The organism is Roseibium sp., from assembly GCF_965216085.1.
Classification (GTDB): Bacteria; Pseudomonadota; Alphaproteobacteria; order Rhizobiales; family Stappiaceae; genus Roseibium.
Window position 1 is genome coordinate 2231787 of record NZ_OZ244138.1, and the last position, 57671, is coordinate 2289457.

Genomic DNA, 57671 nt, shown 5'->3' on the forward strand with positions numbered 1-57671 from the left:
ACTGCTGCATTCTGCATTTCACTTGTGATGATTAGACTTCCTTAAGGTTAATAATTCGTCTTCAATCACCTAAATTTAGCCCGTCAAACGGGCAAGAGGCTTGTAAAAACCAGGGGTTAGTCCGGCTTCCGACCGCGCGCGGTCGTTGAACGGCGGTTTCAGAGCACCCCGAAAATGGGTGCGGACATAGGTGTGAAACGCAGGTTCAGGGCGAATCCCTTGCCGGTCACACAAGAATCGGAACCATTTTGCTCCGAATGCGACGTGATGTTTTTCATCCCGGTAAATCACATCCAGACATTTGGCGGTTTCTTCGTCACCAAGGTTGCGGGCCTTTTCGATCATCGGCGGAGTGATGTCGAGACCGCGCGCTTCAAGCACCAATGGGATGATGGCAAGACGCGCGGCCAGGTCGTGTCCAGTATCCTGAGCAGCCTGCCATAGACCGTCGTGAGCTGGCATGTCGCCATAAGCGGTATCCAGGCGCGCAAGACGATCTTCCAGCATTGAAAAGTGCTTCGCTTCTTCCAAACCCACACGAACCCAATCGTCATAATAGGATCGCGGCAAGCGGACGTGGGCAAAACGGCCAATCAGGTCCCACGTCAGGTCGACGGCATTGAGTTCAATATGTGCTAGAGAATGAATGAGCGCCAACCGGCCAGCTTTGCCGGAGAGGCTGCGTTTGGGCATATCTCTCGGAGCCAGAAGAACCGGTTTTTCCGGCCGTCCTGGACGGTCCGGCATTGGACCATCCTTTGACGGAGAGCCCAGCGCCAAGTCCCGTTTGAACCAGGCTTTGGAGACCGCATACGCCAGCCGGACCTTTTCTGAGGTGTCCGGCGTGGCGACAATGGCGCGTGCGCCGGCAACAAGGCTTGCCGGCAGGAGTGTTTCTTTGACTTCGCTCATCTGGCCGTCTGATCTTTATGTGGAGAGACGGTCAAACGTGGCTAGAGTGCCTGGACCGCCTCCAGGACCGCTTCAGCGTGTCCTGCAACTTTCACTTTGCGCCAGATCTGGGCGATTTTTCCGTCCGCGTCCACCAGAAAAGTCGCTCTTTCAACGCCCATGTACTTTTTGCCGTACATCGATTTCTCCACCCAAACGCCGTAGGCTTCAGCAGTGGTCTTTTCCGTATCGGCCCCAAGGCGGACCGCGAGATTGTGTTTGGCGATGAAATTGTCGTGTTTGCGGGCTGTGTCGGGCGAGATTCCAACAATGGCCGTGCCCAGCTTTTTGAAATCTTCGATCTGATCAGTGAAGGCAATAGCTTCCTTGGTGCAGCCGGGCGTGTTGTCTTTCGGGTAAAAATACACCACCACCGGCTGCCCTTTCAGGGCACTTAGGGAGATTCGGGAACCGCCATCGGCTTCCAAATCAAAATCCGGAGCAGCATCACCTAGGGCCAGGTCGCTCATATCGCCTTCCTTCTGTCATGTTTTGTGCGTTAAAGCCGTTTTGGGCAGCTGGGTGGGGAGCGGCTATCGCTTTTGCTGCCCGTTTGACACTATCATAGGCATTGATACGACTCGTTCAATGCAACGGATGTGCGGCCATCTCAGAATATTGCATGGCTAACAACAGACCCTGCGTATTCGCCAGGAGATAGCGGACGGAATGTAAGTGGCACGACCGGACGGAATGAAAGACCAATTGCCGGAAAAATCTAAGGTAAGCCGCCGCAGCCTTTTGCGCTGGGGTGCGGGCTTGTTTGTGGTCGGTCTGGCTGTATTCGTTGCTGTGGTGTTTACCTCCGGCCCAGTAATGGTACCGTTTCTCGGCAGCTTCTTGGCAGCGCAAGGTACACGGGGCCCGGTGACGTTATCCATTGAAAGTGCAAGCTTGGATTTTACCGACGCCACCGGGGTCAAGATCGTCGCAAATGACGTGGATGTCGAGATTTCCGGAGGGGCGCCGGTTTCGCTGCGCTTTCCGCAATTGGAAGTGCCGCTGGACAGATCAGCCCTATTGTCTGGAAAGCTGAAGTTTGCATCCCTGCAGCTTATCCGCCCTGAAGTAACGATTGCCTTGAAAGGCGGGCCGGCGGTTGTGCCCGAAGTTGGGCAGCTGATGGAAGCAGTGAACCGGATCGGCAATCTGGTGGATGATCAGTTTGCCCGCCGCGGTTTGACATCTGTTCGTATTCTGGATGGACGGTTTGACGTGTCCGGACCGGCGCCCAGGTCGTTCTCCGGCATCCAAGCGGATGTCTTGAGAACTGCAGACGGCAAGATTTCAGGGCGGGCCCGTGTCGGTGGGCAGGTAACATCCTGGAACCTGGATTTTTTGCGCAGTCAATCGGTCACAGGAACCGGTACCCGGATAGCAGCCGTGGTCAATGGCATCACCTTGGCGGAACTATTAGGGCCGCATGGTCCGACGGCCTATGGAAAGGGGCTGCGCCTTCCAGCGTCAGCAAAGATTGATTCGGTACTTGACGAAAATGGGAAACTGGAGACCGCTAATGCGGTCGCCCGCGTCCGGAACGGATGGTTCCAAATGGGACGCACTCTGGTCGCTTTTGATGATGCCGCTCTGTCGCTGGTCTATCGTGGGCCGGACCAACCGATTGAAATTCAGAAATCTCATTTTATCCGCGGCAATACGCAAGTTTTCTTTACTGGCAAGATCGACCGGCCAAAGGCAGATGCTCCTATTTGGGATTTCCAGCTTGAATCCGAGTATCCGCTACTTGGTCCGAATGATATTCCTGAACCGCCCCAGATTTTGGATGGCGTTCTTGTAAAGGGATCCTTTGATTTGAACGAGCGGCTGATTGATGTCAGCCGGTTTTCAATTCGCTCCGGCAATGCTTCTGCGGAAGGGGTTGCCAGTGTTCAATTGCGCCCTGACGGTCCGTACCTTGCAATCGCCGTTGATGGGGAGAAGATTCCTTTATCGTTGGCCAAAAAAGCCTGGCCAATCACTTTGGTCCCGCCAGCACGGCGTTGGATCATCGAGCGATTGAAGGCTGGTTTCATTGAAAATGCATCGTTTACCGGTGCATTCCGTCCACCGGCGTTCAATCACAAAGACCCAGATGCCGGTTGGTCCGGTGATGATTTGGAATTGACCATGTCCTTCACCAATGGAGCGGTGGCTCCCGTTGGAGACGTTGCGGTGGTTGATGGTCTGTCAGGTACTGTCAAAATCGAAAATGAAGTTCTGACGGTGACGGCAAGCGATGGGACGGCAGGTCTTCCTGAGAGCGCTCGTGTTTTGGTTCCCGAGACGGTTTTTGAGATCCATCATCTTCCGTTGCGCACTGGTAAAGTCGCTCAGGTTCACACACGGCTGGAAGGTGGAAATGCGGAAATCGGGACCCTTTTAAACGCCAAGCCATTTAAGGTGTTGGAGCGGGCGAAGCTGACAGCAGACGGGGTAACAGGCATTGGGGAGGTGGATATCAGCGCCAGTTTCCCAATGAAACGAAACCTCGACATGAAGTCGGTTTCCTGGAAAGCGGTCGGCCGGTCCCGCGATTTTTCAGACACCAATCCGATTATGGGGCATTTGATCAGCAACGCCGATCTGGTGATTGAGGCCGACCGGGACGCAATTGCCATAACCGGTAATGGCAAGTTTGATGGCCTTAATGCGGACATAAATCTTGTTGTGCCGCTGGACGGTGAAAAAGGGTCGTCACGCCAGGACGTTGTTGCTGCAGTTACTGCAAAACAGCTCAAGGCGCGAGGTATCGACCTGACGGCGTTCCTTGACGGGCCAATGACGGTGAGCGCTGGGAAGATTGAAGGTGGTCAAAACATTACCGTCAACCTGCGCGATACAGACGTGCAGTTGAAGGCTCTTGGCTGGCAAAAAGCCAAAGGCGTGCCGGCAACGGCCACTTTCAAGTTGATTGAGACCGACGAGAAAACCTTGGTTCAGGACTTCGAATTGGTGTCAGAAGGGGTCGACATCTTTGGCCAAATCGAACTGTCGAAGAGTGGCGAATTGCAGGTCGCGTCTTTTCCCCGGTTCCAGCTCCGGCCTGGTGATGATGTTGATGTCGACATTACACGGGCAAGGAATGGCCGCTATGACATTATCTTTGCCGGTCTCACATTTGATGGGCGGGGGCTCATCAGAAGCCTGCGCAGTCCTGGTGGCAGCCAAGGCGAGGGGGATTTCGCAGATGGCGCCCGGATAGCTGTCGATATCGCCCGGATGACCGGCTTTAACAAACGCTGGATGAACGACGTTAAGGGCCGGGTAGATACCGGTCCGAAAGGGCTTGAGGCTGCAGAAATCCGCGGAAAACTCGACGGCAAGTCAGATTTCCGGTTCACGCTCACCCAGCAAGGGAACGCGCAGCAGGCCGATGGCCGGTTCGACGATACTGGAGCGATGCTGGCCTTTCTAGATTTCTATGAGCGGATGCAAGGCGGCAAGGGCGTGCTCAATGTGGCCATGGCGGATGCCGACAGTTGGGTCGGAGATTTCCGTGTCCGCTCTCTCTATATCACGGAAGATCCAGCGATTCAGCGGATCCGGGAAAGTGACCGCCGCATAAACGAAGAGGACGGTTGGATTAATCCATACGCGGGCCGATCTGCGAGTTCGAACCAGCCAAAAGGCAGCGCATCGTTTGAAACGCTCGATATCAATTTCACCCGCGATGGTGATATCATGACTATAAGCCGGGGCGCTTTGCGCGGCGCAGCACTTGGCGGCACGGTCTCAGGTACCGTCGATCTGGGCCAACAGACCCTTAGCCTGACCGGAACCTTTGTTCCGATCTATGCGCTCAACAATGTCTTTTCCAAGATCCCGCTTTTGGGATTTGCACTTGGCGGCAGCACTGGAGAAGGGCTGATTGGCGTGACCTACCGCTTGTCCGGTGCACTGTCAGATCCGGTTTTGTCGGTCAATCCGATCTCGGCCATCGCACCGGGGATCTTCCGCAAGATGTTTGAGTTTCAGCCGAACTGAACGGCATTCTAACCGCTGATCATAAGAAAAGCCGGGTGCGTGCCCGGCTTTCTGCTTATCAAAATGTGAGCGTCTGATCGATCACACCGGCTTTAGGAGAACATGTTTCTTCTTGCCGAGAGACAATTTGATGATGCCGTCTTCGGTGACATCGTTCAACGACAGCTGGCGGTTGGCATCCTGCTCACCCTTGTCGTTGATCTTGACCGCACCACCCTTGATGTTGCGGCGGACATCGCCGTTTGATGCGCAAAGACCGGCAGTTACAAAGGCATTCAAAACACCGAGACCGGCTTCCAGATCGCCTTTGGCAACCTCTACGGTCGGCAAGCCTGCCGCGGATTGGCCTTCTTCAAACGCCTTGCGCGCAGTTTCAGCTGCTGCTTCCGCTTTATCGCGGCCATGGATCAGCGCGGTTGCTTCTGTCGCCAGAACCTTTTTGGCGTCGTTGATCTCAGAACCTTCCAGAGCGGCGAGGCTTTTGATCTCGTCCATCGGCAAGACTGTGAAGAGCTTTAAGAACTTCTCGACATCAGCATCTTCCGTGTTGCGCCAGTACTGCCAGTAGTCATAGGCCGACAGCTGTTCTTCGTTCAGCCAGACGGCGCCAGCAGCTGTCTTGCCCATCTTGGCGCCGGACGCGGTCGTCAGAAGCGGTGAGGTGAGGGCAAAGGCGGAGGTTTCTTCCAGGCGGCGGACAAGGTCGGTGCCGGACAGAATGTTGCCCCATTGATCGGATCCGCCCATCTGCAGGCGGCAACCGGTGCGCCGGTAGATTTCAAGGTAGTCGTAACCTTGAAGCAGCATGTAGTTGAACTCCAGGAACGACAGGTTCTGCTCGCGCTCAAGACGCAGGCGGACGCTGTCGCGCTGGATCATCTGGTTGACGGAAAAATGCCGACCGATTTCGCGCAGGAAGTCGACATAGTTAAGCGACAGCAGCCAGTCAGCATTGTCCATCATCAGGGCATCGTTTGGACCATCACCAAAGGACAGCAGTTTTTCGAAAACCTTGCGAATACCCGCCTTGTTTTCTTCAATCAGGTCCGGTGTCAGGATCTTCCGGCTTTCGTCCTTGCCGGATGGATCTCCAACCCGGGTGGTGCCGCCGCCCATCAGGGCAATCGGCCGGTGGCCGGTTTTCTGGAACCAGTGCAGCATCATGATCGGCACAAGTGATCCAGCGTGCAAGCTCGGCGCTGTGCAGTCAAAGCCGATATAGGCAGTCACCGTTTCCTTGGCGCACAGCTCATCTAAGCCTTGAGGATCCGAGATCTGATGGATGAACCCGCGTTCGGACAAAACCTGCAAAAACTCTGACTTGAACTCGCTCATATATCTGCCTGTTGATTAAAACTGTCGCGTGGCCCATGGCCTGTTGCACAAGGCTCTATACCGGCGGCGGGCGGTTGTAAATTGCAAGCTCGATCTAGAGCGTTCAGCTAGGCAAAAATTCAGTTTTTAGGAAAACTGACTTTCGTGATGCGGGTCACGCCGCCGGATAACAAGCGCTGGTAGTTTCTTCTTATCGGCCGGTTGAGATCCGGCGTTCAGTTGAGGAGGAGAAGTCATGTTCAAGAAATTCGCAATTGCCGCCGTGACCACTGCGACATTGGCCACCGCAGCCGTTTCCCTTACGCCGAACCAAGCCCACGCCGGCAACCGCGCCGGAGCCGTTGCAGCCGGCGCGATTATTGGTCTTGCAGCTGGCGCGATCATCGCAAGCCAGGCTCAGCCGCGCTATTATGCGCCGGTCCGTTGCCGCAATCAGGCCGTCCGCCGCTGGAATCCATATCAACGCCGCTATGTCGTCGTCGGTTACCGTCAGGTTTGCTACTGATCACTTAGCAAAGTCATTTTGAAACGAAGGCCTCCTCTTGGGGGCCTTTCGTTTATTGGCGAGGAAGCACACTCGTTTCCCTTTTCCGCTGTTTAACGATCATAGTTCCCGAACTGCAGATTTCATCAGAATGACACCAATCCTTCATTCAGCTACCCGTCCGGTTTGCTACGACGCTCGCAACCGAGGAGGCCTTGATGACTGCAATCTCAGTACAGCGACTGTCCAAAACGTTTCGCGGCGGTGTTCAGGCACTTGACGGTGTTAGTCTGACGGTGTCGGAAGGTGAATTCGTCGCGCTGATTGGCGCCTCAGGATCTGGAAAGTCCACCCTAATCCGGCACATTTCCGGCCTTGTTGCCGGAGACAAGGACCGGGATTGCTGTACGGTCACCGTCAACGGGAAAACGGTTCAAAAAAGCGGCGCGGTCTCAAAGAACATTGCAGCCACCAGAACCGGCATCGGCGTTGTGTTTCAGCAGTTCAACCTGGTGCCGCGTCTCAGCGTTCTGACCAATGTTTTGGCCGGACTGCTTGGCAGGGTGCCGGTTTGGCGCGGGGTTTTTGGTTTCTTTTCTAAAGAAGAAAAGCAGCTGGCCATGCGCGCACTTCAACGCGTCGGGATTGAAGCGAAAGCCCGCCAAAGAGCCTCAACTCTGTCAGGCGGGCAGCAGCAACGCGCGGCAATCGCCCGCACAATTGTCCAAGGTGCCAAGGTGATCCTGGCCGATGAGCCGATCGCCTCCCTAGATCCAGCCTCTGCGAAGCGTGTGATGGGTATATTGTCCCGCCTCAATGAGGAAGACGGCACTACGGTCGTCGTGTCTTTGCATCAGGTTGAATATGCGCGCCGCTATTGCCAGCGGACCATTGCGATGCGGGCCGGCCAGATTGTCTACGATGGGCCGAGCCATGCTCTGACGACCCAGTTTTTGCGTGAAATCTACGGCGAGGCCAGCGAAGAACTTGTGCTGCCGGACGCCGAAGACTTCGGGACCGCGCCAATCCCGGCGACGGCCTGAAACCCTTCAGGGGAGACATCGTGATGAAATTGTTTGCTCGCATTGCTGCGTCTGCAGCGATCATGGTTGGTTTGAGCGGCCCGGCCCTGGCCGAGCGTGAAAAACCGGAAGAACTATTCTTTGGCATCTTGTCCACCGAGTCCAGTTCCGCCCAGCGCGAAAAGTGGGGCCCGTTCCTGGAAGCCATGGAAGCGTCCCTCGGCATGCCGGTGAAGCCGTTTTTCGCAGCCGATTATGCCGGTGTGATTGAAGGCATGCGTTTCGATAAGGTGGATGTTGTCTGGTACGGCAACAAATCCGCAATGGTTGCGGTTGACCGTGCGGGTGCTGAAATCTTTGCTCAGACCACGGAAGCAACCGGCGATCGTGGCTACTGGTCTGTCATGGTGACGCACAAGGATTCTGGCCTCACATACGAAGATGTCATGAAGTGCGGCAAAGACCTCAACTTCGGCATAGGTGACCCGAACTCCACATCAGGGTTCTTGGTTCCGTCGACGTTCATCTTTGCCAAGGAAGGCGTGAATCCGAAGGACTGTTTCAAGACCCTTCGCAACGCCAATCACGAAACCAATTTGATTTCGGTTGCAACCCAACAGGTTGATGCAGCTGTTGCATCTTCCACCGGCATGTATTCCCGCCTGAAAAACGCAAAGCCGGAGCTCTTTGCGGAGCTTAAGGAAATCTGGCGCTCCCCGCTGATTGCATCTGATCCGATGGCTTGGCGCCCGGAACTGGACGACAGCATCAAGTCGAAGATCATGTATTTCTTCATGACTTACGGCCGTCAGGGCACAGATGAGGAAGTGGCTCAGGCACGGGAAAATCTCGCGCTGATCGACATGGGGCCGTTTATCCCGTCGTCAAACGCTCAACTCTGGCCTTTTTATGAGATGGACCAGATCCGTCAGCGCATGTCGATCGAAGGAGATGACACTTACTCCGACGATGAGCGGACCACCAAGATCCTGGAAATCAACACCAAGATCGAAGAAATCCGCGCTGCTGCTGCTGCTCGTCCGCGCAAGTAACCCGGATTTAAAAGTAAGGCATGAGGGACACGGTCCCTCATGCTGTTTGAAGGTTTCTCCTCAGGATCACACCAATGACCAGCAACGTGAATGTGCTCAACGCGGCAACCCCCGAATTGCCGGTTCCCGGCCGCACGGCCCTAGAAAAGGTCTTTGATGTCCTCATATGGGGCGGTCTGATCGTTCTGCTGGTCTGGAGTTTCAAGCCGGCCGATATGCACCGCATGGGACAGGTTTTCACCGGTGGCGGCAACATGGCCATGTTGCTCGAAGATTTTTTGAAACCGAACTTCCGTTACTGGCACAGCTATTTTGACTTGATGCTGGAAACAGTACAGATGGCGGTTTGGGGGTCGTTTTTGTCCGTGATCCTGGCTGTGCCCTTCGGTCTGCTATCGTCCTCCAACATTGCACTTTACTGGATCGTCTTTCCGGTCAGGCGCCTGATGGATGCCTTCCGGGCGATCAACGAACTGGTTTTTGCGCTGATTTTTGTAGCGGCGGTCGGACTTGGTCCTCTTGCCGGTGTTTTGGCGCTGATGATCCACACCACGGGGACGCTCGCAAAACTCTTTTCAGAAGCCGTTGAGGCAATCGACCCCCGACCGGTCGAGGGCATCAAAGCGACGGGCGCCCCGGCCATTCAGGAGATCGTCTACGGCGTCGTGCCTCAAGTACTGCCTCTTTGGATTTCCTATTCGCTTTACCGATTTGAATCGAATGTGCGGTCTGCCACCGTTCTTGGAATTGTTGGTGCCGGTGGGATTGGAATGTCGCTGTCTGAAGCCTTGCGGGGCTTCGATTATTCGGCAGGGGCCGCAATCCTTCTGATCATCCTAGTGACGGTTTCGTTGCTCGATATCTTTGGATCGCTGCTGCGCAAGGTCGTTATTGACGGCACGGACCACGGCCGTTTCGCCAGCTATTTTCTCTTCCTGGCCGGTCTTGTGGCCGGTCTGGAGGTCCTGCTGGCGCATTCCTAACAACGATTGTCTGGATATTGCTGTTCGTTGCAAATCTGACGGGTTGATGTCACGTTGTCGGTCCCCTCAGTTCCATTTCTCTTCTGAACAGTGCGAACAGGTTTCTTGATGACCACCGGACATCTCCACATTCTCTGCGGCAAAATTGCTTCTGGCAAATCGACATTGGCCGCAAAACTCTCCGACAATCCGGCCACGGTGCTAATCAGCGAAGATATCTGGCTTGCCGATCTGTTTGGCCCAGAAATGGCGGCGATCAAGGACTATGTCCGCTGCTCAGCGCGTCTTCGAGCGGTCATGGAACCGCATGTCGTTTCGCTCTTGAGCGCGGGCGTTTCTGTCGTGCTCGACTTTCCGGCAAACACGCCAAACATGCGCGGCTGGATGAAGCAAATCATCGTTACGGCAGAGTGCGGTCATACTCTGCACTTTCTCAATGTGTCTGATGATATCTGCAGGATCCGGCTCCAAGAACGGAATGCCAGCGGACTGCATCCGTTTGAGGTTAGCGACGAGCAGTTTGAGCAAATCACCCGGCATTTTATCGCACCGGAAGTTGAGGAAGGATTTGAAATCAAGGAATACTGAGGTTTTGTTTTTGCCGGTTCCAGCATTCAATGAGATCAAACGAATCGCCGGAGTTCTTTCATGTCCTTAAGCAGCACGTCACCCGCCCGGGACGCAGGTCTTATCTGCGGTACATTGGAGCCAGGGCCGCGCAACACAATTACCGATGTTGCCGGCGTGACGGTCGGCCATAAAACTGTGATTGATGGCAATTTGAGAACTGGCTTCACCGCTATTTTGCCGCATCCGGGTAACATCTTTCTGGAAAAACTGGCAGCCGGATCGGATGTCATCAATGGCTTCGGCAAAAGCGCGGGTCTGATCCAGGTTGATGAGCTGGGAACGCTGGAAACCCCGATCCTCCTGACTAACACCTTTGGTGTTGCAGAAGGCATCCAAGCGCTGATCCGGCGGGAGCTCGCAGAGAATCCGCAGATCGACCGTGCCAAGGGTACCGTCAATCCGGTCGTGATGGAATGCAATGACGGATATTTGAGCGATATCAACGCAATTGCGCTCACCGAAGCAGACGCCAATGCGGCGCTCGCAGCTGCCTCAGAAGACTTTGAGCAGGGCAGTGTTGGCGCGGGCACCGGCATCAGCTGTTTTGGCTTCAAAGGCGGGATTGGTTCTTCATCCCGTCAGTTTCAGCTGGACGGCAAAACGTTCACGCTTGGTGTGTTGGTTCAGGCGAATTTCGGCAAGGCCGGAGACTTGGTCCTGCCGGATGGGCGGCGGGCAGCTCCTAACGAAGACGGGGCTCAGCCGGAGCGCGGGTCTGTGATCATTGTGCTTGCGACGGACGTTCCCTTGGACAGCCGTCAGCTGAAACGTGTGGCCCGGCGCGCGGGCGCAGGATTGGCGCGCCTCGGCGCCTATTATGGCAACGGCAGCGGCGACATCGGCCTTGCGTTTTCAACGGCGCAACGTATCCCGCACCTGTCGAAAGGTGCAATTGTCGCGCGCGATTGTCTGCATGAAGATAAAATCGACCCCTTATTTCAGGCGGCTGCCGAAACCACTCAGGAAGCAGTCTTGAATGCCATGATTGCGTCCCCCGCGATGCATGGCAAAAACGGCAGCTTCCGGCCGTCGCTGGCTGGGTGGCTGGGCAATGTGCAAGACTGAACATCTATTTAATCGCTGTTTTGCCAATTGGCTCAAACATTTTGTAAGACTTGGATGAATAATGGTTTGGATTGGACCTGATCTCGGGATCCGCAGGATGATGAGACCGTTTTTAAAAGCGAAATGGGTGTGTGCTGGGACATTCGCAGTGCTTGCCGCAGCGTTGCCTGCTTCAGACAACGCCCGTGCGGCCGACATCCATTTGGTGACCGAAAACTACCCGCCGTTTAATTTCATGGAAGATGGTAAGATTGTGGGCGTTGGCGCAGACCAGGTTCGCGAAATCATGCAACGGGAAGGCATTGAGTTTTCGCTTGAGATGATGCCCTGGCCTAGGGCCTATTGGCTGGCGGAGAATCGGAAAAACCATTGTGTCTTCACCACGGCGATGACTCCCGCTAGGGCAGGCAGCTTTTCCTGGATTTCACCGCTGGGCGGCGCGGAGCTTTTATTGGTCAAGAAGGCCGGGACGCAAGTACCTTCGTCCATTACAGATATCGCACAGAACTCTTCGGTCGGAACTCAGAGAAGCGACTATTCGGAATATGTTCTTCAAAACAACGGCTTCAGCAACATCGACTATTTCGATGATATCGGGGCGATTATCCGACAACTGACTCAAGAGCGCCTGGATCTGGCCGCGATATCCAGCATGATGTTCCACACCCTCATTGAGCAGGGCGTTGACGTCGAACTTGTTCATGGATTTGGAGATATTATCGGTAATGGAATTGCCTGCCATCCCGATACGGATCAAGCGCTGCTCGGCAAGATGCAGAACGGACTCAACAAGATCATAGCCGACGGTTTTCAGTTAAAAACTTTGAAGAAATACGCGGCAAGTTCCGCGGAGAGCGCACAACTCAGCGACAATTGATCCTTAGCCTCTGGTCTTTCTCTTTTTATCTCGTCCTTTTTCCGAACTTGTGAAGCGCATAGCTCCAAATGAAAAACCCCGGCCAAATGACCGGGGTTTTCCGTGTTTGACGCCTAAACTGTCTTAGACAGAGTAGTAGAGATCGAACTCGACCGGATGCGGGGTCATTTCGTAACGCTCGACTTCTTCCATCTTCAGTTCGATGTATGCATCGATCTGATCGTCGTCGAAGACGCCGCCGGCTTTCAGGAACTCACGGTCCGCATCGAGAGCTTCCATGGCTTCGCGCAGGTCGCGGCAAACCGTCGGGATCTCAGCCAGTTCTTCAGCCGGCAGATCGTAAAGGTTCTTGTCCATGGCATCGCCCGGATGGATCTTGTTCTTGATGCCGTCAAGGCCAGCCATCAGCAGGGCAGAGAAGCACAGGTACGGGTTCGCTGTCGGATCCGGGAAGCGGACTTCAACGCGTTTCGCCTTCGGAGAAGACGTGAACGGGATACGGCAGGATGCCGACCGGTTACGCGAGGAGTAGGCCAACAGAACCGGTGCTTCGTAACCCGGGACCAGACGCTTGTAGGAGTTGGTGGACGGGTTGGTGAAGGCGTTCAGGGCTTTCGCGTGCTTCAGAATGCCGCCGATGAAGTACAGGCAGGATTCGGAGAGGTCTGCGTACTGGTTGCCAGCGAAGGTCGGCTCACCGTTGTTCCAGATGGACAGGTGGCAGTGCATGCCGGTGCCGTTGTCGCCGAAAACCGGCTTCGGCATGAAGGTTGCGGACTTGCCATAAGCATGTGCGACCTGGTGAACAACGTACTTGTAGACCTGCATGTTGTCGGCACAAGTGGTCAGGTTGTCGAACTTCATGCCGAGTTCGTGCTGAGCAGCGGCCACTTCGTGGTGGTGCTTTTCGGTCGGAACGCCCATTTCGCCCATGACGGACAGCATTTCGGAGCGGATGTCCTGTGCGCTGTCGACCGGCGGGACCGGGAAGTAGCCGCCTTTGGTGCGCGGACGGTGGCCGAGGTTGCCGGTCTCATATTCAGAGCCCATGTTGGACGGCAGCTCGGAGCTGTCCAGGATGAAGCCGGTGTTGTACGGGTCAGCGTTGAAGCGGACGTCGTCGAACATGAAGAATTCAGCTTCCGGGCCGACATAGATGGTGTCGCCGAAACCGCCGGACTTGACGTAGGCTTCCGCTTTTTTTGCGGTCATGCGCGGGTCACGGTTGTAAGCTTCGCCGGTGATCGGATCGATGATGTCGCAGAAGATCGCCATGGTGGACTGGGCGAAGAACGGATCGATGTGCGCAGATTCCGGATCCAGGATCAGCATCATGTCGGATTCGTTGATGGCCTTCCAGCCAGCGATGGACGAGCCGTCGAAGGCAACGCCTTCAGCGAACATGTCTTCGTCAACAAGTGCAACATCCATGGTGACGTGCTGCATCTTGCCGCGCGGATCGGTGAAGCGCAGGTCGACGAACTTGATGTCTTTTTCCTGAATTTCCTTCAGGACGTCAGCGGCGGTGGTCATTATGTCCATCCCTTTGATTTTTCGTGTGAACGTTTGGGTTTTGGTCCCGGTCCGGCAGAGGGTTTATAGCGTTTGTCTCAGCGCGGAAAGTCCGGAATTGGGTGTGCGGCAATAAGCCGGAAGTCAAGGCGGGTTAAATGGCGTCGATGCCGGACTCACCGGTCCGGATGCGAACAGCTTCTTCAATATTGGAAACGAAGATCTTGCCGTCGCCGATGCGGCCGGTCTGGGCGGCGTTACGGATGGCGTCAACGGCCTTTTCGACCATGTCTGCACCAAGAACGATTTCGACCTTCACCTTTGGCAGGAAGTCAACAACATATTCCGCACCGCGGTAGAGCTCGGTGTGTCCTTTTTGGCGGCCAAAGCCCTTGGCTTCGGTCACTGTGATGCCCTGCAGGCCGACTTCTTGAAGAGCTTCTTTCACCTCGTCGAGTTTGAAAGGTTTGATGATCGCTTCGATCTTTTTCATCACCGTATGTCTCTCTCCGCATTAAACTGGCAGGGTCTGCCCGGTCGCTCTTCTTTAGAAGCCGGTTTAGGCGAGATGTGCCTTGACCGGGATCATCCGAGAGCTGTTGCCCAGGTGTTAGCAGGAAGCGTGCCAATTGAAAGTGGACCCAGATTTTTTTGCATTGCGGCGGGAAACCGCCACCATTTTTAGCAGCTCTGGGACGAGTTTCCGAAGGTTGGACACCTGGGCAATGCTTTTGTGCTCAAAAACTAATCAATTTGCATAATAAATATGCAGCTCCATGCCTTCGCCGGCGTCACGCCAGCCTTTTGCTCGACATTTTTCATCGGCCGCTACAGGTTTGATCGGCGGCAAGGCTGCCAAAAAATAGATCGACTAGAATTTGCGGATCACCCTGTGGCGTCTGCTCCAGCAGACAGAAACTGAAAGATAATCATGACCGCTTCATTGTTGACGCCTGAGGAAATGGGCCGCGCCGATCGCTTGACGATCGAGGGCGGCATTCCGGGAATTGACCTGATGGAGCGGGCGGGGGCCGCTGTTGCCAGGGCGGCTGCAGATCTTACGCCGGCAGGCGGGCGCGTTTTGGTGTTATGTGGGCCGGGAAACAATGGCGGCGACGGGTTTGTCGCAGCGCGGCTTCTGGCAGAAAACGGCTATTTGGTTGATGTGTATCTTCTGAAAGACCCGGCGGGCCTCAAGGGTGATGCGGCGCTTGCGTTTGCCTCTATGAATTTGCCCCACAAAGTTTTGCCGGATACCGTTCAAGTCGCGGGCGAACTTTTCGAAGAAGCCGTTGCGCCCGACGCTGTTATTGATGCGCTCTTTGGCGCAGGGCTGGACCGGCCGCTTCATGGATTGGCAGCCATGCTCGTCGATGTGATCAACAGCGCCCCAGCGCCGGTAGTTGCGGTGGATCTGCCGTCCGGTGTCAATGGAACGACCGGGCAGATACTAGGATGCGCGATTGAGGCGCACACGACTGTGACGTTTTTCCTAAAAAAGCCGGGTCACCTTCTTTTTCCCGGACGCGGCCTTTGTGGGGAGGTCACAGTTGCCGATATCGGGATTAAGCAGAATGTGCTCGACGTTATTGCGCCGCAAACATTTGAAAACGGTCCAGCGCTTTGGCTCGATCATTGGCCGGTGCCAGATCCGGTCGGGCATAAATATGCAAGGGGGCATGCGGTGGTTTTTGGCGGTCCGGTGGCCGCAACAGGGGCCGCGCGATTGTCCGCAACCGCTGCGCTGAGAGCCGGGGCAGGGCTCGTCACTTTGGCATCGCCGCCGGATGCTTTGATGGTCAATGCCTGTCATTTGACGGCTGTAATGCTGAAAAAGATTTCGGGCGCTGAGGCCATTCCTGAGCTGCTGGCCGACACACGTCTCAGCGCTGTCCTGATCGGTCCGGCATATGGTGTCGGCCCAAAAACTTGTGCCGCAGTTGAAGCGATTCTGGAGCAAGATCGGGCCACTGTTCTGGATGCGGATTCCTTAACCAGTTTCTCAGAAAAACCTCAGAAGCTATTTGAACTAATAAGGAAAACTCAAAATTCTGTGGTTCTCACGCCGCACGATGGTGAGTTTGCGCGTCTGTTTCCGGACCTCGTGGATGTGGACAGGTTGAGCCGTGTTCGCACAGCGGCGGTGCGGTCTGGCGCCATTGTCATCTTAAAAGGGCCGGACACCGTGGTCGCAGCGCCCGATGGACGGGCCGCGATCAACGCCAACGCACCGCCCTGGCTGGCGACCGCCGGGTCCGGGGATGTTCTGGCCGGAATTGTTGGCGGCTTGCTGTCTCAAGGAGTGACGGGGTTCGAGGCCGCATGCCAGGCAGTTTGGCTGCACGGTGCCGCAGGGCAGGAGGCAGGGCCCGGCCTGATCGCGGAGGATTTGGCATCAGCGCTTAAGGCGCCGATCCGCGAGCTTGTGGACAAGTCTTGCGTCTGGAGCACCTAAGGCGTTATTTTTCCTTTGACCTCAAAAGACAGAGTGATATAGAGGCTCCGCTTCAAACGCGGAGCTTTCAAGTTCTCGCGATGCGGATGTGGTGAAATTGGCAGACACGCCAGATTTAGGTTCTGGTGCCGCAAGGCGTGGGGGTTCAAGTCCCTCCATCCGCACCAAATCACTTGCTGGCAAGTGATTGTGTTTGAAAGAAAACCGGCCTTTGGTCGGTTTTTTTGTTACTGTTTTCGCGGTGTTTGCCCCACAATTTACCCCAGGTTTTACCCTACAAGCGTTAAAAGATATGGGGGGCGACCGAAGACCGATTTCTAAAACGCCATGGCGTCAACCCTTTAGACTATCTGCGTCGGTAGACTTGCTTAACCGGCACGTTGCCTTCCAAAATCGACCGGATCCAAAGTCACAGATCGGCTGTATTGGTTTTGTCGGAGATGCGGAACCGGCGCTGGTCGATTACTTTTCCGTTCCCGTTTTTCGAAACTCAAGAATCCAAGCGGAGCTGGCGCAGGGATTTGGACAGGATCCGGCAGAGGGCGTTTTCAATTGGCTTCTGGTTGCTGCGCGAGGGGATGAGCAGGCCGATCTTCAAGTCCTTCAGAAAACTCGACTTGAGCGGGAGATAGCTGAGCTCTCCAGCTTCAATCTCCTTCAAAAAACCAATCTTAGAATAAAGACCAATACCGCGGCCATTGAGGATCATGGAACGGGCGAGGGGCAAAGAGTTGGTAAAACAGGCCGTTTTAAGCGGGATCGTATGGTCGGCAAGCGCCAGATTGACCAGTGACCGTTCCGCAAGGGCATCGTAGGAGCGGATCAGCGGAAACGGTGTGAGGTCTTCAAGGTCGAGGGCATCACGTTCGGCCAATGGATGGTTCTTGGTGAGAATGGCGCCGATTGGTGCGGATTTTTCGGTCTGCAGCCGCACGCCGGGGTGGAGGTCATTGCTGAAGGATATGCCGATGCCAGCTTCGCCTTCGGCCACGGCTCGAACGATCTCGTCCGGCTGCGCCGTTCTGATGGTATAGGTTATATCCGGATAATCCCGTGCGAACTGGTCGATGGCAGAAGGCAAAAGACTGAGTGCGACGGAGTCCAAAGAGGCAATATCAATATGTCCGGCCCGCATCTCACGGATATCAGCCACAACATGCAGGATCTTTTCATAGTCGAAGATTGTTTTCCGGCAATGTTCCAGAACAACAGCCCCGGCTGTTGTCAGTTCGACACCTTCTGCATGCCGGTCGAACAACCGGACCCCTAGGCGCTCTTCAATGTCGAGGATCTTCCGGTTTACCGAAGATGACGACACATGCAGCACGGCCGCGGCTCTCCGGATAGATCCTTGACGGGCGACTTCGTCAAAATAGCTCAAAAACTTGCTGTGCATCGGTGTTTCTCTCTAGGGTGATGCAAAAAATGCATCGCTATGTGCAAAACTTAATTCTATCTGCAGCGCCGAACCCGCGTCTAGTCTGAAAAGAAAACGGGAGATAACAAAAAAATATCACCTACCAGGAGACGGGTATCATGACGCATTGGGGACTTAACCGCCGGCATATGTTGCAGGGACTTGGGGCAACCGCCGGACTGGCAACAGCAGGTACATTCTTTTCAATCACACCATCGAAAGCGGCCGATTTCAAAATCCGGATGCAGCTTGGCTGGCTGGCATCCAACGGAGTTCTGGGCGAGGTCATGGCTGACAAGCTTGGCTATTTCGCCGAAGAAGGCCTTGAACTCGAGATCATACCGGGCGGACCGAACATCGATGGCGTTGCCTCTGTTGCCTCCGGGGCGAACAATTTCGGCTCTATCTCGTCCTCGCCGTCGCTCATGCTGGCGCGCTCTGCTGGTCTGCCGATCAAATGCGTCGCCGCCGGATATCAGCAGCACCCGTTCACCTACTTTTCTATGGACAGAAACCCGGTGCACAAGCCGGAGGATCTGATCGGCAAGAAAGTCGCAACACAAGGCACCGCAAGGATCTTGCTGCGGGCGCTTCTGGCCAAGAACGGCATCGATGAAGATCAAGTTGAAGTGTCGGTGATGGGTGGTGATATGGCACCGCTTAAAGTCGGTCAGGTCGACGTGGCAACTGGCTGGCAGACCAATGTCGGCGCGCTGTCCGTTCTGGGTGACGAGCGGGTCGACATGAAGCTCTGGGACGCAGGCATCCAGCTCTACGCCAATCCCTATTATACAACGGATGATGTCCTGCAAGAAAATGGCGACAAGGTTGCTGCCGCCATCCGGGCCATTTCGCGCGGCTGGGGAGCCGTTTACGAAAACCCTGCTGCGGGTGTCGAAGCGTTGGTCGAGCGGTATCCAAACCTCGACAAGGACAGTGAGATGAAAGCCGTAGATCTGGTGCTCGGCTTTTCCTTCAATGACAAGACCAAGGCGGGGGGCTGGGGCGTTATGAACCCAGACAATTGGCAGGAGCAGATCTACACCTACGAAGCTCTGGGCCAATTCACCAACGTTGCGCCGGACCTGTCGGACATCATGACTTTGGACATTCTGGAAGCGACCAAAGATGTCCGTCCAACATTTGGCTGACGTTGCGGACTTGCATCCGCAACAGGATTTGGCAAGCCGCAGTGTTGCGGCCTGCCTGTCCAAAGCCTCGGTGAAATTCGGTCATTTCACTGCCCTTGAAGACATCAGTTTGGACATTGGCGAAGGCGAGTTCTGGACAATCCTTGGGCCATCTGGGTGCGGCAAATCTACGATGCTACGGCTCGTTTCCGATTTGGTGCCGGCGGCGACAGGACAGGTCGAAATTCTCGGTAAGACCACCGAGGCCGCCCGGCTGGCCCGCGAGTTTGCCTTTGTCTTTCAAGACGCAACGCTTCTGCCTTGGCGCAGTGCCTTGCAGAATGTCGAATTGCCTCTGGAAATTGGCCGCAAGCGCGGCGTCAAGATCCCGAAGTCCGACAAAAGCCCGCGCGAGCTTCTGGAACTAGTCGGTCTGAAGGGACGTGAAGATGCGCTTCCGCACGAGCTCTCTGGCGGCATGCGCCAGCGGGTGGCGATTGCAAGGGCGCTTGTCTGCAAACCGAAGCTCCTCTTAATGGATGAGCCTTTTGGTGCGCTCGATGAGATGACGCGGGACCGGTTGAACCTGCAGCTCCGGGACATCTGGCGGGAAACCGGCGTCACGATCCTGTTCGTCACCCACTCGATACCGGAAGCGGTGTTCCTCGGGCAGAAGGTCTTGATGCTTCGGGCAAATCCGGGCCGGGTGAAAGACGTCGTGGACATTGATCTTCCAGCAGACCGGCACGTCGCCTTGCGGGAAACTCCGGAATTCAACCGGTATTGCGGCCAGCTCCGCCAACTTCTGGAGGACTGCTGATGTCTTTGGCGCAAGTTTCCGCAGAACTGGATGACAAGAAGTCCGGCCGGAACGACCTGATCTATAAACGGGCCGTCAATGCCGCGATCCCGATTGGGACAGCCGTCTCCTTGCTGCTGCTTTGGCAACTCGGGGTGCGGTTGTTTGAGGTGCCGACTTACATCGCACCAGCGCCGACAGATGTCCTGGCGGTATTCGTGAATGAGTTCGCGTTGTTGTCGCGGAATTTCTGGCCGACGCTGATCGAAAGCCTGTCCGGATTTGTCGTCGGCAATCTGGCAGCGATTATGATCGCCATCGCCTTCGTGCACAGCAGGACGATCGAAAAGGCGTTCTTTCCGATCGCCGTCTTTATCAACACGATCCCCATTTTGGCGATCGCACCGATCCTGGTGCTGATATTCGGTGCCGGCATGACGGCAAAGGTCGTTATTGCGGCCTTGATCTGTTTCTTCCCGACGCTGGTCAATATGGTTCGGGGGCTTCAGTCCGTCTCGCCGCAAACCTTGGAACTTGCCCGGATCCTGTCCGCGTCCAAGGCGGAAGTCTTCTGGAAAATCCGGTTGCCATCCTCGCTGCCGTTCCTGTTTTCGGCTTTGAAGATTGCCGCGACCACCTGTGTCATCGGAGCAATCGTCGGGGAATGGATTGGAGCGGATGTCGGCCTGGGCGCCCTGATCATCGACAGCACCTTCAACTTCCGCTCACCACTGCTCTACGCAACCGTTTTTGTGTCTTCCGGCCTGTCGGTGCTGTTGTTCACCGCAGTTTCGGTCGCCGAGAAACTCGTCATTCGCTGGTAGTCGGCCCACCCGCCGACAGCCGTTCAAAATCGAAACAAGGAACAAGAAATATGGCAGAGCGTCATACAGAAACTGTTCAAACAGAGGGCGCACAGATCCCGGTCGTTGCCACTTGTGACGTCGTCGTCATTGGCGCCGGACCGGCGGGTCATGCAGCTGCCATTTCTGCGGCCCGCAACGGAGCTTCCGTAACCTTACTTGAACGCTATCATCATCTTGGCGGCATGGCGTCCGGAGGTATGGTGCTTGTGCTCGACGACATGGTCAATGACGGCAATGAAATCGTCACAACGGGCATCGTCAGCGAATTTGTGGACCGGATGGAACGCCAGGATGGTGCGGTTTATCCGCCGCCTGAAGAGTGCCAGACCAATTGGGAGATGTGGCAGAAATGGTCTCGCTGGGGCTGCATCGACTTCCACAAAGCGATGATGCCGCAACCGATCATCCATGCCGTTGCCTTTGATCCGGATGCCTGGAAACGGGTGAGCCTGGACATGGTTGTGGAAGCGAAGGTCAATCTGCGCACCCACAGCTGGTTTTCCGATGTTCTGATGGAAGGCGGCCGGATCACCGGCGTGATCGCCCAGACCAAACTTGGCCGACAGGCGATCCGCGCCAAATATGTTGTCGATGCCACCGGGGATCTGGATGTCGGTGTTGCGGCAGGTGCTGAATACACGGACGGGCAATACATCGTTACGACGGTGTTCCGCATGGCCAATGTCGATACGGACAAGGCAATCGCTTTCGAGTTTTCAGATCCGGAGGAATACAAGCGGCTGGACCGTGAAGCCCGGCGGCGGATTGGTGGTGCCTGGGGCATGTGGTGGCTGAAGACACCGATCCCTGGCATTGTGTGGTGCAACTGTCCGCATATGCCGGGATATGACGGTCTATCGGTGGAGGATATGGTCGCCTCCGAAATCGAGGGCCGGGAGCGGATGAAGAAGCTTCATCAGTTCGCCAAGGAAAACATCCCGGGCTTTGAGAATGCCACCATGCTGGGGGCAGCTGAGCAGATGGGTATCCGCCAAACGCGGCTCCTCCAAGGTGAATACGTTGTCAACAAGGACGATGTGAAATCGCGCCGCTACTTCGAAGACACCGTTTGCCGCGGCCGGGATTATTACACACCGTACCGGGCCCTGCTTCCCAAAGGAATCGACAATTTGATCGTCGCGGGACGGCACTACTCAGTTGAGAGCGATGCCCAGAAACTATCGCGCGAAATTCCGCCCTGCATGGCGCAAGGGGAGGCGGCCGGTGTTGCTGCGGCGCTGGCCCTGAACGGGGATGTCCCGCTCCGGATGGTTGATCACAGAGCAATCCAGAAACAGATGCGCGCCCAGGGGGCTGACCCGGGAGACAAACCGTCGGCAAACGCTTTGATCGAAGATCACGTCGCGGCGGAATAACAGAGGCCTACATGTCAGAGAAAATCATGCCGCTCGATGGCGTTCGTGTCATCGACTTCACCCAAGTTATGCTTGGTCCCTGCGCCACCCAGACCCTCGGAGACTTTGGTGCAGACGTCATCAAGATCGAACGTCCAGGGGCCGGTGACCTCAGCCGTGGGTTTTACGGCGTGGACACCGAAGAAGCGACCAACAATGCGGTTTTCGCATCACTGAACCGCAACAAACGCTCAGTCGTCATCGACACCAAATCGCCTGATGGACACCAAAAGATCCTGGATCTGATCAAGACTGCGGATGTGGTCGTTGACAATTTCCGTGCTGGCGTAATGGACCGCCTGGGTTTTGGTTATGACGCTTTGGAGAAAATCAACCCGAGGATCATCTGCGCATCTGGAACCGGGTTTGGATCAACAGGCCCCTACGCCCATAAGGGCGGTCAGGATGTTCTGGCCCAGGCCATGACCGGGGTGATGGAGAAAACCCAAGATCCATCAATCCCCAAATCGATCTATCCAACCACCTTGTGTGATTACTCAGCCGGTATGCATCTCGTGCAAGGCGTTTTGGCAGCCCTGTTGATGCGGGAAAAGACCGGCCGGGGCCAAAAGGTGGAGGTCTCACTCTACGACAGTATGATCGCCATGCAGATGCAGGAAGCTGCGCAATGGTCAAAACACCGGGATGTGCTGAACTGGGCGGCCATGCCGTTGACCGGTGTTTTCGACACGACAGACGGCGCGATCGTTATTGTCGGGGCTTTCAAGGCAAATCCCTTGCAGGACATCTGTACAGCGCTCGAAATCGAAGACCTTTCCCCCAAGTATCCGACGCTGGATATTCAGCGCAAACACAAGCCGTATCTGCAGCAACGGTTCAAGGAGGCGATCGCTGGAAACACCTGTGGCTATTGGTTGGAGCGTCTGGAAGCCCAGGATCTTCTGTGCGCACCTGTGCGTTCGTTGGGTGATGCACTGGATGACTCGCAAACCAAGATCAACGGCATGCTGCACACCATTCAGCATCCGGTCATTGGCGAACTCACACTTGCCGGCTCGCCAGTGCATCTGAGTGATGCACCGCTCACCGTCCGGCATCTCCCGCCGCGGCTGGGGGAACACACAGACGAGGTGCTTCACGAGTTGGCCGCGCTTCTGGCGCATGAGGCCGCCGAATGAGTGTTGATTTCGAAATCTCCGGAAATCTTGCGCGGGTAACAATCAACAGGCCAGACAGCTTGAATGCGGTCGATACGGCCACCCATGCAAGACTTGGCGAGATCTGGACGGAAATCGAAACCAATCCCGATATCCGTTGCGCCGTTCTGACCGGTGCGGGATCCAAGGCGTTTTGCGCAGGTGCCGATCTGAAAGAAAACACCGGGCTTTCCGGCGTGGATTATTGGAAAGGCATCAGCGGCGCCGGATTTCCCGGAATTGCGCTACGGCAGATGTCGACACCTGTCATTGCACGGGTGAATGGCCTTGCCCTTGGGGGCGGGCTGGAAATGGTCCTTGGGTGTGACATTGTCATTGCCGCAACGACCGCCCGGTTCGGACTGCCGGAAGCCAAGGTCGGGCGCGTGCCACTCGATGGCGGCATGGTTTTGCTGCCACGACTTATTCCCCGGAACATTGCTCTGGGCATGATGATGACCGGACGGTTGATCGATGCCGAGGCGCTTGAGCCTTATGGCCTCTTGAATTCGGTCGTGCCGCCTGAAGACCTTGATGATGAGGTCGACCGTTGGGTGCAGGATCTCTTGGCCTGCGCCCCGCTCAGTTTGAAAGCCATCAAGGCCGTGTCCCGGCAGACCGCGCATTTGCCGCTACAGGACGCTTATCAGTATCCATCGGAAGAGCTGGTTGCGGCCCTCTTGTCAGAGGACGCAGACGAGGGGCCGGCCGCATTCCGGGAAAAGCGGCCACCGGTCTGGAAAGGGCGCTGACCCGATGACCCTCGTAATCACCAGTTCTTGCATTGATGTCAAAGACAGCATTTGCACGACTGCCTGTCCAGTTGATTGCATTTATGAGGGGGGGCGCATGTTCTATATCCACCCCACAGAGTGCATCGAGTGCGGCATGTGCGAAAGCATATGCCCGGTGGATGCCATTCGCTATGCCGATGAGGTTGAAGACGACGAACGGCCCTTCTTGGCGCTGAATGCGGCGGTGTTTCGAAATGCGGCCGGCACACTCTCAGAACCGGGCGGATGGTCAAAGGGGGATGCTCCGCTTTCCGATCCGTCAGAACTGACCGAACTTGCCAAACATTATTCCAAAGAAAAGGTTGCCTGATGGACGGCGTGATTGCAGCGGTACCAACCCCGGTTGGCACAGATTTGTCTCCGATGCGGGAGCCATTCCTCGAACATTGCCGGTGGGCGCTAGATAACGGCTGTGATGGTTTGAACATCCTGGGGTCTACGGGGGAAGCCAATTCATTCGATTCGGCGACCCGAAAAAAAGTGATGGGATGGGCCGCAACTGCCTTACCAATCGACAAATTGATGGTTGGAACGGGAACGCCATCGCTTCAGGAAACAATTGATCTAACAATCTATGCGGACGAATTGGGGTATTCCGTCGCGCTTGTTCTTCCGCCTTATTATTACAAACCCGTTGATCCGGCCGGTTTAACAACTTGGTATCTCGCACTTCACGACGCGCTTGGCGCGCGGAAAATCCAGATCTATTTCTATAATTTCCCGCAAATGACCGGGCTTACTATTCCGGTAGATTTGATCACGGATCTTGCGTCGCTGGCGCCAGACCGGTTTGCCGGGATCAAGGATTCTTCTGGTGACCTGGATTATTGCCGAGCCATTGTGTCTGCGGCTCCGGCACTGCAAGTGTTTCCGAGTTCAGAAACCGCGCTCCAATCTGCTGCAGCTGACGGCTATGCCGGGTGCATTTCCGCCAGTGTGAATATCACAGCGCCCCTGGCCGCTCAGGTTTGGTCTGAACGGTCCGCACCTCCACAGGATATCAGCGATGAAATTGCCAGGCAGCGCGGTTTGCTCGCCGGACCACGTTTGGTTCCAATGATCAAGTATCTGGTGGCATCCCGGTCTGGGAATGAGGATTGGCGAACAGTCTTGCCTCCCTTCACCGCGCTGACCGAGGCAGAGGGAAAAGTCCTTCAACAAGACCTCGGACAGACAGGTTGATCATGGCCGATGACCACATATGGACGCAGCGTTTTATGGCGCTGTGTGATCAGATCGCATCCTGGTCGGAAGATCCGCACTTTCAGGTCGGATGTATCATCGCGTCGCCAGCAGGCCGGGAAATCCGGTCCACCGGATACAATGGTTTTCCGCGCGGGGTGTCTGCGGCAGATCCAGCGCGGTTCGACCGGGACAGCGGCGAAAAGTTCTACTGGTTCGAACATGCGGAACGGAATGCGATTTACAACGCAGCGCGCGCGGGCATTTGCCTCTCCGGCTGTACGCTGTATGTCAATCGCTTCCCATGTGCCGATTGCGGCCGCGCAATCATTCAGGCCGGCATTCCCCGCATCGTTGCTCCGCCCATTCCACAGGCCGATGGATCCCTTGACTACAGTTTTCAGGTTTCGCGGCAGATGCTGCGTGAAGCCGGTGTTCAGATTATCGAATTCAAGTGAGGATTAAGAATGGTTAGAAGTCAGTCGCTGGTCGCAGGAGAGTGGCTCGCATCGGAAACGCTCTTTTCGAACGACCCTGTCAGCGGCGAACCGGATCAGTTTTCGGCCGGGACGCCGGAGATGATTTCCAAGGCCTGTGAAGCCGCAGAAGAAGCCTTTTGGAGCTACGGCTATTCTTCCCGTACAGACCGCGCCGCGTTTCTGCGTTCCGTTGCCGGGCACATCGATGCGCTGGGCGCGGAGATTACGGTGATGGGCATGAAGGAAACCGGATTGCCGGAAGCGCGCCTTGAAGGCGAGCGGGGACGGACGATCGCGCAAATACAGCTGTTTGCAGACCATATCGAAGCAGGTGACTATCTCGACACGCGCCACGAGCCCGCACTGCCGGACCGCGCACCGCTGCCCAGACCGGATCTCCGGCTCGTACAGAGGCCGATCGGGCCTGTTGCTGTTTTTGGTGCCTCCAATTTTCCGCTGGCCTTTTCGACAGCAGGTGGGGATACCGCTTCTGCGCTAGCTGCTGGCTGTCCGGTGGTCGTGAAAGGCCATTCGGCCCATCCAGGGCTTTCCAGCCTAATTGCCCAAGCCTTTGACGCAGCAATAAAGGCAACGGGAGTGCATCCGGGCGTTTTCAGCATGGTGCATGATGGCGGCAATGTTGTCGGCGAAACACTTGTCAAACATCCTCTGATTTCAGCAGTCGGCTTTACCGGGTCTTTGCGGGGCGGGCGCGCGTTGTTCGATCTTTGCGCGAGGCGGCCAGACCCAATCCCGTTTTTCGGTGAACTGGGATCGATAAATCCGATGTTCGTCTTGCCGAATGCGATGGCCACCCGCGGCGAAGACATTGCCAAGAACTGGGCTGGATCACTGACGCAAGGTGCCGGTCAGTTCTGTACTAACCCTGGTGTTGCAGTTGTCCTGGATGGCTCAGAGGCCCAAGCCTTTGCAAGGTCCGCAGTAGAAGCACTTGGCGCAATCGCACCGCAGACCATGCTGACCGGTGGGATCGCAGCTGCGTTCCAAACCGGACGTGACCGGATGTGCGCGCATCCCAAGGTCGAAGTGCTGACTACGGGGCAGGACACCGGCCGGAGTGCATCCCCTTGTCTCTTATCCACCTCTGCAGAGGCATGGCTTAGCAATGAAGATTTGGGGGAGGAGGTTTTTGGCCCCCTTGGTCTCATTGTTGTTGCCCGCGATGAACAGGAGATGCTGACTGTTGCAAGAAGATTGCACGGGCAACTGACCTGCACCTTGCATTCTGACACGGAAGATTTCGGTCTCGCCAAAAGCCTGCTTCCAATTCTGGAGCGCAAGGCTGGGCGGTTGCTTGCGAACGGGTTCCCGACAGGTGTTGAGGTGTGCAGCGCCATGGTGCATGGCGGCCCTTATCCAGCCTCAACCAACTTCGGGGCAACCGCTGTCGGAACACTGGCGATCCGGCGTTTCCTGCGGCCGGTGTGCTACCAGGATATTCCAGCCGAGATTCTGCCAGAAGATCTGAGGTATTGAGGCCCGTCGAACTTCTGTAACTTTCAAATGGCGATGGCGTGGAATGTGTCCTGAACGGGCACCATTCCGCGGCATTGTCTGGTGCCGCTCCAAATTACCCAGTGTTCGGTATCCAAGCCAGCACTAACTAACAGCCAATCTGCGGAAATTGCGACTTGGTCAGTCGGCGGGAGAGGGCGGGCGATTTTGGAGTGCCGCTCAAACGGTTGAGTTGAAAGTTCCGGGAGACAGGTTTCACATCGTCAGCCAGTCGTTGATGCGCTTTGCCAGATCATCCCGGGAGGAGGGGCCAAAGGCCGTCTCGAGTGGAATGCTTGCCGTATCCGTTAGAAGCGCCAGGCGTTCGGTCGGGCTTCCATCTGAGGTATTTCTTTCAACATGTGCCCGTTTGATCGCAGTGAGTTGGATGGTTTGCCGGTCAGTTCGGCCGATCCTTTGACGTTCGTTGACAATCGTTCCTGCGGCTCTGTCGAAAGTGATCGTTTGTTTCGGGAAGAATGCCCAAGCGATCGCCAGAAAACCGACACCAGTCGCTGCCATTCCCAGCCGGCCGACGAGGTCCGCTGCCTCGACCGTTATGGCGCCCCAAAACAAAATCGCGGCTGCCGCTGCCAATCCAAGCTGCGGCAACCGGTTTATGCTGCGCAGAATGAGTTTTTCCCGGGAGCAGTTAACAGCAAACATGGATTTGAAACGCTCGTTCTTTGGGGCGACAGTGCGGGTCGCAGGAAGCAGGAAAAGGTTTTTGTTTTCACCTGTCGAATTGTATGCAGGAGTATGACGCGATGGGGCGTGTTGATCCAGGCCGGCCCAGAGGCGCGGAAGGTTCAAGCCGATACGCACGACAAATGTTTATCGTGAGGCACTCCTAACCCTGCACTCTGCAATCACCAAAGGAATGGGGAATTGCGAGTAAATGGTCCAACCTCAAAACACTTGCGGTAGCTGTTTCGTTTCTTCCGTTTAAGGGAAGCCTTCTCCCAGATCCCAGAACAGCCCGGTCATTATTTCCAACCCCTCTTTCATGAGGTGTGGCAGGACATGCTCGTTTGGGGCGTGTTGAGAGCAGCCGGTATAACTGTGAGGGACCCATAGTGTGGGCATGCCGATGATGTTGAGAAAGATATCATTCGGTAGAGAACCGCCGGCATTGGGAATAACGGTGACGTCTTTGCCGGTCGTTTGTTCGATCGACTTCACGGCCCAGGCGACCGCCGGATGCTCCGGATCCAAACGCGATGCGCGCAGCATCGACATGCGGGCCGGTTCCACTGTGATGTCATCAAATCCATTGTCTTTCAGGTGCTGACGGATCAGAGGCAGGAAGGTATCGGGATCGGTATCAACCACGAACCGGATCTGGCAAATGGCTTCCGCAAAAGGGGGGACAGCATTTTGTGTTTTTTCAGGATCGCCCGTGATGAACGACAACACTTCGAAGGTATTCCAACCGAAGACTTTCTCAGCCCCGCTTAATCCTGGTTCACCCCACCATGGATTGATCTCTGGATCATCCGGTCCGGATGTCACCGTTACTTTGGACAGGGCATCACGCACCGAATTCTTGATACGGGCCGGTTTGAGCCCGGGATGCAAGATTTCGCCGGCCCGGCTTACGAGTGTCGTGAGCGCGTGCATAAGGACAATGGCTGGATTGGCCAGCAGTCCGCCCCAATTGCCCGAATGGTGTCCGCCTTCACGGTATTCCAATCGAAAGCGAAGGTTCAATCCGCCGCGTGTGCCAAGCTTGATGTCCGGTCCGGCCGTTGAGAACCGTGGACCGTCTGAAGCAATCAGGAGGTCTGCGGCCAAAAGGTCACGGTTGGTACGGCAAAATTCTTCAAGCCCGGCAGACCCCATTTCTTCCGCAACTTCGATCAGGAATGTGACGTTGTAACCGAGGCGGCCGCGCGTTCCGATGACATGACGCAACGCCTGCATATTGATGGCATGTTGGGCTTTGTTGTCGGCTGTCCCGCGACCGAACCAGCGTTCCCCCGACGCTGTTTGTTCGATTTCAAGGGTCCAGGGATCGCGGTCCTGGCTCCAGCGTCCTTCTTCTCCCGGGACAGTGTCACCATGGCCATAGCAGAACAGTGTCGGCAGGGCCGGATCCTCGATCCGTTTGGCAACAAGGAACGGCGCCCGGTCTAGGACATCGTTGGGATGGATCTCCACGGAAAAACCCATATCTTCGAAACGCTGGCGCATCACAACATTCTGGTAGCGCATCAGGTCATCGCGATGCTCTTCCTCCCGACTGGACGTTTGAACCGAAACCAAATCGGCCAGCTCGGCTTGGAACCCGCCGTCGTCAAAGTATTTTGAAACGGCATCAATTGCGGCTTCGCGAGTTGTCATGTTGGGTCCCCTATAGTGTTGTTTTTTAATTGGTCGTCTTAAAACTCAATCGTCGCGCCGTGCGAGCCGAACTGCGGTTTGTCCTTTCCAGAGCCGTTTTGAGGGCATTACCAACATCAGATCGTCCTCAGGTGTCACAACCGGCTCATCTCCGTCAAAGCCAATGAGCGTTCCCTTTTGCGCAATCACCTCACCGCCGATAAAGGGGTGAGCGAAGGTAAAAGCCTCTGACTTGATCGTTACAGCTTCAATGACTGTGAAGGCTGACTGACGTGCCTGCGGCGCGGGGAATTCTTCGAGCGCCTCCAAAGGCAGAATCCCGGCCGCGCAGAGAAACCGGATTGAAGCTTCCTTGGCAAGATCTCCGGTCGACGCAGCCCAATGCTGGCCGCACTCAATCAAAAGAGCTGTTTGACTGGCACTTGGGTCATCAAACGGACCAAAGTCCCGCAACCGTTTGCCTGCGGCGTGGCCAGCGTCACCAACCAACCGTTCCGGAACCCCGATTGAAGCTGCCAGGGTTTTTGCCCGTGCATGCCTGCCGCTCATCATCAGGGGCGGAGCGGGATGCTGCATTGAGTGGATGTCGAACAGAAAATCGATGGTCTCCAGGGCTGGCAAAATTTCCCGTGCGCGGCGCAACTCGCTGCTATCGCGGTCTCCGTTCAGCACATCCTCGCCCCAGATCCGGTTGAAGTCTTCATCGACCCATCGGGATGCGTTCGGGTCGGCTGGGTCAAAAGCCTCATAAGCTGCAACGTTCATGAATGCTAACGTCAATGACCCGGCGATGGGCCGTGTCTCGCGTGTCATCAGCCAGTCGAGCGCTATGGCTCCACAAGGCTCATTGCCATGAACGATGGCGCTGATCATAACGTTCGGCCCGGCCGTGCCACTGTCAAAGCGCCAGAGATATGGAATACCCGAATTGCCCGATTTATAAGGAGAAATGTCCGGCGGGTTGAGCTCGACCGGATAAGCGTTCGGAATATTGATTTCCCTCATCAGGTGGTGTTCCTTAAGAAATGGTCGCTTGCGGGAGGAAGAGTGTTGGCATCACCCAAGGTTGCGCTTCTGGGCATGATACTGGAATCAAACCGGTTCGCACGTCCAGCCGATGAGGAAGATTTTCGCTCTTTGACGTGGCTTGACGGGGAGGCCCTGCTTAAAGAAGCGCGGTCCGTAACGCCGACCTTGGCGACCGAGTTTGCTGCTTTTGTCCGGGCCATGGACGCCACCCGCGACTGGCAGTCCGTCCCCTGTACACTTGCGGCAAGCCATCCGGCCGGGCCAGTGAAACAAGATGTCTTTGATTCAATCTGCGAGAATATTGTCCGGCATCTATCGGAGAATGGTCCCTTTGATGCTGTTTATATCTGCAATCACGGGGCAATGGTCGCCGAACACAGCCACGATCCGGACGGTGATCTTATGACACGCGTGCGAGAGGTCGTTGGCCCCAAGCCGATCATCGTGAGCACTCTGGATCTTCATGCAAACATGTCGTCCAAGATGGTGGATGCCTGTGATCTGATTGTCGGCTACCGGACCAACCCGCATGTCGATATGATAGAGCGTGGTGAAGAGGCAGCATTTTCACTGCGGCGCTGTCTTTCCAGCGGCACAAGGCCAAAAACTGTCCTCAAGCGCCCGCCAATTGTTCCGGCATCGGTCACGCTCTTAACGGCGGATGGGCCTTATGGCGATCTGATCGACTTTGGACAGCGCCGCCAGGCGGAGATGGGCGGAACGATCCTGAACGTCTCAGTGTTCGGCAATTTTGTCTTTTCCGACACGCCGGACAACGGTTTGAGTGTGGTTGTGACGGCCCGCGATGATCAGAAACAAGCAGAAAATTTGGCGGGAGAAATTGTGGAACGTGCCTGGCAAAACCGGGACCGGTTTGTCCGGGAACTCACGTCCATCGATCAAGCTGTCGCGTTGGCAAGCAATCCTGGAAAAGCGCCCGTGATTTTTTCCGACGCCGGCGACAACCCGGGCGGTGGCGGGTCCGGCCGGACCACGGAGCTTTTGAGCGCTCTTTGCGCCAGCGGCGCAAAGGACGTGATCTATGGATCGTTCTTCGATCCTGACCTGGCAGCCGAAGCGTACCAGGTAGGCGTCGGAGCCAGCTTTTCTGCAACTTTCAACCGCAATGCTGGAACAGAAATCTGGGAACAATGGAATTGCCCGTTTGAAGCAGAAGCCAAGGTGCTTGCCCTACATGACGGAGACGTTGTCGGAGAACGGGGCATTACCCAAGGCCGCCGGATGCATCTAGGGCCCTGCGCCGCCTTGGATCTCGGCGGTTTAAAGGTTGTTGTCATCTCTGACCGGGCACAAACGGCGGATCCCGTCTTCTTTCACATGCTTGGACTGGATGTCGGTGCTGCCAAGTGTGTGGTGGTGAAATCCCGGGGCCATTTCCGCGCTGGATTTGACCAATGGTTCGCGCCCGATCAGGTCTATGAAGTCGATACGGCGGGCTTGACGAGCCCCGTTCTTGAACGTTGGCCGTTTCAATACCTTCCGCGTCCAAGTTTCCCACTGGATCCAGATACAGTTTGGCCGGAAGACGTGCGCGGCTAAACAGGCTCCGAATAATCGTCTGGCTCCGTGGTGTCCTTCACATATTCCATGAATTGCTGGGCGAGTTCGGACGGTTGCCGTCCGGTCGGCAAAACGAAGCTGGTGTCGTAGGTGATTGGCGCGTCGAAGGGCCGGACCGAGATGCCCGGCATCCCCTTGGACAAGACGGGAAACGGGTTGAGCAGGGTAACGCCAAGTCCTGCCCGTACCAATTCGATGGCTGCCATGTTGGTTGCTGTTTCTGCGACGGTGCGCGGTCTGACACCCGCTCTGGCAAAGAGCTGTTCTGTGATAGCGCGTGTCCCAAGTCGTCTCAGAAATTCGATCAGCTCCACGCCCTCCAGATCCGACGGGGTGATGATGTCTTTTTCTTCCAAGGGATGGCCGGCTGGCATGGCGCAAACCACCTTGGAGCGCCGCCAGGGAAGGAGGGTCACGCCTGAACGCCGGATCATAGCGCTGGTCAGGCCAAGATCGTAGTGCAGGTCGAGTATGCCGGAGACCAAGACATCCGTTGCTTGAATGTCGAGTTGAAGGTTCTTGCCCGGATTCTGTTTTAGGAAAGCGGCAACTCTGGAAATGATGTAGTTGTGCGCGAGCGTCGGCGGAACAATCAAGCGCAGCGGCTCTTCATCTGCTGATGCCCATTCAGCGCCTTCGATCAAGGCCAGCGTCTCAAAAAGCGGGTCGAGCTGGTCGTTGAGCCGGAGGGCGGCGGCCGTCGGTTCAATCTTACCGGCACTTCGCAAAAACAGCGACCGGCCAACGCGTTGTTCGAGCTGTCCCAATGCCCGGCTAATCGAGGATTGTGACACACCAAGCCGGCGGGCGGCGCCAATCGTCGTGCCGGTAGTGACCAAGGCACGCAGCGCTTCCATTTCCCTCAATCTGTGTCGCGGTTCTGCCATAAGGTGAGGATCCCATTTTCGTCATAGTCAGTATCCAAGTTGAATTATCCTATGCAGAAATGGATTAACTTTCCAGTTGGCAATGAATTTTCTGCAAGCTAACATCCTTTCCATCGTGCGGCAAAAGTCCGGAAAACGGATATCGCACCTTCCGAGGGAGTTACATTGTTATGAGAAAACTAACAGCTGTTGCTGCTGCAACGGTAAGCGCGCTCGCGTTATTAACTGGAGCAGCTGCCGCAGAAAAACTAACCATCGGCTTGGCCTCTGAGCCAACTGCGATGGATCCCCATTTTCACAATCTGGGTCCAAACAACGCCATGTCGGTTCACATCTTTGACCGGCTGATTGCTCAGGACGAAAAGCAGCGCCTGTCGCCAGGCCTGGCTGTGTCTTGGAAGCCGATCGATGACCTGACCTGGGAATTCAAACTGCGCGAAGGCGTCAAGTTCCACGATGGATCCGATTTTACAGCCGACGATGTCGTCTGCACCATGGAACGTGCACCGGATGTGCCGAACTCCCCGTCGAGCTACGGCACTTACCTGAAGGGCAAAACCTTCAAGAAAATCGATGACTACACAGTTCATGCCATCACAGCGGCGCCTTATCCGCTGATGGCGAATGATATCTCCAACGTCCCGGTGGTCTCAGACAGTGCCGGCTGCGGCGCAGCAACCGAAGACTTCAACTCCGGTAAAGCTGCTATCGGCACGGGTCCGTTCAAGTTCTCAAGCTACAAGCCAGGCGAAAGCATCAACCTGGTCCGGAACGACGATTATTGGGGCGATGCTCCGGCCTGGAGCGAAGTTGAGTTCCGTCCGATCAAGTCCGGCCCAAGCCGGGTGGCTGCGCTTCTTGCCGGCGACGTTGACATGATTGCGGCCGTTCCGACGACCGATATCAAGACCTTGAGCGAAAAAGCCGATCTTCAGCTCAGCCAAGGTGTCTCCAACCGGGTTATTTATCTTCACATGGACCAGTTCCGCGAGAACTCGCCGTTTGTGAAAGGCAATGATGGTTCGGATATCAAAAACCCGCTGTTGGATCAGCGCGTCCGCCTGGCTATTTCCAAGGCGATCCGCCGGGATGCAATCGTAGAACGCGTGATGGAAGGCGTGGCTATTCCTGCTGGTCAGTTGTTGCCAGAAGGCTTCTTCGGCGTTTCCAGCAAACTGAAGCCTGAACCGTATGATCCGGAAGGCGCAAAAGCCTTGCTGGCCGAAGCCGGTTATCCGGACGGTTTTCAGTTGACCATTCATGGCCCGAATGACCGTTACATCAACGACGCTAAGATCGTGGAAGCAATCGGACAGATGCTCACACGTATCGGCATCAAGACGGCAGTGGAAACAATGCCACGGTCCGTCTATTTCGGCCGGGCGTCCCGCGGCGGCGCGGATGGTCAGCCGGAGTTCAGCTTTATCCTGGTTGGATGGGGTGCAGGCTCTGGTGAAGCCTCTTCACCGCTGAAATCCCTGATCCACACCTATGACAAAGACCAGGGCTTTGGGTCTTCGAACCGTGGCCGTCATTCCAATGCCGAAATCGATGCAACGATCGAAGAAGCATTGCGGACCGTGGATGACGAAAAGCGCCAGGACCTGTTGGCCAAGGCCACCGAAATGGCCATCGGTGATGTTGCTATCATCCCGACCCACTTCCAGGTCAACACTTGGGCCACCAAAAAGGGCCTGAAATATATTCCCCGCACCGACGAGTACACACTCGCCATGGGTGTCGTGAAGGAATAACTGGCAGTTACCGGACCGCTGCTGTCAGCGGTCCGGTTCTCCCCCTGAACTGAGAACCTCTCATGTCTGTTTTTGTCATCCGCCGGCTGATGCAGGCGATCTTCGTCGTGTTTCTCATGTCGGTGATCGTCTTCTTCGGAGTGAATATTGTTGGCGATCCGGTTTACATGCTGGTCAGCCCTGATGCAGATCAGGCAGACATTGAAGCCGCGATCCGCCGTCTTGGGCTCGACCGCCCGATTTGGGAGCAATACCTTCTGTTCCTGAAAGGGGCCGCGCAGGGCAATCTCGGCGACTCCTTCATCTTCGGCGAACCGGCTCTGAAGTTGATCCTCCATCATATGCCGGCAACGCTCGAGCTGGCGTTCAGCGCGCTGATGATGGCGATCGTGATCGGAATTCCGCTTGGTCTCTACTCTGGCCTTTATCCGGACCACGTGGTGTCGAAGGGCATTATGGCCGGATCAATCCTTGGGTTTTCCCTGCCCACATTCTGGGTCGGGTTGATGATGATTTTGCTGTTCGCCGTTGAACTTGGCTGGCTGCCATCAACCGGCCGCGGGGATACAGCCTCAGTCTTTGGAATCCAGACCAGTTTGGCGACTTGGGACGGCTTGACCCACATTATGCTTCCCGCGCTTAACCTTGCGCTATTAAAGATCTCACTGGCGATCAGGCTGACGCGGGCCGGGGTACGTGAAGCGATGAGCCAGGACTATGTCAAATACGCCCGCGCAAAAGGCGTTTCGACACAGCGCATCATCTTCGTTCATGTCATGAAAAACATCATGATCCCGGTGGTTACTGTCATGGGACTGGAATTCGGCAGCCTCATTGGATTTTCGGTCGTCACCGAAACAATCTTTGCCTGGCCTGGGATGGGCAAGCTCCTGATCGATGCGATCCTGCAACTCGATCGGCCTGTGGTCGTCGCCTACCTGATGATCATGGTCCTGTTCTTTGTCGTGATCAATCTGGTCGTCGATATTCTCTATTCAATCCTGGACCCGCGTGTCCGTCTGCAGGATCAGGGCGCATGACCGATACTACGATTTCGTCGTCAACTCCGGCCACGGTCAAGGTGGAAACACCTTTTCAACGGTTTCGGGCGGAGTTTTTCGAAAGCCGCATTGCCACGGCCGCCTTCTGCATCCTCGCGATCATTCTGCTTCTGGCGATTTTGGCTCCGTGGATCACGCCACAAAACCCCTATGATCTTGCCCAGGTGGACGTTTTGGATGGGCGGTTGCCGCCCGGATCTGAAGCCTTTGCCGGATACACCATGTGGCTCGGATCTGATGGAGCCGGCCGGGATCTTTATTCGGCGATCCTATATGGTCTCAGGATCTCAATTTCCGTTGGCCTCGCCTCTGGGGTGATCGCCCTCTTCATCGGTATGACAGTGGGCTTGATCGCTGCTTATGCCGGCGGCCGGACCGAAGCCATCATCATGCGGGTGGTCGATTTGCAATTGTCTTTTCCGGCGTCCTTGGTGGCCTTGATGCTGGTCGCAGCTCTTGGAAAAGGGGTCGACAAGATCATCCTGGCCCTTGTGGTGGCCCAGTGGGCCTACTATGCCCGAACGGTCCGGGCGACGGCTTTGGTGGAACGCGGCAAGGAATACGTCGAAGCCGCGCAATGTCTGGGCCTTTCGAAGATGCGGGTCGTTTTCCGGCACATCCTGCCGAATTGCCTTGCCCCGCTGATCGTGGTTGGCACCGTGCAGACCGCCCATGCCGTCTCATTGGAAGCAACGCTGTCCTTCCTGGGGGTCGGATTGCCGCAAACCGAACCATCTCTGGGTGTTCTGATCGCCAACGGCTTTGAATACATGCTGTCCGGCCGGTACTGGATTTCGGTCTTTCCCGGTTTTGCCCTCTTGATGACCGTGGCGTCGATCAACCTTGTCGGAGACCAACTCCGAGATGTTCTCAATCCGAGGCTTAAGAAATGACCGCGGTCCTGGAAGTAAGCGGGCTGAAGACGCATTTCTTCACGCATGCCGGTGTTGTCAAAGCCGTCGATGGCGTCGACTTCACCGTCAACAAGGGCGAGGTGATGGGCCTTGTTGGAGAATCTGGATCTGGAAAATCCATCACGGGGTTTTCTATTCTGGGTCTCATTGATCAGCCCGGGCGGATCGTTGAGGGCGCTATCCGGTTCAATGGCGATGACATTGCCAATGCGCCGGAGGAAAAACTCAAAACGATCCGCGGAAACCGGATTTCGATGATTTTCCAGGACCCGATGATGACCCTAAATCCGGTCTTGCGCATCGATTCCCAAATGATGGAAGCGATCTTCGCGCATGAGAAAGTGTCCAAGAGGGAAGCCTGGGAGCGTTCCCGGGACGCTCTTGGTTTGGTCGGCATTCCATCCCCTGAAGAGCGGTTGAAAGCCTATCCGCACCAGCTCTCTGGCGGGATGCGCCAACGGGTGTCGATTGCCATCGCCTTCCTGAACAAACCAGACTTGATCATCGCCGATGAGCCGACGACCGCGCTCGATGTCACCATCCAGGCGCAGATCATCCACGAAGCGCAGAAGCTGACGCGCCAGACCGGAACCGCGATGATTTGGATCACCCATGACCTTGCTGTTGTTGCCGGCCTCGCAGATCGAATATCGGTGATGTATGCCGGCCGGATCGTTGAACAGGGGCTAACAGACGACGTGATCGATCACCCGCTGCATCCCTATACCGTTGGTTTGCTGGGGTCTGTGCCGACCGCCAACAAAAGGGGCGAACGGCTGTTCCAGATTGAGGGTATGACACCGAACATGCTGGCTCTGCCCGAAGGCTGTGCTTTTGCGCCGCGTTGTGGAGCTGCGAGCGCTGCCTGCAAAGCTCCGCCTCCAGTGGAACATGTGGCAAACCGCGAACTGCGTTGTTTCAATCCCCAGGCACAGGTGGCAGCCCAATGACCACGCCACTTGTTGAGATTAAGAACGTCTCCAAACGTTTTGCGAAACGGCTCGATGTTGCCGGAAAAATCGCTCAGAAGCTGGGGGCCAATGTCCGCGAAGAAGTGGTGCATGCGGTCGACGAAGTGAACCTAGATATCCGCGAGGGTGAGGTATTGGGCCTTGTCGGGGAATCCGGCTGTGGTAAATCCACGCTTGGCCGCGTGGTTGCTGGGATTCATGCACCGAGTTCAGGTCAGTTGCTCTTTCAAGGCAACGACGTGGCCGCCATGTCCAGTGCCGAACAGCGGGCTGCGACCCTCGCAATTCAGATGATCTTTCAGGATCCCTTCGCCAGTTTGAACCCGCGCATGCGGGTTGAGGACATAATCGGCGAAGCGCCGCGGTTTCACGGCATTGTCTCGCGGTCTGAGGCTTCGGACTACGTTGATGACATCATGCGGAAAGTCGGGCTCGATCCATCGTTGAAGCGGCGCTATGCCCACCAGTTTTCCGGCGGTCAACGTCAACGGATCGGTATTGCGCGGGCGCTCGCAGTCAAACCAAAGTTTCTTGTCTGTGACGAAGCCATCGCGGCGCTGGATGTCTCCATCCAAGCCCAGGTGATCAATCTCTTCATGGATTTGAGAGAAGAATTCGGCCTGACCTACCTGTTCATCAGCCATGATTTGAGCGTTGTCGAGCACATCGCCGACCGCGTGGCGATCATGTATTTGGGCCGGATTGTCGAAAGTGCATCGACTGAAGAAATCTTCAGTGCGCCCAAACACCCCTACACAAAGGCGCTTCTGGCAGAAGCGCCGCGGCTCGATCAGAGAAAGCGCGATTTTGCGCCGATCGAGGGCGAGATTCCATCACCGTTGGACCCGCCGAAGGGGTGTTATTTCAATCCACGCTGCCCACACGCACAAGATCCGTGCCGCCGGGAACAGCCTGGCCTTGAAACCTTCGGCGAGAGCCATTCGGTCGCTTGCCACTATTGGAAGGACGTCTGATCCCCACAGCCGGGATCGTTAATCGAGTTGCTTGCCACGTGCCACTTTGCTGCGGCGCGGCGGGTATGTGCTGCCTTTTGGGAGGAAGAAATGAAAAACACTGATCGCGTTTGGGACTTGGTCGATGCCCGCCGGGAGGATTATGTCGGTCTGTCCGATCGTGTCTTCGACCTCCCGGAAATCGCCTACACCGAGTTCAAATCTGTTGCCGAACACAAGAAGATGCTGGAACAGGAAGGCTTCAAAATAGCTGAAGGTGTTGCCGGCATCCCGACCGCAATCGTTGGCGAGGCCGGTGATGAAGGGCCTGTGATCGCCATTCTCGGCGAGTTCGATGCGCTGCCGGAACTGGGACAGACAGCGGGCGTTGCCGAACATCAACCCGTCGAAGCTGGCGGTCCCGGGCATGGCTGCGGGCACAATCTTCTGGGCTCGGCCGCGCTTATGGCAGCTTCGGCAGTTAAGGATTATCTCGCCGAACGCGGCCTCAAAGGCCGTGTGCGCTACTATGGCTGTCCAGCCGAAGAAGGCGGTGCGGCCAAGACATTCATGGTGCGCGAAGGATTGTTTGATGACGTCGACGCGGCAATCTCTTGGCACCCGGCGACGTTTACGGCGGTCAACGAAGCCAATTCACTTGCCAACACGCGCATCGATTTCACATTTCATGGCCTGGCGGCCCATGCGGCCGGCGCACCCGAGCTCGGCCGCAGTGCGCTGGATGCCATCGAGTTGATGAACGTCGGCGTCAATTACATGCGGGAGCATATGCCCGATGATGCCCGGGTGCATTATGCCTATTTGGACGCTGGGGGGATTGCGCCCAATGTTGTGCAGTCAAAAGCAACTGTCCGCCAGCTTGTCCGGGCCAGAAATCTGAAAGAGTTGCGCGGCCTGATCGACCGGGTGCGCAAGATAGCCGAAGGCGCAGCGTTGATGACGGAAACAACCGTTGAGACCAGCGTCGTCAGCGGGGTTTCCAATTTGATCGGCAACCGTCCTTTGGAAGAGACCATGCAGCGCAATCTCGACAGATTGGGCGCGCCTGACTTTGACGACACAGACCGGGAATTTGCTGACAAAATCCGCAGCACACTCAGTGAAGACAACATCACCGTCTCGTTCCGGCGGATCGGCGCTGAGGTGGATCTGGATATGGCACTCTGCGATTTTGTGGCTCCGCTCGATAGGCAAAGTGAAGGCGGAGAGGGCTCGACCGATGTTGGCGATGTCAGCTGGGCAGTGCCGACCGTGCAGGCCCGTGTGGCGACGTGTGCAGTTGGAACGCCGTTCCACACTTGGCAGTTGACCGCGCAAGGCAAAGCTCCGGCTGCGCACAAAGGTATGCTGCATGCTGCGAAAATCATGGCAGGAACCGCGGTGGATCTGTTCGAAGACAGCGAAGTTCTAGATCAGGCGATCACGGCCCACAAAGAAAAGCTCGCGCGCGACCCTTACGCTTGCCCGATCCCCGATGACGTCGGTCCGCCACTGAAAGCGATGAGTAATCAATAAAATATCAAAATCTCATCTAGGTGAAATTAGCGGGCAGTCCGGATGTTCACTTCCGGTGCCCGCGAATCGTCCGAAACAACTGCGGTTCTTCGCTCAGCCTCATGAATGAGTTTTCTGGCAACCGCGGGGGAGGGCGTTTCTTTCGCTTCTCGGATTGGCTGCCTGATTGAGGAAAACAAGCAGATCATCTGTGTTGAGCTCGAAGACGAGTTTGACGGTGATGCCCATAGCAGATTTCAATCCGAACAAATTGGCGTGGTGGCAGTGTAAGGCAAGCTGTAGAGCCGGGAATGCCGGTCCCGAACAGTTTTAGTCCGTAAGTTCGTCAGTGAAATTTCCGTCACCGGATAACTACATAAGTATAAATATAGATGGCAATGTTTTCATTCGGAAAAAGTTCAATAAAGTCATATGTAATTTTTGATTAAGTTTAAGTGGTAACGGCAAATTTACAAAACCCTTTTCAAATATATTGCAGATGGGCAAGGGTTGGTTTTGTGAAGTTGCTGGAGAATTGAATGATTTCCTGTTTTTGGAAAGGTCTGTCGGGAATACTTGTTGCTGTTCTTATCGTTGGTCAATGGTCGACCGTTGCCGATGCTGAGGAACAGGTCATTTTGAAAATCAGCGGCAATGTTTCAGCGGACGGGGAGATCCTGTTCACGCGCAATGACTTGGAAGCGCTCGGGTCAACGGAAATCGCCACAACAACGCCCTGGCATGATGGGGTGGTGCGTTTTGAAGGTGTTCCGCTGAAGAGTTTGTTGGCGCATGTCGGGGCACTCGGCAACGATCTAACTGTCTTCGCGCTCAATGATTATTCTGCGACAATTCCGATGAGGGACCTTGAAGAATTTAACCCCATTCTTGCCCTGAAACTGAATGGAAAACACATGGGAGTTGAAGACAAGGGGCCGCTTTTTGTCATCTATCCCTTTGATTCAGACAAGAATCTTCAAAGTGAAATCTATTTCTCGAGATCCGTTTGGCAGGCCAACAAGATCCTCGTGAAATAGGCTATCGGGATGCAGTGGCCAAAAATCCAGTTTTCTTGGCAGATTTATTTGATAGCCGGGATATTGATATTCGGGTCGCTCACAGCGCTCAATATCGCGTCCTTCGACAATGCACGCCTGTCGATCAAACAGGCTATGCGTCATGACACGTCTTGGAATGGCGCCAATGGCCGCATCGAGGTGGAAAAACTAAAATCAGCCTTGAGCTCGTATCTTCTTCTCCAAGATGATGCTGGAAAAACACGTGTTGATCTCCAAATTGCAATCGTAAAAAGCCGCCTGGGTACATGGAGCCAGGGATCCTTTGGTGAATTTGTGAATGAAGACACTGATCGAATTGAGCGATTGGCGCAGGCCAAACAAGTCCTAGTTGACATTGAGGACTTGATTTCAGAGCACACAGCAATCGCTGAGCGTAAAGAGCTGATGGAGAAATCAAATCAACTTTCGAGAATTTTTCATGATTTAGGATCGTTGTCGCATCAAACGAGTATGAACCGGGCAGCTGCAGCCCGCGAAGAATTGCAGCACCAGCAACAAATTCAAAGGCGGATCTCTGAATTCCTTATGGGGCTTGGTGCGCTGTTGCTTTTTGTAGCGATTAGGCAAAACGTATCGCTTAAATCCGCATCTGATCTGGCAGTTGCGAATGCGCATAAATTTGCTCACTTAGCAAAACACGATCCGGTAACAGGGCTGCCAAACCGGACTGCTGTCGATGAAAAGTTGACGGCCCTGGCAAGCGCGCAACAAAAGCCGCAACGGGTGTGCGTTCTTGCTGCGGACTTAGATGGGTTCAAGCGCATCAATGATATGTTGGGTCATATCGTCGGCGACGCAGCCCTGAAGGCAGTTGGCCAGCATTTGATCAAAGCCGTTGAAATGTCCGGAGCAGCGGGAATGGTTGCGCGAGTGGGCGGCGATGAGTTTCTGATCATCCTGGAGAATTGTGATCAGGATTGGTCCTTGCCTGATTTTGCCAGAAGTCTGTTGCAGTCTTTGGATGTGCCGATGGAAACTGAAGCCGGGAAAGTAAGCCTTGGATTGTCGATTGGCTATGCGGAGTCCAACTACCAGCAGCAGGCTTTTGTTCATCTGATTATGGATGCCGACCTTGCTCTGACCGAAGCCAAATTGCGCGGGAAGCGGCGCGCGGTCGCCTATAACAATGCTTTGAGGACGAAAATGAAGCGCAGGGAGGCGGTGGAGGATGCTCTGCCGTCGGTGGCACGAAATCATGAGATCCGGCCGGTGTTTCAGCCTTTCTTCGATATTCAAACTGGCCGGTGTGTGGGATTTGAAGCTTTGGCGAGATGGGCCCATCCAGAGCTTGGTCAAATTGCACCAGATGAGTTCATCTCAATTGCGGAAACGACTGGAGATATTGTTGATATTGGTGGCCATATTTTGCTTCTAGCGTGCCGCGAGGCGGTCAGTTGGGAATCTGACGCTGCCATTTCCGTGAATCTCTCTATGTCGCAGATTTTGCGGTCAGACATTGTTCGCGACGTGCGCAAGGTCTTGGACGAAACTGGGCTTGATCCGCACAGGCTGAAACTGGAAATTACTGAAAGTGTTTTGATTTCCGACCTAGATCGTACCGTCGCCGTTCTGCGCCAGTTTCAAAACATGGGTATTCGAGTCTCTTTGGATGACTTTGGGACCGGGTATTCAGGTTTGTCCTACCTGGCAAAATTCGCTTGGGATGAAATCAAGATTGACCGCAGTTTTGTGATTTCCGCCGGATCTTCTGAAGATGTTCGCAATGTCGTCAAAATGGTGGTCAAGATCGCTGCGCAGCTTGGCGCTGTTGTCACCATCGAGGGCATTGAGACGCATGAGCAGAGAGAGCAATTTGCTAGCTTTGGCTGCCATACCGCACAAGGGTTTTTGTTTGGAAAGCCGCAAGGTCGAGATAAAATTTCTGGATACCTTCAAAGACAAATTGTACCGCTGGGTAGACCAGCCAATCCATTGCGGGCATAGGAATTGAGGGCGCTCGCGAAGCGGGTTTAGCAAGACCGGGAAACGAGCAGGGTGGCTCAATGCCATTTCCCAGATCTCAGATTGAAGAATATACAGCCGTTTTCTGCGTCAATAACGGGTGGTTCATCGCCCGCAAGACTTGACACTTTCGCCCCCAGCCTTTATCGCGCTCCCATCGTGCGTCTTGGGCTCTGCTTAAGGCGTGCACCGCTATTGGAATGCTCCTGCAAAAAGGGGAGTGGGCGGTGCGGCACACGGAAATTTTGATAATCAACACCTCCAGGGCGCATTGCCGCTCAGGACCGAGGACGAAGCAAAACCCATGCAGGTAACCGAAACCCTCGCCGAGGGCCTCAAGCGCGAGCTGAAGATCGACATTCCGGCTGGCGATCTGGCAGCCAAACTCGATGAATACATGGACGACATGAAGTCCAAGGCCAACATCAAGGGCTTCCGTCCGGGCAAGGTTCCGGTCGCGCATCTGAAGAAGATGTATGGCCGCCAGGCAATGGCTGAGATCCTGTCGAACACCATCCAGGAAACTACTCAGAAGGCCGTTGAAGAGCGCTCCGAGCGCCCGGCGCTGACACCGGAAATCGATCTGCCGGACGAAGAAGCTGAAAAGATCCTGGCCGGTGACGCCGACCTGTCCTTCAAGATGACCTACGACGTCCTGCCGGACTTCGAAATCGTTGACTTCGGCGGCTTTGAGATTGAACGTCCGATCGTTGAGATCGCCGATGAGGAAGTCGACAGTCAGGTTTCTGACATTGCCAAGAACAACACACCGTTTGAAGCAAAAGACGGCGCAGCTGAAGACGGTGACCGTGTCACCATGTCTTACCTCGGCAAAGTTGACGGCGAGCCTTTTGAAGGCGGCGCTGACGAAAACGGTCAGCTCGTTCTGGGCTCAGGCCAGTTTATCCCGGGCTTTGAAGATCAGCTGATCGGCACCAAGGCAGGCGACGAGAAGGTTGTTGAAGTAACTTTCCCGGAAGACTACCCGGCTGCCCATCTGGCTGGCAAAGCCGCGACCTTTGACGTTGTCGTCAAGGAAGTTGGCGCACCAGGCGAAGCTGCGATCGACGACGAGTTTGCAAAAGGTCTCGGCCTTGAGTCGCTCGACAAGCTGAAGGAAATCGTCCGCGGCCAGATCGAAGGCCAGTTTGGCCAGATGACCCGCCAGCGCGTTAAGCGTCAGCTGCTCGACAAGCTCGATGAGCATTATTCTTTCGAACTGCCGGAAAAACTGCTGGAATCTGAGTTCCAGGTCGTTTGGCAGCAGGTCGAAGAAGACATGAAGCGCAACGAAAAGACCTTCGAAGACGAAGAGACCACGGAAGAAGAAGCTAAAGCGGAATACCGCAAGATTGCTGAACGCCGTGTCCGTTTGGGTCTGGTGCTGTCTGAAATCGGTGAAAAGAACGACATTCAGGTCACCGAAGAAGAAATGCAGCGTGCGCTTTATGACCGGGTCCGTCAGTTCCCGGGTCAAGAACAGCAGGTGTTCGAGTTCTACAAGAACAACCAGCAGGCGCTCGCGTCCCTGCGCGCACCGATCTACGAGGAAAAAGTCGTCGACTTCATGCTCGAGCTGGCAAAAGTCAGCGACAAGACGGTGACCAAGGAAGAGCTGGAAAAGCTGGTTTCTGAGGATGAAGACGACGCGTAAGGCGTTTTTATCCCGAATAATCCCCAGATGCGACGGCAACTTTAACTTTGCTTTCACGCCGCATCTGCCATGACTTTGCGTTGAGGGCGGCATCCCTATATATGGGATGTCGCTTTTTTCGAATTGGGCCATGAAACGATGCGCTTTCATGGTCTGTGTTCTGCCCAAGGCCCTTGGGCAACATCTCAAGCATATGGATGAGGTATGAAGGATCCTGTCGATATCTACATGAACACTCTCGTGCCGATGGTTGTCGAACAGACGAACCGGGGCGAGCGGGCCTTCGATATCTACTCGCGCTTGCTGAAGGAGCGCATCATCTTCCTGACCGGACCGGTGGAAGATCACATGGCAACGCTGGTGAGCGCACAGCTTCTGTATCTGGAAGCGGAAAACCCGTCTAAAGAAATCGCGATTTACATCAATTCGCCGGGCGGCTTGGTGACCTCCGGTCTCGCGATTTACGACACCATGCAGTTCATTCGCCCCTCGGTGTCAACGCTCTGCATTGGTCAGGCTGCGTCCATGGGCTCTCTGCTTTTGGCTGCTGGTGAAAAGGACATGCGCTTCATTTTGCCGAATGCCCGCGTCATGGTTCATCAGCCGTCCGGCGGTTTCCGCGGTCAGGCAGCCGACATCATGCTGCATGCTCAGGAAATCCTGGCCATGAAGCGGCGGCTCAATGAAATTTACGTGAAGCACACCGGCCAAAGCTTGGACCAGGTTGAAGAAGCGCTGGAGCGCGACAACTTTATGACCGCCGACAAAGCCAAGGAATTTGGCATTGTTGACAAGGTCATCACGGATCGGATGAGCCTGGGCGGCGAAGAAACGTCGTAATTTGCGGGTTTGTGCAATAATCACGGGGCGATTTCCCGTGGTTTTGCCGGAAAAATCCATAGGTAACACAGGGTTTTCACCTTCGCCTTAAACCTATATTGATTTTTAACGGCGAACCATGGTGACATCCTACAGGAAAGTGCGGCACTTTAGGTGTCTAACGCTTTCAGTTCGGATCTGGCTCTATTGGGCCAAATCCGGGAAGATAAGGGGTGAAGGCCCCAGAAACGCGAGGTTGATTACATGACCAAGGCCAGCGGCAGCGATTCCAAGAATACGCTCTACTGCTCCTTCTGCGGCAAAAGCCAGCACGAGGTCCGCAAGCTGATCGCCGGCCCGACTGTTTTCATTTGCGATGAATGTGTCGAGCTGTGCATGGATATCATCCGCGAGGAAAACAAATCCTCGCTGGTAAAATCTCGGGACGGAATCCCGACCCCTCAGGAAATCCGCGATGTTCTGGATGACTATGTCATCGGTCAGGGCAGCGCGAAGAAGGTCCTGTCGGTCGCCGTTCACAACCACTACAAGCGTCTGAACCACGCCACCAAGAACAATGATGTTGAACTGGCCAAGTCCAACATTCTTCTGGTTGGTCCGACAGGTTGCGGCAAGACACTGCTTGCGCAGACCCTGGCCCGCATCCTTGATGTGCCATTTACAATGGCGGATGCAACGACATTGACCGAAGCCGGTTATGTCGGTGAAGACGTTGAGAACATCATCCTGAAGCTGTTGCAGTCGGCCGACTACAATGTCGAGCGGGCGCAACGGGGCATCGTCTACATCGATGAAATCGACAAGATCAGCCGCAAGGCCGACAACCCGTCGATTACCCGTGATGTGTCGGGTGAGGGTGTCCAGCAGGCACTCTTGAAGATCATGGAAGGCACGGTGGCCTCCGTTCCGCCTCAGGGCGGGCGCAAACATCCGCAGCAGGAGTTTCTGCAGGTGGACACCACCAATATGCTGTTCATCTGTGGCGGTGCGTTTGCGGGTCTCGACAAGATCATTTCCGACCGCGGCACCCAGACGTCCATTGGCTTCCAGGCGCAGGTCCATGCACCTGAAGACCGCCGGATCGGCGAGCTCTTCTCTGAGCTGGAGCCGGAAGATCTTCTGAAGTTCGGTCTCATTCCGGAATTTGTAGGCCGTCTGCCGGTCATCGCCACTCTGGAAGACCTCGACGAAGATGCGCTGATCACTATTTTGACCGAGCCGAAAAACGCGCTCGTCAAGCAGTATCAGCGTCTATTTGAGATGGAGCAGGTCGAACTGTCTTTCCACGAGGACGCCCTGCGGGCGATCGCGCAAAAAGCGATCGAGCGCAAGACCGGTGCCCGTGGCTTGCGGTCTATTCTGGAATCCATCTTGCTCGATACCATGTACGAGCTGCCGGGTCTGAAGGGCGTCAAGGAAGTCGTCATTTCACCAGAAGTGGTGAATGGCGAAGCGCGTCCTTTGTATATCTACGAAGACCGCGAAGAAACCTCTGCTACGAGCGCGTAAGCTAGCGGCAAGCGCTTAAGTTTAGACGTTTGAAAGTGCCGCTCTTTCGGGGGCGGCATTTTTGTTTTTTGCACAGCCAATTTGGTTTGGGGTGCGTTATCCACCGTGCCGGTGAGTCGTCAACAGACAAGTCCGTTTCTTAAGACGCGATTGCCTTGACACCGGGGCGGCAGGTAGCCACCTAATAGAGCGAAAGGACGGCTTGTGCGGATCGTCGGCACGCCCATCCGGGGTGTTTACGATCCGGCCCTCGGCAAATACCGCTGAAAGCCGTTTTCCAGTGTCTCTGGCTGCCTTTTAATGAGTGGGGCCGGAACACGCCGAGAAAGGAAAAAAAATGAGCGACGCAGAAATCCGCGCCACTGATCCAGACTCAACGTCTGTGTATCCCGTCTTGCCCCTGCGCGATATTGTCGTCTTCCCGCATATGATCGTTCCGCTGTTCGTTGGCCGTGAGAAGTCGATCAAGGCGCTTGAAGAGGTGATGACCACCGACAAGCACATTCTCCTTGCGACGCAGATGAATGCCGCCGACGATGATCCCAATCCGGACCAGATCTACAACGTCGGTACGCTGGCAACCGTGTTGCAGCTGCTGAAGTTGCCGGACAACACTGTCAAAGTGCTGGTCGAAGGCGGCGCGCGCGCGCAAATCGGTGAGTACTCCGACCGTTCAGACTATTTCGAAGCCACAGCGACTGTTTTGCCTGAAAAAGACGGCGAAAACATCGAAGTGGAAGCTTTGGCGCGCTCCGTGATCGCCGAGTTTGAGAACTATGTGAAACTGAACAAGAAGGTTTCTCCGGAAGTTCTCGGCGCGGTAAACCAGATCGACGATTATTCGAAATTGGCCGATACCATTGCCTCACATCTGGCGATCAAGATCCCGGAGAAGCAGGAAATCCTTGGTGTCGTTTCTGTCTCCGAACGGCTTGAGCGTGTCCTTGGCATGATGGAAAGCGAGATTTCCGTCCTGCAGGTGGAAAAACGCATCCGTTCGCGCGTCAAGCGCCAGATGGAGAAAACCCAGCGCGAGTACTATCTGAATGAGCAGATGAAGGCCATTCAGAAGGAGCTGGGTGACAGCGAAGACGGCAAGGACGAGATTGCCGAACTCGAAGAAAAGATCAAAAAGACCAAGCTGACCAAGGAAGCGCGCGAACGCGCTGCTGCCGAGATCAAGAAGCTGAAACAGATGAGCCCGATGTCTGCGGAAGCGACCGTGGTACGGAACTATCTGGACTGGCTGATCGGCATTCCGTGGTCAAAGAAATCCAAGGTCAAACACGATCTCAGCTTTGCCGAGACCGTGCTGGACACTGATCACTATGGCCTAGAAAAGGTCAAAGAGCGGATCGTCGAATACCTGGCGGTTCAAAGCCGGGCCAACAAATTGCGTGGTCCGATCCTCTGCCTCGTCGGCCCTCCAGGTGTTGGTAAAACCTCGCTTGGTAAGTCGATTGCCAAGGCAACGGGCCGAGAATTTGTCCGTATGTCGCTGGGCGGTGTGCGCGACGAAGCGGAGATCCGTGGCCACCGGCGGACCTACATCGGCTCCATGCCGGGCAAGGTCATCCAGTCGATGAAAAAAGCCAAAAAATCCAACCCGCTCTTCCTGCTCGATGAGATCGACAAGATGGGCATGGATTTCCGCGGCGATCCGTCATCCGCACTGCTTGAGGTCCTGGATCCGGAACAGAACTCGTCCTTCATGGACCACTATCTGGAAGTCGAGTACGATCTGTCAGACGTGATGTTCGTGACCACGGCCAATACGTTGAATATCCCGGGTCCTTTGATGGACCGGATGGAGATCATCCGGATTGCCGGTTATACGGAAGAAGAGAAGGTGGAAATCTGCCGCCGTCACCTCATTCCGAAAGCTGAAAAAGACCACGGCCTGCGGGAAGGTGAGTTCACCATCGAAGACGAAGCGCTTCAAAAAGTGGTGCGCCGCTACACCCGTGAAGCCGGAGTGCGGAACCTTGAACGCGAAATGGCGACCCTTGCCCGGAAATCGGTCAAGGATATCCTGATGAGCGATAAGGAAAGCATCACGGTTACGCCGGAGCTCGTCGAGGAATACCTCGGTGTACCGCGGTACCGCTATGGTGAGGCTGAACTGGAAGATCAGGTTGGTGTTGTCACCGGTCTTGCTTGGACCGAAGTTGGCGGCGAACTGCTGACGATCGAAGGTGTCATGATGCCGGGTAAAGGCAAAATGACCGTTACCGGCAACTTGAAAGACGTGATGAAGGAATCAATTTCGGCAGCGGCATCTTATGTGCGCTCCCGGTCTGTTGATTTCGGCATCGAGCCGCCGTTGTTCGACAAACGCGACATCCACGTGCATGTGCCAGAAGGCGCGACGCCGAAGGATGGTCCGTCTGCCGGTATCGCCATGGCAACCGCGGTGATTTCGACCATGACCGGCATCCCGGTGAAACGCGATGTTGCCATGACCGGTGAGATCACCTTGCGCGGCCGGGTCCTGCCAATCGGTGGCCTAAAGGAAAAACTCCTGGCGGCTTTGCGCGGCGGTATCAAGTTGGTGATGATCCCGGAAGACAATGCCAAGGACCTGGCGGATATTCCGGACTCGGTGAAAAACTCGCTCGAGATCATCCCGGTTTCCGGCATGGAAGAGGTGCTCAAACACGCTCTTGTACGTTTGCCGGAGCCCATTGAATGGGATGCCGATGCGGCGGAAGCTGCAACCAAGGCGGGAGGTTCGGATGACGACACAACAGGTGTCGTTGCCCACTAAAACCGCTCAAACAATGTATAAAATGTCAAGCCCCGGCCAAACCGGGGCTTTTCTTTTGAATAATTGGTCAAAATGGCTGTTTTCTGCGAAAAAACCTCTTGCGTTTCGTCTCAAATCTCGCGAATTTCGCGCAACGGCGCTGACAGGAATCGTCGGCATACGTCCGTTTCTTAGAAAGGTATCTGCTATGAATAAGAACGATCTGATCGCAGCTGTCGCAGAAAAGACCGGCCTGACAAAGGCACAGGCAGGCGAAGCAGTTGACGCATCTTTTGAAGCTGTCACTGAAACGCTGAAAGGCGGCGGCGAAGTCCGCATCATCGGTTTTGGTAACTTCACTGTTTCCGAACGTGCTGCTACCGAAGGCCGGAACCCGCGGACTGGCGAAACGATCCAGATCCCGGCTTCTAAGACGCCGAAATTCAAGGCTGGTAAAGGCCTGAAGGACGCTGTGAACGCTTAATCGTTCTCAGAGGTCATAAAGACCCAAGAACCCCGTGCTTGAGTGATCAAGGGCGGGGTTTTTCTTTTGGCGTTTTGGTTAGAGCATTTTTGAACAATACGGGGTCACTTGATAGGTTCAAATCTGCTCTAGATGACGGGAACCTTGCAGGGAGCCGGCACTCTCAACTAATGTAACTATAGGTATTATAGCTGTTGGATGTCCGCGATGCCGCTTCATGCAGTGATCAGCCAAAGGCGGAATGCCCTTTTTGAAGCCTGGAAGGCCGATTCTTTTCAACAGGTCCAGGTGGAAAACATTGAAGACCTGCGCCGCCACGCGTTTCTCGATGATTTGGATCTGGAGGTCGAGACGGAGAAGTCCGGCCGCAGAAGCTTAAAGAACGCCATTGTCGTGCGCCGTGACGGCAATCCCGACACCAATGCCAGTGTCTGGGTGCGGGCGAGCTACTCTGGCTACCAGAAGGCTTGGTTGGGCTTTGTCAAACAGGTTTACAAGATCGACGCGAAACCGGCGGATCTGGCGGGCTACAACATCGATCATCTGTTGAACCGCGCACGCAGTCCGGGCGGGGCAGGGTTCATCCGGATCGAAGCGATCAATGACCAGGTTAATCAGGCCTGGGGCCGTATGTTTGAAAAGGCCGCCAGCAATCCGGAGTTTTATGCCAACCAGGAACGTTATGGCCGGAAATTATCCTGGTTGATTGCCGCAAAGCTGATGGGCCAGATGCCGCCGCGCGGCCCTTCCGATCAGCAAGGCATCAACCGGCTGGTGAGTTTCTTTAACTCCCAGGGCTTGGCGCAGGACAATCCACGCGAAGGCCTGACAAATATGCTGGAGTTTGCCTATCGGTTCCGCTGACCTGCTGTCACGAGCCCTCAAGAGAAATCGTTATAAAACAACTTCTTTTCGCAGCTGGCCATCTAAAATCATCCACAGGCAAATCGCGTTTTTTGAAATTCTTCAATTTCGCACTTGCCAAGCGGAGAGGGAGCCCATAAAAGGCATCTCACCTCGTTGAGGGCGATTAGCTCAGTTGGTAGAGCGCTTCGTTTACACCGAAGATGTCGGGAGTTCGAGTCTCTCATCGCCCACCATTCTCCCACAAATAATATTTCATTTTTCTACGGGCCGTAGATGGCGCTCCTGCGCTGAGGCGTTAGCTTTTTCCGTTAGAATGATGTCCCGTCTGTCTGCCCCTGCTGGGCAGAAGGACTAGGTCGGCAATCCCGATTTTGCCGGGGTACAGCTCAGAGGCAGACGTCCGGCAGGGCTCGACCCTAAAGGTGACCTTTTCCGGATTTTATGGACCGGGCTTCAGCAGCATCCACATCTTGTTCAATCTGCAGCAAGGCACGGGCGAACTGCGTGAAAAGCGCGACAAATACGCCAACTCCAACAAACAGATATATGACGGTAAACAGTTTGCCTGCTGTTGACTGGGGCGCCAGATCACTGACGCCGACGGTGGCAACGGTCATAGCGCTGAAATAAAGCGCGTTAACCCAGCTCCAGCCTTCAACAGTTTTGTAAAATATCGTTCCCGACAAGAGGATCAGACCGGCCAGCAGAAAACCGGAGCGAAAATGCGGCCTATTCCAGGACCGGACAATGGCCTTCAGCAGACGGATCAGGGTGAGAAGTGTTGAGAGCATGGTTTTCGGGCCTCCGGATTTCGAGGGGTGGCACGCTTACCCTAGGGGCGCTTCTAAGGCGAGCGGTTACAGCCCTTCGACGAAAACACATTCTGCTCTCAAGTGATCCGAAAACGCTATGGCTGAGTTATGTAATGTCCACGTAGCCGACAATGCCTTCGTAGTTCATGTTGGACAGTGTGTTGATGACGTTGTCTTTCTCCGCTTCATTGGCGGTGTAGAAGTGTGTTCCGGTTTCTGAGTTGAAAAACCGGTAAAGCGCGATGTCATCGGAATCTGCGGTGCTGTGCAGGTAATAGGCAACGCCTTCGTAGTTAAACTGAGGCATATTGGCGATCACCGAGTCTTTTTCAGCTTCATTAGAGGTGAAAAAGTGGGTGCCAGTCTGCGTATTAAAAAACCGGTAGAAGGCGATCGCATTTGCATCAGAGTTGTTCACGCTCTTAAACGCCACGTTTTCATAGGCAAAATCGGGCAGATTTTCGTTGATCGACACGGCTTCTGTGAAGTCGGGTGAATAAAAGTGCGTTCCAGTGGCGGTGTTGAAAAAGCGGAATACGCCGAGATCGACATCGGTGATGGTGACGCCATTGGAACCGGTAGACGACCGGCTTTCCGTGACCGTCATAGAGTAGGTTCCAGGGTCGGTGTTCAGCCGGTTGGTTCCAAGCGTTATGATACCGGCATAGTGGCTGGCAAAATCAGTCGGCAAACCGCCCGACATTGCTTCAATGTAATAAACTCCGCTCACTGTCGGCGTATAGGTGATCAGGGCATTGTTTCCTGATCCGTCGTCATCGTCGGTTTGTACCGGGTTACTTGAAGACGAGCTTGAATATAGCCTGAGATACGGGTCAAGGAGCGTGCCAGCTCCGGTCGACCATCCGTTGAGAGCGATGGTGTAGGAATAGCCAGCGGTCATATTGACGGCGAACCAATCCGTGTCGCCCAAAACTTCCAATTCCCCGCTTGTCGCCCCATTGGCGCTAATGGTTGTTGCGGAACTGGCATCGTCTCCAAAATCGTCGCCGCCATAGGTGGAAACGGTCAGAACGTAAGTGTCACCGATGTTGTCGATGGGATCCAGGTTTTGGCGAAGATAGATCGTTTCGGTCTCTTCGGCGGTGTAAAGCAGGTTTCCGTTGAGACCGACGCCATAGCCCGTATCTGTGGTGTGCAGGTTCGGGTCATATACACCCAAGCCGGCACGGTCCAAGGTGCCTTTCCCCGTGGCGTAGCCTTCCAGCTGGATACGGTAAGTTACACCAGCAACAGCCTCGAATGTGAAGTAATCAAATTCACCAAATTGCGTGAAATTGTAAGACTGACCAACTGTAAGTGTGGGGGAGCCAGCCCATATTTCTTCTATTGTCGGCATGTAATTCTTCCTCCTGCAACCCGGTTCTGGTGTTGGGGATTTGAACTACTTTATCTTTACATAAAACCTCTTTCGATAGGACTGCGTAAAAATCCCTATTTTTAAGTTGGTTTGCCTTGAGGTGGTTTGAAGTGAAAGGCGACAAGGTTCGGATTGCTGATAATTACAGGACCAAAATCGCGGCTTCTTGGACCTGGATGAGGACATAGGATCACAAATAAGTGCACTGTGTGCATTTAATGCTGGCCAGCACTATAGTGTTGGGTGTATCAGTTGGTTAAACGGCAAACGAAATAGAACGAATAAAGTCAGAAACATACCAAAATGTTCGCAATCGCCTTGATCAAGGTTCTTGGGGCGGTGATGCTGCTCCTTTATGCAGTCCGGATGGTACGCACGGGATTTGAACGGGTTTCAGGTCCAAGCCTGCGCCGGACCATTGGAAAAGCCTCCGCCAATCCTTTTGTTGGAGCATTGTCCGGCGGGGCCGTGGCAATCCTTTTACAGAGCGCAACCGCTGTCGCCATGCTTGCCGCGGGGTTTGCAGCTTCCGGCTTCATGTCAACGGCGGCCGGTCTGGCAATCCTCTTGGGAGCCGATCTTGGCTCCGCGCTTGTGGTCCAGTTTTTATCCTTCGACCTCAGTTGGCTGATCCCGCTGTTACTGGCCGTGGGGGCGTGGCTGTTTCTGAAACTTGACGCACGCACGGCAAAACAAGTCGGCCGGATCATGATCGGGATTGCGCTCGTTTTGATGGCGCTGCAAATGATCAGCGAATCGACGGAACCTTTAAAACAGGCGTCGTTTATGCCTGCGGTGGCCGGGTATCTTGCCAGTGATCCATCAACGGCGTTGATGATCGGTGCTCTGCTTGCGTTTCTCGTCCACTCCAGCGTTGCAGCCATCTTGATGATCGTGACCTTCGTCGAAAAGGCGGGTCTGCCGCTGGACGCAGCCGTTCCTCTCGTACTTGGTGCGAACATTGGTGCCGGTCTGGTAGCGTTATGGCTAACCCGCGCCATGGATCTGAAAGCGCGCTTGCTGCCGATCGGAAATTTCCTGTTCCGCTCTGGCGGGGCGGTCCTGGCGATGGCGCTGTTGTCACCTCTTGAAGATCCGCTTGCCGGTTTGGCGACGACCCCTGGACAGCAGCTTGTAACCCTGCATGTCCTCTTCAATCTTCTTTTGATGCTGAGTTGTTTGCCATTGGTCCGCCCGGTTGCCTGGGTGCTGGATAAATGGACAACCAGAAGCACGGCGCAGCCAGGGGAGGTTCCTTTAGCGCCCAAAAGTGCGTTGGATCCGGGGGCAGTCACTGTGCCGCGTCTGGCGCTGGCCAGCGCGACCCGGGAACTGCTGCGCATGGGAGAGGTGGTTGCGGCCATGGCGCGTCCGGTCATCTTGATGCTGGAAAAGGGCGAGAAGGACCAAATCCAGCAGCTTCAAAAAAGCGATGCAGCCGTCAATCAGATCCATTCCGACATAAAACTCTATATCGCAGAGGTCAGCCGGGGTGAGTTAAACCAGGAAGACGCCGAGCGCAGCATGGAGCTGGTCAGTTTTGCGGTTAATCTGGAGCGGGCAGGGGATTTGATCTCCAAGAACCTCTATGGCTTGGCTCTGGAATTGCAGGATCGGAAAATCCGGTTCTCCGACGATGGTTTGAAGGAGCTGTCGAACATGCATGACCGGGTGCTGGCCAACATGCAGCTTGCCATGAATGTGCTGGTGTCTGGCGATGTTGAATCCGCTCGGGAGCTGATCGCCGAAAAGGACCATATGCGGGAGCTGGAGCGGGAAAGCCATGGGCTGCATCTGGAGCGGCTGACATCCCGCACGCCTGAGAGCATTGAATCGAGCAATGCCCATCTGGAAGTCATGCGTAGTCTGAAAGAGATCAACTCTCTATTTGCGGCTGTCGCAGTGCCGATCCTGGCAGAACAAGGCCAGCTGCGCGACACACGGCTGGTGCCAGCGGAATGATCATGGTTTTGGATTGGTGGAAGAGGTGTGGACCCACTTCAGTTGAACATGAGACCGCTTAGACGCTTTTGCCAGAAGGTCTAAAAACCATTGTTCATACCTTTGCCGGTGTTGTCAGCAGGTCGCGCCATCCCATTTCGATGAAAGCGCCGTGACCGGCACTGGCGCGAGTGCTGGGCCCAAGATCCTTGAAGAGTTGTCCCGCGGGGCGTCCGCCTGGTCTTCGAACTGCTTCTGGTGCCGGTTTTGGTTTGTCATGAGCTGGCGTACTTTGTAGGTGTTGTCTGCGGTTCCATCTCAAAGAACAAACAAGTGACCGGTACCCCTGCAATTAGGGGCTTATGGCGTTTTTCCGCGGCCGACCGTAAGGGAAGGTGACCGCACTGGTTTCAGCATGCGTCTGCCTTGATAAGAGCCGTTTTGAATAAGATATTGAATCGCTGAAACAAAAACGATTTTTTTTCTGATAAACGACGGTGAGTGCGTTGAGCTTGTGGGCGGAGTTGTCCACAAGAGGATAAGGGCAATTGAAGCAGTTGAATGGCTCAATCCGGCGGCTTTTAAAAAAACGACATATAACACTGGTCAGAGTGCTTGACTTCATCTCTCAGCCGCCGTACATCAGCGCCACTTCGCGACGACATCTCGTCGCCGCGCGAAGCGGGTGTAGCTCAGTTGGTTAGAGTGCCGGCCTGTCACGCCGGAGGTCGCGGGTTCGAGCCCCGTCACTCGCGCCACTTCTCTCTTTGGGAGGTGTGGCGCATATATACCGTGAATGTGCGGGTGTAGCTCAGTTGGTTAGAGTGCCGGCCTGTCACGCCGGAGGTCGCGGGTTCGAGCCCCGTCACTCGCGCCACTCACGGTTCCCTCATTACCTTCTTTAAAAACAAATGTGATCTCAACAGCCTTGCAAAAGGCGTAAGGTCTATTTCCGTCTTCCGGTCGAAAGTGTCGGCGTGGATCGCGTGCGGCGTTTTTTCGCGGAAGTACGTGATTTTGCGTAAGTTTCTATTGGGGAGTTGAGGCGGACGGTGTGCCGATTCTAGCCTGGTGGTCAGGGTTTCTCCCGGCAAGGTCAAACTGTCACCGGGTTTGTGAGGAGAAAATCGACTTCGGCTAATCCGCCGATTTGCGGGCTTTGTAGCGATCTGCTACGGATTTGGTTGAAATATGGCAATAGCTTGGTCGGATTGGGGTCTTGCGTTGCAGCAACGCGTGGGATAAGCGTGCGCTCGCATGTTGGATTTATGAAAACCCGACGGGCCACGCATGACCTGCCGGTGCTATCCGGCAAAGGGCTTGGCTGCGGTACGGATCGCCTCCCGGTCCGCCTCCATATGCAAGGACGCGAAAAACATGGAAGAACTTTTGCGGGAATATGTCCCGATTGTCGTGTTCATCAGCATCGCGCTGGTGATCGGCCTTGCGCTGCTGGTATCTCCGTTCCTGCTCGCCTACAAAAACCCGGATCCGGAAAAGCTGTCTGCCTATGAGTGCGGGTTCAATGCTTTTGACGACGCCCGGATGAAATTCGATATCCGTTTCTATCTGGTCGCGATCCTTTTCATCATCTTTGATTTGGAAGTCGCCTTCTTGTTCCCGTGGGCAACGGTCTTCGGCGAATTGGGCTGGTACGGCTACTGGTCGATGATGGTGTTCTTAGGCGTCCTGACCGTCGGCTTTATCTACGAATGGAAAAAGGGAGCGCTGGAATGGGATTGACCACGGCCAAGCCGCTCATTGCAGAGCAGCCGAAGGGCATCATTGATCCAAACACCGGCAAGCCGGTGGGGGCAGACGATCCTTTTTTCCTGGAAGTGAATGACGAGCTCGCAGACAAGGGCTTTCTGGTCACCTCCACAGACAATTTGATCCAGTGGGCGCGCACAGGATCGTTGATGTGGATGACGTTCGGCCTGGCGTGCTGCGCGGTTGAAATGATCCAGATGTCCATGCCGCGGTATGACTGTGAGCGCTTCGGTTTTGCGCCGCGCGGCTCGCCCCGCCAGTCCGACGTGATGATCGTTGCAGGCACCTTAACCAATAAGATGGCGCCGGCTTTGCGCAAGGTCTACGACCAGATGCCGGAGCCGCGCTATGTCATCTCCATGGGATCCTGTGCAAACGGCGGCGGTTACTATCACTATTCTTATTCGGTGGTGCGCGGCTGTGACCGCGTTGTTCCGGTCGACATTTACGTTCCGGGGTGCCCGCCGACAGCTGAAGCGCTGCTTTATGGCGTTTTGATGCTGCAAAAGAAGATCCG

49 protein-coding genes and 4 tRNA genes (1 of these 53 only partly in view) are annotated in these 57671 nt (G+C 55.2%); 41 read left to right on the top strand and 12 right to left on the bottom strand.

Features of this window, described 5'->3' with window-relative positions; translation table 11 throughout:
* Positions 1-75: 75 nt before the first annotated feature.
* Together ACOOFE_RS10340 and bcp are read right to left on the bottom strand one after the other, a co-directional pair.
* Positions 76-912: a ferritin-like domain-containing protein gene (locus tag ACOOFE_RS10340; RefSeq protein WP_420414848.1), complete on the bottom strand. Its 837-nt coding sequence runs from the start codon at positions 910-912 to the stop codon at positions 76-78.
* Positions 913-953: 41 nt separating this feature from the next.
* Positions 954-1421: a thioredoxin-dependent thiol peroxidase gene (bcp, locus tag ACOOFE_RS10345; RefSeq protein ID WP_420414849.1), complete on the bottom strand. Its 468-nt coding sequence runs from the start codon at positions 1419-1421 to the stop codon at positions 954-956.
* A 205-nt stretch (positions 1422-1626) separates the two neighbouring features.
* Between bcp and ACOOFE_RS10350 the strand changes: the two genes are divergently transcribed.
* Positions 1627-4935 (top strand): AsmA-like C-terminal domain-containing protein, encoded by a 3309-nt coding sequence (locus tag ACOOFE_RS10350; protein ID WP_420414850.1) that lies wholly within the window; start codon positions 1627-1629, stop codon positions 4933-4935.
* Positions 4936-5016: 81 nt separating this feature from the next.
* On the opposite strand, the gene tyrS is transcribed toward ACOOFE_RS10350, so the two are convergent.
* Complete coding sequence (gene tyrS, locus ACOOFE_RS10355) at positions 5017-6270, bottom strand: tyrosine--tRNA ligase (protein WP_420414851.1); 1254 nt, start codon at positions 6268-6270, stop codon at positions 5017-5019.
* Between the two features lie 235 nt (positions 6271-6505).
* Here tyrS and ACOOFE_RS10360 point away from each other — a divergent pair, with 235 nt between their 5' ends.
* The 7 genes from ACOOFE_RS10360 (at position 6506) to ACOOFE_RS10390 (ending at position 12383) form a co-directional block, all read left to right on the top strand.
* The gene (locus ACOOFE_RS10360) at positions 6506-6775 is read left to right on the top strand and encodes a tyrosyl-tRNA synthetase (RefSeq protein WP_420414852.1); all 270 of its coding nucleotides are present in this window, start codon (positions 6506-6508) and stop codon (positions 6773-6775) included.
* A 197-nt stretch (positions 6776-6972) separates the two neighbouring features.
* Positions 6973-7797: a phosphonate ABC transporter ATP-binding protein gene (gene phnC / locus ACOOFE_RS10365; protein ID WP_420414853.1), complete on the top strand. Its 825-nt coding sequence runs from the start codon at positions 6973-6975 to the stop codon at positions 7795-7797.
* Positions 7798-7820: 23 nt separating this feature from the next.
* A complete protein-coding gene (gene phnD / locus ACOOFE_RS10370; RefSeq protein WP_141186357.1) occupies positions 7821-8828 on the top strand; it encodes a phosphonate ABC transporter substrate-binding protein in 1008 nt (335 codons plus the stop codon).
* Between the two features lie 74 nt (positions 8829-8902).
* A complete protein-coding gene (phnE, locus tag ACOOFE_RS10375) occupies positions 8903-9811 on the top strand; it encodes a phosphonate ABC transporter, permease protein PhnE (protein ID WP_420414854.1) in 909 nt (302 codons plus the stop codon).
* A 108-nt stretch (positions 9812-9919) separates the two neighbouring features.
* Entirely contained in the window at positions 9920-10399 is a 480-nt protein-coding gene (locus ACOOFE_RS10380) for an AAA family ATPase (RefSeq protein WP_420414855.1), read from the top strand.
* 60 nt (positions 10400-10459) lie between these two features.
* Positions 10460-11506, top strand: a complete 1047-nt coding sequence (locus tag ACOOFE_RS10385; RefSeq protein WP_420414856.1) for a P1 family peptidase — start codon at positions 10460-10462, stop codon at positions 11504-11506.
* Positions 11507-11603: 97 nt separating this feature from the next.
* Positions 11604-12383 (top strand): substrate-binding periplasmic protein, encoded by a 780-nt coding sequence (locus tag ACOOFE_RS10390; protein WP_420414857.1) that lies wholly within the window; start codon positions 11604-11606, stop codon positions 12381-12383.
* 123 nt (positions 12384-12506) lie between these two features.
* Here ACOOFE_RS10390 and glnA read toward each other — a convergent pair whose 3' ends face one another.
* Both glnA and ACOOFE_RS10400 read right to left on the bottom strand, forming a co-directional pair.
* Positions 12507-13916: a type I glutamate--ammonia ligase gene (glnA, locus tag ACOOFE_RS10395; protein WP_141186362.1), complete on the bottom strand. Its 1410-nt coding sequence runs from the start codon at positions 13914-13916 to the stop codon at positions 12507-12509.
* Between the two features lie 133 nt (positions 13917-14049).
* Positions 14050-14388, bottom strand: a complete 339-nt coding sequence (locus ACOOFE_RS10400) for a P-II family nitrogen regulator (RefSeq protein ID WP_141186363.1) — start codon at positions 14386-14388, stop codon at positions 14050-14052.
* 438 nt (positions 14389-14826) lie between these two features.
* Between ACOOFE_RS10400 and ACOOFE_RS10405 the strand changes: the two genes are divergently transcribed.
* Together ACOOFE_RS10405 and ACOOFE_RS10410 are read left to right on the top strand one after the other, a co-directional pair.
* Positions 14827-16350, top strand: coding sequence for an NAD(P)H-hydrate dehydratase (locus ACOOFE_RS10405; RefSeq protein WP_420414858.1), 1524 nt, complete (start codon positions 14827-14829; stop codon positions 16348-16350).
* Positions 16351-16432: 82 nt separating this feature from the next.
* Positions 16433-16517: transfer RNA gene (locus ACOOFE_RS10410), tRNA-Leu, on the top strand.
* Between the two features lie 323 nt (positions 16518-16840).
* Here the strand turns inward: ACOOFE_RS10410 and ACOOFE_RS10415 are convergent.
* Positions 16841-17746 carry a LysR family transcriptional regulator gene (locus ACOOFE_RS10415; protein ID WP_420414859.1) on the bottom strand — a complete coding sequence of 302 codons (906 nt, stop codon included), beginning with the start codon at positions 17744-17746 and terminating at the stop codon, positions 16841-16843.
* A gap of 140 nt (positions 17747-17886) precedes the next feature.
* Here ACOOFE_RS10415 and ACOOFE_RS10420 point away from each other — a divergent pair, with 140 nt between their 5' ends.
* From ACOOFE_RS10420 to ACOOFE_RS10465, 10 genes are read left to right on the top strand one after another with little or no spacing between them, the layout of a single operon-like run.
* Positions 17887-18918: an ABC transporter substrate-binding protein gene (locus ACOOFE_RS10420; protein WP_420414860.1), complete on the top strand. Its 1032-nt coding sequence runs from the start codon at positions 17887-17889 to the stop codon at positions 18916-18918.
* A complete protein-coding gene (locus ACOOFE_RS10425) occupies positions 18896-19717 on the top strand; it encodes an ABC transporter ATP-binding protein (protein ID WP_420414861.1) in 822 nt (273 codons plus the stop codon). The genes ACOOFE_RS10420 and ACOOFE_RS10425 overlap by 23 nt, the downstream gene beginning before the upstream one ends.
* Positions 19711-20520, top strand: coding sequence for an ABC transporter permease (locus ACOOFE_RS10430; RefSeq protein WP_420415562.1), 810 nt, complete (start codon positions 19711-19713; stop codon positions 20518-20520). The genes ACOOFE_RS10425 and ACOOFE_RS10430 overlap by 7 nt, the downstream gene beginning before the upstream one ends.
* Positions 20521-20570: 50 nt before the next feature.
* Complete coding sequence (locus ACOOFE_RS10435) at positions 20571-21938, top strand: FAD-dependent oxidoreductase (RefSeq protein ID WP_420414862.1); 1368 nt, start codon at positions 20571-20573, stop codon at positions 21936-21938.
* Between the two features lie 11 nt (positions 21939-21949).
* The gene (locus ACOOFE_RS10440) at positions 21950-23116 is read left to right on the top strand and encodes a CaiB/BaiF CoA transferase family protein (protein WP_420414863.1); all 1167 of its coding nucleotides are present in this window, start codon (positions 21950-21952) and stop codon (positions 23114-23116) included.
* Positions 23113-23886 carry an enoyl-CoA hydratase-related protein gene (locus tag ACOOFE_RS10445; protein ID WP_420414864.1) on the top strand — a complete coding sequence of 258 codons (774 nt, stop codon included), beginning with the start codon at positions 23113-23115 and terminating at the stop codon, positions 23884-23886. Before ACOOFE_RS10440 ends, ACOOFE_RS10445 begins: the two co-directional genes overlap by 4 nt.
* Before the next feature lie 4 nt (positions 23887-23890).
* A complete protein-coding gene (locus ACOOFE_RS10450) occupies positions 23891-24238 on the top strand; it encodes a 4Fe-4S dicluster domain-containing protein (RefSeq protein WP_420414865.1) in 348 nt (115 codons plus the stop codon).
* The gene (locus ACOOFE_RS10455) at positions 24238-25110 is read left to right on the top strand and encodes a dihydrodipicolinate synthase family protein (protein ID WP_420414866.1); all 873 of its coding nucleotides are present in this window, start codon (positions 24238-24240) and stop codon (positions 25108-25110) included. Before ACOOFE_RS10450 ends, ACOOFE_RS10455 begins: the two co-directional genes overlap by 1 nt.
* A gap of 2 nt (positions 25111-25112) precedes the next feature.
* Positions 25113-25568, top strand: coding sequence for a deoxycytidylate deaminase (locus ACOOFE_RS10460; protein ID WP_420414867.1), 456 nt, complete (start codon positions 25113-25115; stop codon positions 25566-25568).
* A 9-nt stretch (positions 25569-25577) separates the two neighbouring features.
* On the top strand, positions 25578-27086 hold the full coding sequence (locus ACOOFE_RS10465; protein WP_420414868.1) for an aldehyde dehydrogenase (NADP(+)): 1509 nt from the start codon (positions 25578-25580) through the stop codon (positions 27084-27086).
* Positions 27087-27320: 234 nt separating this feature from the next.
* Here ACOOFE_RS10465 and ACOOFE_RS10470 read toward each other — a convergent pair whose 3' ends face one another.
* From ACOOFE_RS10470 to ACOOFE_RS10480, 3 genes are all read right to left on the bottom strand, one after another.
* The gene (locus tag ACOOFE_RS10470) at positions 27321-27770 is read right to left on the bottom strand and encodes a hypothetical protein (RefSeq protein WP_420414869.1); all 450 of its coding nucleotides are present in this window, start codon (positions 27768-27770) and stop codon (positions 27321-27323) included.
* Positions 27771-28049: 279 nt separating this feature from the next.
* Complete coding sequence (locus tag ACOOFE_RS10475; protein WP_420414870.1) at positions 28050-29447, bottom strand: M20 family metallopeptidase; 1398 nt, start codon at positions 29445-29447, stop codon at positions 28050-28052.
* Between the two features lie 45 nt (positions 29448-29492).
* Positions 29493-30452: a succinylglutamate desuccinylase gene (locus ACOOFE_RS10480; RefSeq protein ID WP_420414871.1), complete on the bottom strand. Its 960-nt coding sequence runs from the start codon at positions 30450-30452 to the stop codon at positions 29493-29495.
* Positions 30453-30494: 42 nt separating this feature from the next.
* Here ACOOFE_RS10480 and ACOOFE_RS10485 point away from each other — a divergent pair, with 42 nt between their 5' ends.
* Positions 30495-32036: a M81 family metallopeptidase gene (locus tag ACOOFE_RS10485; RefSeq protein WP_420414872.1), complete on the top strand. Its 1542-nt coding sequence runs from the start codon at positions 30495-30497 to the stop codon at positions 32034-32036.
* Here the strand turns inward: ACOOFE_RS10485 and ACOOFE_RS10490 are convergent.
* On the bottom strand, positions 32033-32944 hold the full coding sequence (locus ACOOFE_RS10490; RefSeq protein ID WP_420414873.1) for a LysR family transcriptional regulator: 912 nt from the start codon (positions 32942-32944) through the stop codon (positions 32033-32035). The genes ACOOFE_RS10485 and ACOOFE_RS10490 overlap by 4 nt on opposite strands.
* Before the next feature lie 170 nt (positions 32945-33114).
* Here ACOOFE_RS10490 and ACOOFE_RS10495 point away from each other — a divergent pair, with 170 nt between their 5' ends.
* The 15 genes from ACOOFE_RS10495 to ACOOFE_RS10565 all read left to right on the top strand — a co-directional run bounded on the left by ACOOFE_RS10495 (position 33115) and on the right by ACOOFE_RS10565 (position 51486).
* Positions 33115-34698 (top strand): ABC transporter substrate-binding protein, encoded by a 1584-nt coding sequence (locus ACOOFE_RS10495; RefSeq protein WP_420414874.1) that lies wholly within the window; start codon positions 33115-33117, stop codon positions 34696-34698.
* A 62-nt stretch (positions 34699-34760) separates the two neighbouring features.
* A complete protein-coding gene (locus ACOOFE_RS10500; protein WP_420414875.1) occupies positions 34761-35738 on the top strand; it encodes an ABC transporter permease in 978 nt (325 codons plus the stop codon).
* Positions 35735-36652 (top strand): ABC transporter permease, encoded by a 918-nt coding sequence (locus ACOOFE_RS10505; RefSeq protein WP_141186380.1) that lies wholly within the window; start codon positions 35735-35737, stop codon positions 36650-36652. The genes ACOOFE_RS10500 and ACOOFE_RS10505 overlap by 4 nt, the downstream gene beginning before the upstream one ends.
* Positions 36649-37623, top strand: a complete 975-nt coding sequence (locus ACOOFE_RS10510; protein ID WP_420414876.1) for an ABC transporter ATP-binding protein — start codon at positions 36649-36651, stop codon at positions 37621-37623. The genes ACOOFE_RS10505 and ACOOFE_RS10510 overlap by 4 nt, the downstream gene beginning before the upstream one ends.
* Positions 37620-38618: an ABC transporter ATP-binding protein gene (locus ACOOFE_RS10515; RefSeq protein ID WP_420414877.1), complete on the top strand. Its 999-nt coding sequence runs from the start codon at positions 37620-37622 to the stop codon at positions 38616-38618. Before ACOOFE_RS10510 ends, ACOOFE_RS10515 begins: the two co-directional genes overlap by 4 nt.
* Before the next feature lie 90 nt (positions 38619-38708).
* Positions 38709-40133, top strand: a complete 1425-nt coding sequence (locus ACOOFE_RS10520) for a M20 family metallopeptidase (RefSeq protein WP_420414878.1) — start codon at positions 38709-38711, stop codon at positions 40131-40133.
* A 518-nt stretch (positions 40134-40651) separates the two neighbouring features.
* Positions 40652-41149 carry a molybdopterin-dependent oxidoreductase gene (locus ACOOFE_RS10525; RefSeq protein WP_420414879.1) on the top strand — a complete coding sequence of 166 codons (498 nt, stop codon included), beginning with the start codon at positions 40652-40654 and terminating at the stop codon, positions 41147-41149.
* A gap of 9 nt (positions 41150-41158) precedes the next feature.
* On the top strand, positions 41159-43135 hold the full coding sequence (locus ACOOFE_RS10530; protein ID WP_420414880.1) for a putative bifunctional diguanylate cyclase/phosphodiesterase: 1977 nt from the start codon (positions 41159-41161) through the stop codon (positions 43133-43135).
* A gap of 322 nt (positions 43136-43457) precedes the next feature.
* Positions 43458-44807 (top strand): trigger factor, encoded by a 1350-nt coding sequence (gene tig / locus ACOOFE_RS10535; RefSeq protein WP_420414881.1) that lies wholly within the window; start codon positions 43458-43460, stop codon positions 44805-44807.
* A gap of 204 nt (positions 44808-45011) precedes the next feature.
* Positions 45012-45647, top strand: a complete 636-nt coding sequence (locus ACOOFE_RS10540; protein WP_141186387.1) for an ATP-dependent Clp protease proteolytic subunit — start codon at positions 45012-45014, stop codon at positions 45645-45647.
* A gap of 243 nt (positions 45648-45890) precedes the next feature.
* A complete protein-coding gene (gene clpX, locus ACOOFE_RS10545; RefSeq protein WP_141186388.1) occupies positions 45891-47156 on the top strand; it encodes an ATP-dependent Clp protease ATP-binding subunit ClpX in 1266 nt (421 codons plus the stop codon).
* 337 nt (positions 47157-47493) lie between these two features.
* Positions 47494-49923 carry an endopeptidase La gene (lon, locus tag ACOOFE_RS10550; RefSeq protein WP_420414882.1) on the top strand — a complete coding sequence of 810 codons (2430 nt, stop codon included), beginning with the start codon at positions 47494-47496 and terminating at the stop codon, positions 49921-49923.
* A gap of 187 nt (positions 49924-50110) precedes the next feature.
* The gene (locus ACOOFE_RS10555) at positions 50111-50386 is read left to right on the top strand and encodes an HU family DNA-binding protein (RefSeq protein ID WP_141186390.1); all 276 of its coding nucleotides are present in this window, start codon (positions 50111-50113) and stop codon (positions 50384-50386) included.
* A 207-nt stretch (positions 50387-50593) separates the two neighbouring features.
* Complete coding sequence (locus tag ACOOFE_RS10560; protein ID WP_420414883.1) at positions 50594-51250, top strand: hypothetical protein; 657 nt, start codon at positions 50594-50596, stop codon at positions 51248-51250.
* 160 nt (positions 51251-51410) lie between these two features.
* Positions 51411-51486 (top strand) — tRNA-Val (locus tag ACOOFE_RS10565).
* 183 nt (positions 51487-51669) lie between these two features.
* Here the strand turns inward: ACOOFE_RS10565 and ACOOFE_RS10570 are convergent.
* Together ACOOFE_RS10570 and ACOOFE_RS10575 are read right to left on the bottom strand one after the other, a co-directional pair.
* Positions 51670-52044, bottom strand: a complete 375-nt coding sequence (locus ACOOFE_RS10570) for a potassium channel family protein (RefSeq protein ID WP_420414884.1) — start codon at positions 52042-52044, stop codon at positions 51670-51672.
* Between the two features lie 127 nt (positions 52045-52171).
* Positions 52172-53422 (bottom strand): pre-peptidase C-terminal domain-containing protein, encoded by a 1251-nt coding sequence (locus ACOOFE_RS10575; RefSeq protein WP_420414885.1) that lies wholly within the window; start codon positions 53420-53422, stop codon positions 52172-52174.
* 324 nt (positions 53423-53746) lie between these two features.
* Here ACOOFE_RS10575 and ACOOFE_RS10580 point away from each other — a divergent pair, with 324 nt between their 5' ends.
* From ACOOFE_RS10580 to ACOOFE_RS10600, 5 genes are all read left to right on the top strand, one after another.
* A complete protein-coding gene (locus tag ACOOFE_RS10580; RefSeq protein ID WP_420414886.1) occupies positions 53747-55405 on the top strand; it encodes a Na/Pi cotransporter family protein in 1659 nt (552 codons plus the stop codon).
* A 660-nt stretch (positions 55406-56065) separates the two neighbouring features.
* A tRNA-Asp gene (locus ACOOFE_RS10585) sits at positions 56066-56142 on the top strand.
* Between the two features lie 42 nt (positions 56143-56184).
* Positions 56185-56261: transfer RNA gene (locus ACOOFE_RS10590), tRNA-Asp, on the top strand.
* 500 nt (positions 56262-56761) lie between these two features.
* Positions 56762-57127: an NADH-quinone oxidoreductase subunit A gene (locus ACOOFE_RS10595; protein ID WP_420414887.1), complete on the top strand. Its 366-nt coding sequence runs from the start codon at positions 56762-56764 to the stop codon at positions 57125-57127.
* A protein-coding gene (locus ACOOFE_RS10600) for a NuoB/complex I 20 kDa subunit family protein (RefSeq protein ID WP_168206388.1) crosses the window boundary here: on the top strand, positions 57118-57671 show its 5' portion. The gene runs 25 nt beyond the window's last position; 554 of the gene's 579 nt are visible here — the first part of the coding sequence; it begins with the start codon at positions 57118-57120; its stop codon lies off the right edge, out of view. Before ACOOFE_RS10595 ends, ACOOFE_RS10600 begins: the two co-directional genes overlap by 10 nt.

Bases quoted from the DNA above. Each gene is read 5' to 3' on its own strand.
- ACOOFE_RS10575 (WP_420414885.1), bottom strand. From the start codon at position 53,422: ATGCCGACAATAGAAGAAATATGGGCTGGCTCCCCCACACTTACAGTT.
- ACOOFE_RS10405 (WP_420414858.1), top strand. From the start codon at position 14,827: ATGACCGCTTCATTGTTGACGCCTGAGGAAATGGGCCGCGCCGATCGC.
- ACOOFE_RS10380 (WP_420414855.1), top strand. From the start codon at position 9,920: ATGACCACCGGACATCTCCACATTCTCTGCGGCAAAATTGCTTCTGGC.
- ACOOFE_RS10530 (WP_420414880.1), top strand. From the start codon at position 41,159: ATGCAGTGGCCAAAAATCCAGTTTTCTTGGCAGATTTATTTGATAGCC.
- tyrS (WP_420414851.1), bottom strand. From the start codon at position 6,270: ATGAGCGAGTTCAAGTCAGAGTTTTTGCAGGTTTTGTCCGAACGCGGG.
- ACOOFE_RS10425 (WP_420414861.1), top strand. From the start codon at position 18,896: ATGTCCGTCCAACATTTGGCTGACGTTGCGGACTTGCATCCGCAACAG.
- lon (WP_420414882.1), top strand. From the start codon at position 47,494: ATGAGCGACGCAGAAATCCGCGCCACTGATCCAGACTCAACGTCTGTG.
- ACOOFE_RS10555 (WP_141186390.1), top strand. From the start codon at position 50,111: ATGAATAAGAACGATCTGATCGCAGCTGTCGCAGAAAAGACCGGCCTG.
- ACOOFE_RS10455 (WP_420414866.1), top strand. From the start codon at position 24,238: ATGGACGGCGTGATTGCAGCGGTACCAACCCCGGTTGGCACAGATTTG.
- clpX (WP_141186388.1), top strand. From the start codon at position 45,891: ATGACCAAGGCCAGCGGCAGCGATTCCAAGAATACGCTCTACTGCTCC.
- ACOOFE_RS10420 (WP_420414860.1), top strand. From the start codon at position 17,887: ATGACGCATTGGGGACTTAACCGCCGGCATATGTTGCAGGGACTTGGG.
- ACOOFE_RS10400 (WP_141186363.1), bottom strand. From the start codon at position 14,388: ATGAAAAAGATCGAAGCGATCATCAAACCTTTCAAACTCGACGAGGTG.
- ACOOFE_RS10480 (WP_420414871.1), bottom strand. From the start codon at position 30,452: ATGAGGGAAATCAATATTCCGAACGCTTATCCGGTCGAGCTCAACCCG.
- ACOOFE_RS10475 (WP_420414870.1), bottom strand. From the start codon at position 29,447: ATGACAACTCGCGAAGCCGCAATTGATGCCGTTTCAAAATACTTTGAC.
- ACOOFE_RS10490 (WP_420414873.1), bottom strand. From the start codon at position 32,944: ATGGCAGAACCGCGACACAGATTGAGGGAAATGGAAGCGCTGCGTGCC.
- ACOOFE_RS10415 (WP_420414859.1), bottom strand. From the start codon at position 17,746: ATGCACAGCAAGTTTTTGAGCTATTTTGACGAAGTCGCCCGTCAAGGA.
- ACOOFE_RS10500 (WP_420414875.1), top strand. From the start codon at position 34,761: ATGTCTGTTTTTGTCATCCGCCGGCTGATGCAGGCGATCTTCGTCGTG.
- phnE (WP_420414854.1), top strand. From the start codon at position 8,903: ATGACCAGCAACGTGAATGTGCTCAACGCGGCAACCCCCGAATTGCCG.
- phnC (WP_420414853.1), top strand. From the start codon at position 6,973: ATGACTGCAATCTCAGTACAGCGACTGTCCAAAACGTTTCGCGGCGGT.
- ACOOFE_RS10450 (WP_420414865.1), top strand. From the start codon at position 23,891: ATGACCCTCGTAATCACCAGTTCTTGCATTGATGTCAAAGACAGCATT.
- glnA (WP_141186362.1), bottom strand. From the start codon at position 13,916: ATGACCACCGCCGCTGACGTCCTGAAGGAAATTCAGGAAAAAGACATC.
- ACOOFE_RS10470 (WP_420414869.1), bottom strand. From the start codon at position 27,770: ATGTTTGCTGTTAACTGCTCCCGGGAAAAACTCATTCTGCGCAGCATA.
- ACOOFE_RS10560 (WP_420414883.1), top strand. From the start codon at position 50,594: ATGCCGCTTCATGCAGTGATCAGCCAAAGGCGGAATGCCCTTTTTGAA.
- ACOOFE_RS10505 (WP_141186380.1), top strand. From the start codon at position 35,735: ATGACCGATACTACGATTTCGTCGTCAACTCCGGCCACGGTCAAGGTG.
- ACOOFE_RS10390 (WP_420414857.1), top strand. From the start codon at position 11,604: ATGATGAGACCGTTTTTAAAAGCGAAATGGGTGTGTGCTGGGACATTC.
- ACOOFE_RS10520 (WP_420414878.1), top strand. From the start codon at position 38,709: ATGAAAAACACTGATCGCGTTTGGGACTTGGTCGATGCCCGCCGGGAG.
- phnD (WP_141186357.1), top strand. From the start codon at position 7,821: ATGAAATTGTTTGCTCGCATTGCTGCGTCTGCAGCGATCATGGTTGGT.
- ACOOFE_RS10525 (WP_420414879.1), top strand. From the start codon at position 40,652: ATGATTTCCTGTTTTTGGAAAGGTCTGTCGGGAATACTTGTTGCTGTT.
- ACOOFE_RS10440 (WP_420414863.1), top strand. From the start codon at position 21,950: ATGTCAGAGAAAATCATGCCGCTCGATGGCGTTCGTGTCATCGACTTC.
- ACOOFE_RS10340 (WP_420414848.1), bottom strand. From the start codon at position 912: ATGAGCGAAGTCAAAGAAACACTCCTGCCGGCAAGCCTTGTTGCCGGC.
- ACOOFE_RS10570 (WP_420414884.1), bottom strand. From the start codon at position 52,044: ATGCTCTCAACACTTCTCACCCTGATCCGTCTGCTGAAGGCCATTGTC.
- ACOOFE_RS10445 (WP_420414864.1), top strand. From the start codon at position 23,113: ATGAGTGTTGATTTCGAAATCTCCGGAAATCTTGCGCGGGTAACAATC.
- ACOOFE_RS10595 (WP_420414887.1), top strand. From the start codon at position 56,762: ATGGAAGAACTTTTGCGGGAATATGTCCCGATTGTCGTGTTCATCAGC.
- ACOOFE_RS10360 (WP_420414852.1), top strand. From the start codon at position 6,506: ATGTTCAAGAAATTCGCAATTGCCGCCGTGACCACTGCGACATTGGCC.
- ACOOFE_RS10465 (WP_420414868.1), top strand. From the start codon at position 25,578: ATGGTTAGAAGTCAGTCGCTGGTCGCAGGAGAGTGGCTCGCATCGGAA.
- ACOOFE_RS10515 (WP_420414877.1), top strand. From the start codon at position 37,620: ATGACCACGCCACTTGTTGAGATTAAGAACGTCTCCAAACGTTTTGCG.
- ACOOFE_RS10435 (WP_420414862.1), top strand. From the start codon at position 20,571: ATGGCAGAGCGTCATACAGAAACTGTTCAAACAGAGGGCGCACAGATC.
- ACOOFE_RS10510 (WP_420414876.1), top strand. From the start codon at position 36,649: ATGACCGCGGTCCTGGAAGTAAGCGGGCTGAAGACGCATTTCTTCACG.
- ACOOFE_RS10495 (WP_420414874.1), top strand. From the start codon at position 33,115: ATGAGAAAACTAACAGCTGTTGCTGCTGCAACGGTAAGCGCGCTCGCG.
- ACOOFE_RS10460 (WP_420414867.1), top strand. From the start codon at position 25,113: ATGGCCGATGACCACATATGGACGCAGCGTTTTATGGCGCTGTGTGAT.
- tig (WP_420414881.1), top strand. From the start codon at position 43,458: ATGCAGGTAACCGAAACCCTCGCCGAGGGCCTCAAGCGCGAGCTGAAG.
- ACOOFE_RS10540 (WP_141186387.1), top strand. From the start codon at position 45,012: ATGAAGGATCCTGTCGATATCTACATGAACACTCTCGTGCCGATGGTT.
- ACOOFE_RS10385 (WP_420414856.1), top strand. From the start codon at position 10,460: ATGTCCTTAAGCAGCACGTCACCCGCCCGGGACGCAGGTCTTATCTGC.
- bcp (WP_420414849.1), bottom strand. From the start codon at position 1,421: ATGAGCGACCTGGCCCTAGGTGATGCTGCTCCGGATTTTGATTTGGAA.
- ACOOFE_RS10580 (WP_420414886.1), top strand. From the start codon at position 53,747: ATGTTCGCAATCGCCTTGATCAAGGTTCTTGGGGCGGTGATGCTGCTC.